48 protein-coding genes and 2 pseudogenes are annotated in these 46,194 nt (G+C 63.1%); 17 read left to right on the plus strand and 33 right to left on the minus strand.

What is annotated here, in order from left to right:
* Positions 1-310: 310 nt before the first annotated feature.
* Positions 311-1,744, minus strand: a complete 1,434-nt coding sequence (cysS, locus tag NKJ64_RS28295; RefSeq protein WP_023687305.1) for a cysteine--tRNA ligase — start codon at positions 1,742-1,744, stop codon at positions 311-313.
* Positions 1,745-2,134: 390 nt separating this feature from the next.
* Here cysS and NKJ64_RS28300 point away from each other — a divergent pair, with 390 nt between their 5' ends.
* On the plus strand, positions 2,135-2,290 hold the full coding sequence (locus tag NKJ64_RS28300) for a hypothetical protein (protein ID WP_023673568.1): 156 nt from the start codon (positions 2,135-2,137) through the stop codon (positions 2,288-2,290).
* 134 nt (positions 2,291-2,424) lie between these two features.
* Here NKJ64_RS28300 and NKJ64_RS28305 read toward each other — a convergent pair whose 3' ends face one another.
* The gene (locus tag NKJ64_RS28305) at positions 2,425-3,183 is read right to left on the minus strand and encodes an SOS response-associated peptidase (RefSeq protein ID WP_352463719.1); all 759 of its coding nucleotides are present in this window, start codon (positions 3,181-3,183) and stop codon (positions 2,425-2,427) included.
* A gap of 126 nt (positions 3,184-3,309) precedes the next feature.
* Here NKJ64_RS28305 and NKJ64_RS28310 point away from each other — a divergent pair, with 126 nt between their 5' ends.
* From NKJ64_RS28310 to NKJ64_RS28325, 4 genes are all read left to right on the plus strand, one after another.
* Entirely contained in the window at positions 3,310-3,717 is a 408-nt protein-coding gene (locus NKJ64_RS28310) for an NUDIX hydrolase (protein ID WP_023753097.1), read from the plus strand.
* A 67-nt stretch (positions 3,718-3,784) separates the two neighbouring features.
* Complete coding sequence (locus NKJ64_RS28315; protein WP_023705383.1) at positions 3,785-4,162, plus strand: TIGR02301 family protein; 378 nt, start codon at positions 3,785-3,787, stop codon at positions 4,160-4,162.
* A gap of 328 nt (positions 4,163-4,490) precedes the next feature.
* Positions 4,491-4,748, plus strand: coding sequence for a hypothetical protein (locus NKJ64_RS28320; RefSeq protein ID WP_023673564.1), 258 nt, complete (start codon positions 4,491-4,493; stop codon positions 4,746-4,748).
* A 106-nt stretch (positions 4,749-4,854) separates the two neighbouring features.
* The gene (locus NKJ64_RS28325) at positions 4,855-5,658 is read left to right on the plus strand and encodes a hypothetical protein (RefSeq protein ID WP_023735503.1); all 804 of its coding nucleotides are present in this window, start codon (positions 4,855-4,857) and stop codon (positions 5,656-5,658) included.
* Between the two features lie 21 nt (positions 5,659-5,679).
* Here NKJ64_RS28325 and NKJ64_RS28330 read toward each other — a convergent pair whose 3' ends face one another.
* The 3 genes from NKJ64_RS28330 to NKJ64_RS28340 form a co-directional block, all read right to left on the minus strand.
* A complete protein-coding gene (locus NKJ64_RS28330; protein ID WP_023684480.1) occupies positions 5,680-6,408 on the minus strand; it encodes a nucleotidyl transferase AbiEii/AbiGii toxin family protein in 729 nt (242 codons plus the stop codon).
* 62 nt (positions 6,409-6,470) lie between these two features.
* Positions 6,471-6,698 carry a hypothetical protein gene (locus NKJ64_RS28335; protein ID WP_027049982.1) on the minus strand — a complete coding sequence of 76 codons (228 nt, stop codon included), beginning with the start codon at positions 6,696-6,698 and terminating at the stop codon, positions 6,471-6,473.
* 54 nt (positions 6,699-6,752) lie between these two features.
* Positions 6,753-8,084 carry a dihydroorotase gene (locus NKJ64_RS28340; protein WP_023829046.1) on the minus strand — a complete coding sequence of 444 codons (1,332 nt, stop codon included), beginning with the start codon at positions 8,082-8,084 and terminating at the stop codon, positions 6,753-6,755.
* A gap of 82 nt (positions 8,085-8,166) precedes the next feature.
* Between NKJ64_RS28340 and ygfZ the strand changes: the two genes are divergently transcribed.
* The 3 genes from ygfZ (at position 8,167) to NKJ64_RS28355 (ending at position 11,865) form a co-directional block, all read left to right on the plus strand.
* Complete coding sequence (ygfZ, locus tag NKJ64_RS28345; protein WP_023829047.1) at positions 8,167-9,027, plus strand: CAF17-like 4Fe-4S cluster assembly/insertion protein YgfZ; 861 nt, start codon at positions 8,167-8,169, stop codon at positions 9,025-9,027.
* Entirely contained in the window at positions 9,027-9,665 is a 639-nt protein-coding gene (locus NKJ64_RS28350) for an HD domain-containing protein (protein ID WP_023742620.1), read from the plus strand. The genes ygfZ and NKJ64_RS28350 overlap by 1 nt, the downstream gene beginning before the upstream one ends.
* A gap of 67 nt (positions 9,666-9,732) precedes the next feature.
* Positions 9,733-11,865, plus strand: a complete 2,133-nt coding sequence (locus NKJ64_RS28355) for a putative bifunctional diguanylate cyclase/phosphodiesterase (RefSeq protein ID WP_023702695.1) — start codon at positions 9,733-9,735, stop codon at positions 11,863-11,865.
* Here NKJ64_RS28355 and NKJ64_RS28360 read toward each other — a convergent pair.
* Positions 11,834-12,682 carry an AraC family transcriptional regulator gene (locus tag NKJ64_RS28360; RefSeq protein WP_031194164.1) on the minus strand — a complete coding sequence of 283 codons (849 nt, stop codon included), beginning with the start codon at positions 12,680-12,682 and terminating at the stop codon, positions 11,834-11,836. The genes NKJ64_RS28355 and NKJ64_RS28360 overlap by 32 nt on opposite strands.
* A 91-nt stretch (positions 12,683-12,773) precedes the next feature.
* Between NKJ64_RS28360 and NKJ64_RS28365 the strand changes: the two genes are divergently transcribed.
* On the plus strand, positions 12,774-13,940 hold the full coding sequence (locus NKJ64_RS28365) for an amidohydrolase (RefSeq protein ID WP_023735508.1): 1,167 nt from the start codon (positions 12,774-12,776) through the stop codon (positions 13,938-13,940).
* Between the two features lie 12 nt (positions 13,941-13,952).
* On the opposite strand, the gene NKJ64_RS28370 is transcribed toward NKJ64_RS28365, so the two are convergent.
* Entirely contained in the window at positions 13,953-14,870 is a 918-nt protein-coding gene (locus tag NKJ64_RS28370; protein ID WP_023754770.1) for a fatty acid desaturase family protein, read from the minus strand.
* A gap of 87 nt (positions 14,871-14,957) precedes the next feature.
* Here NKJ64_RS28370 and NKJ64_RS28375 point away from each other — a divergent pair, with 87 nt between their 5' ends.
* Positions 14,958-15,857 (plus strand): LysR substrate-binding domain-containing protein, encoded by a 900-nt coding sequence (locus tag NKJ64_RS28375; protein WP_023749698.1) that lies wholly within the window; start codon positions 14,958-14,960, stop codon positions 15,855-15,857.
* A 13-nt stretch (positions 15,858-15,870) separates the two neighbouring features.
* Here the strand turns inward: NKJ64_RS28375 and NKJ64_RS28380 are convergent, their stop codons facing one another.
* The 8 genes from NKJ64_RS28380 to NKJ64_RS28415 all read right to left on the minus strand — a co-directional run bounded on the left by NKJ64_RS28380 (position 15,871) and on the right by NKJ64_RS28415 (position 23,872).
* On the minus strand, positions 15,871-16,143 hold the full coding sequence (locus tag NKJ64_RS28380) for a DUF3303 domain-containing protein (RefSeq protein ID WP_023670254.1): 273 nt from the start codon (positions 16,141-16,143) through the stop codon (positions 15,871-15,873).
* A gap of 38 nt (positions 16,144-16,181) precedes the next feature.
* On the minus strand, positions 16,182-17,645 hold the full coding sequence (locus NKJ64_RS28385) for a RimK family ATP-grasp domain-containing protein (RefSeq protein ID WP_352463720.1): 1,464 nt from the start codon (positions 17,643-17,645) through the stop codon (positions 16,182-16,184).
* Between the two features lie 5 nt (positions 17,646-17,650).
* Positions 17,651-18,748, minus strand: coding sequence for a peptidase C39 family protein (locus NKJ64_RS28390; RefSeq protein WP_023670253.1), 1,098 nt, complete (start codon positions 18,746-18,748; stop codon positions 17,651-17,653).
* A gap of 159 nt (positions 18,749-18,907) precedes the next feature.
* Entirely contained in the window at positions 18,908-19,699 is a 792-nt protein-coding gene (locus NKJ64_RS28395; protein WP_023670251.1) for an anti-sigma factor family protein, read from the minus strand.
* Entirely contained in the window at positions 19,696-20,214 is a 519-nt protein-coding gene (locus NKJ64_RS28400) for an RNA polymerase sigma factor (protein ID WP_023670250.1), read from the minus strand. The genes NKJ64_RS28395 and NKJ64_RS28400 overlap by 4 nt, the downstream gene beginning before the upstream one ends.
* A gap of 162 nt (positions 20,215-20,376) precedes the next feature.
* Positions 20,377-20,793, minus strand: a complete 417-nt coding sequence (locus tag NKJ64_RS28405; RefSeq protein WP_023670249.1) for a type II toxin-antitoxin system VapC family toxin — start codon at positions 20,791-20,793, stop codon at positions 20,377-20,379.
* Positions 20,793-21,035, minus strand: coding sequence for a type II toxin-antitoxin system VapB family antitoxin (locus NKJ64_RS28410; protein ID WP_023670248.1), 243 nt, complete (start codon positions 21,033-21,035; stop codon positions 20,793-20,795). The genes NKJ64_RS28405 and NKJ64_RS28410 overlap by 1 nt, the downstream gene beginning before the upstream one ends.
* Before the next feature lie 47 nt (positions 21,036-21,082).
* On the minus strand, positions 21,083-23,872 hold the full coding sequence (locus tag NKJ64_RS28415) for a DUF2339 domain-containing protein (protein ID WP_352463721.1): 2,790 nt from the start codon (positions 23,870-23,872) through the stop codon (positions 21,083-21,085).
* Positions 23,873-24,119: 247 nt separating this feature from the next.
* Here NKJ64_RS28415 and NKJ64_RS28420 point away from each other — a divergent pair, with 247 nt between their 5' ends.
* Entirely contained in the window at positions 24,120-24,584 is a 465-nt protein-coding gene (locus NKJ64_RS28420) for an NUDIX hydrolase (RefSeq protein ID WP_023687287.1), read from the plus strand.
* Positions 24,585-24,684: 100 nt separating this feature from the next.
* Here the strand turns inward: NKJ64_RS28420 and recO are convergent, their stop codons facing one another.
* From recO to rpoZ, 11 genes are all read right to left on the minus strand, one after another.
* On the minus strand, positions 24,685-25,476 hold the full coding sequence (recO, locus tag NKJ64_RS28425) for a DNA repair protein RecO (protein WP_023692858.1): 792 nt from the start codon (positions 25,474-25,476) through the stop codon (positions 24,685-24,687).
* Between the two features lie 102 nt (positions 25,477-25,578).
* The gene (locus tag NKJ64_RS28430; RefSeq protein ID WP_352463722.1) at positions 25,579-26,472 is read right to left on the minus strand and encodes an aminoglycoside phosphotransferase family protein; all 894 of its coding nucleotides are present in this window, start codon (positions 26,470-26,472) and stop codon (positions 25,579-25,581) included.
* A 45-nt stretch (positions 26,473-26,517) separates the two neighbouring features.
* On the minus strand, positions 26,518-27,444 hold the full coding sequence (era, locus tag NKJ64_RS28435; RefSeq protein WP_023670243.1) for a GTPase Era: 927 nt from the start codon (positions 27,442-27,444) through the stop codon (positions 26,518-26,520).
* Entirely contained in the window at positions 27,441-28,157 is a 717-nt protein-coding gene (rnc, locus tag NKJ64_RS28440) for a ribonuclease III (RefSeq protein WP_023692856.1), read from the minus strand. The genes era and rnc overlap by 4 nt, the downstream gene beginning before the upstream one ends.
* Positions 28,157-28,906 carry a signal peptidase I gene (lepB, locus tag NKJ64_RS28445; RefSeq protein WP_023670241.1) on the minus strand — a complete coding sequence of 250 codons (750 nt, stop codon included), beginning with the start codon at positions 28,904-28,906 and terminating at the stop codon, positions 28,157-28,159. Before lepB ends, rnc begins: the two co-directional genes overlap by 1 nt.
* Positions 28,907-28,996: 90 nt before the next feature.
* Positions 28,997-29,410, minus strand: coding sequence for a holo-ACP synthase (gene acpS, locus NKJ64_RS28450; RefSeq protein ID WP_023670240.1), 414 nt, complete (start codon positions 29,408-29,410; stop codon positions 28,997-28,999).
* Entirely contained in the window at positions 29,407-29,991 is a 585-nt protein-coding gene (locus NKJ64_RS28455) for a DUF2062 domain-containing protein (protein ID WP_023670239.1), read from the minus strand. Before NKJ64_RS28455 ends, acpS begins: the two co-directional genes overlap by 4 nt.
* Before the next feature lie 274 nt (positions 29,992-30,265).
* On the minus strand, positions 30,266-30,646 hold the full coding sequence (locus NKJ64_RS28460) for a VOC family protein (RefSeq protein WP_023835278.1): 381 nt from the start codon (positions 30,644-30,646) through the stop codon (positions 30,266-30,268).
* Between the two features lie 11 nt (positions 30,647-30,657).
* Positions 30,658-31,236, minus strand: a complete 579-nt coding sequence (gene pyrE / locus NKJ64_RS28465; protein WP_023754778.1) for an orotate phosphoribosyltransferase — start codon at positions 31,234-31,236, stop codon at positions 30,658-30,660.
* Positions 31,237-31,331: 95 nt separating this feature from the next.
* Positions 31,332-33,563 carry a RelA/SpoT family protein gene (locus NKJ64_RS28470; protein WP_023670236.1) on the minus strand — a complete coding sequence of 744 codons (2,232 nt, stop codon included), beginning with the start codon at positions 33,561-33,563 and terminating at the stop codon, positions 31,332-31,334.
* 127 nt (positions 33,564-33,690) lie between these two features.
* A complete protein-coding gene (gene rpoZ, locus NKJ64_RS28475; protein ID WP_023670235.1) occupies positions 33,691-34,092 on the minus strand; it encodes a DNA-directed RNA polymerase subunit omega in 402 nt (133 codons plus the stop codon).
* Positions 34,093-34,422: 330 nt separating this feature from the next.
* Between rpoZ and NKJ64_RS28480 the strand changes: the two genes are divergently transcribed.
* Both NKJ64_RS28480 and NKJ64_RS28485 read left to right on the plus strand, forming a co-directional pair.
* Complete coding sequence (locus tag NKJ64_RS28480; protein WP_352463723.1) at positions 34,423-35,004, plus strand: LabA-like NYN domain-containing protein; 582 nt, start codon at positions 34,423-34,425, stop codon at positions 35,002-35,004.
* Positions 35,001-35,666 carry a uracil-DNA glycosylase gene (locus NKJ64_RS28485; protein WP_027049995.1) on the plus strand — a complete coding sequence of 222 codons (666 nt, stop codon included), beginning with the start codon at positions 35,001-35,003 and terminating at the stop codon, positions 35,664-35,666. The genes NKJ64_RS28480 and NKJ64_RS28485 overlap by 4 nt, the downstream gene beginning before the upstream one ends.
* Before the next feature lie 10 nt (positions 35,667-35,676).
* Here the strand turns inward: NKJ64_RS28485 and NKJ64_RS28490 are convergent.
* Positions 35,677-36,140, minus strand: a pseudogene (locus tag NKJ64_RS28490) (zinc-binding dehydrogenase); the annotation flags it as partial.
* An 8-nt stretch (positions 36,141-36,148) separates the two neighbouring features.
* Between NKJ64_RS28490 and NKJ64_RS28495 the strand changes: the two are divergent.
* Positions 36,149-36,304 (plus strand): annotated as a pseudogene (locus tag NKJ64_RS28495) (winged helix-turn-helix transcriptional regulator); the annotation flags it as partial.
* 37 nt (positions 36,305-36,341) lie between these two features.
* On the opposite strand, the gene NKJ64_RS28500 reads toward NKJ64_RS28495, so the two are convergent.
* A complete protein-coding gene (locus NKJ64_RS28500; protein ID WP_027049997.1) occupies positions 36,342-36,815 on the minus strand; it encodes an Lrp/AsnC ligand binding domain-containing protein in 474 nt (157 codons plus the stop codon).
* A 146-nt stretch (positions 36,816-36,961) separates the two neighbouring features.
* Between NKJ64_RS28500 and NKJ64_RS28505 the strand changes: the two genes are divergently transcribed.
* A complete protein-coding gene (locus tag NKJ64_RS28505) occupies positions 36,962-37,867 on the plus strand; it encodes a DMT family transporter (RefSeq protein ID WP_023702679.1) in 906 nt (301 codons plus the stop codon).
* Positions 37,868-37,903: 36 nt separating this feature from the next.
* On the opposite strand, the gene NKJ64_RS28510 is transcribed toward NKJ64_RS28505, so the two are convergent.
* From NKJ64_RS28510 to dapA, 3 genes are all read right to left on the minus strand, one after another.
* Positions 37,904-38,644, minus strand: a complete 741-nt coding sequence (locus tag NKJ64_RS28510; RefSeq protein ID WP_023716220.1) for a glycoside hydrolase family 25 protein — start codon at positions 38,642-38,644, stop codon at positions 37,904-37,906.
* Between the two features lie 72 nt (positions 38,645-38,716).
* Positions 38,717-39,196, minus strand: coding sequence for an SsrA-binding protein SmpB (gene smpB, locus NKJ64_RS28515; protein ID WP_023687280.1), 480 nt, complete (start codon positions 39,194-39,196; stop codon positions 38,717-38,719).
* 25 nt (positions 39,197-39,221) lie between these two features.
* A complete protein-coding gene (gene dapA, locus NKJ64_RS28520; RefSeq protein WP_023747466.1) occupies positions 39,222-40,103 on the minus strand; it encodes a 4-hydroxy-tetrahydrodipicolinate synthase in 882 nt (293 codons plus the stop codon).
* Positions 40,104-40,380: 277 nt separating this feature from the next.
* Between dapA and NKJ64_RS28525 the strand changes: the two genes are divergently transcribed.
* Complete coding sequence (locus NKJ64_RS28525; protein ID WP_023827508.1) at positions 40,381-42,414, plus strand: lytic transglycosylase domain-containing protein; 2,034 nt, start codon at positions 40,381-40,383, stop codon at positions 42,412-42,414.
* Between the two features lie 311 nt (positions 42,415-42,725).
* Positions 42,726-43,628, plus strand: a complete 903-nt coding sequence (locus tag NKJ64_RS28530; protein ID WP_023709789.1) for an alpha/beta fold hydrolase — start codon at positions 42,726-42,728, stop codon at positions 43,626-43,628.
* Positions 43,629-43,687: 59 nt separating this feature from the next.
* Here the strand turns inward: NKJ64_RS28530 and NKJ64_RS28535 are convergent, their stop codons facing one another.
* Together NKJ64_RS28535 and NKJ64_RS28540 are read right to left on the minus strand one after the other, a co-directional pair.
* Positions 43,688-44,764: a tyrosine-type recombinase/integrase gene (locus NKJ64_RS28535; protein ID WP_023754782.1), complete on the minus strand. Its 1,077-nt coding sequence runs from the start codon at positions 44,762-44,764 to the stop codon at positions 43,688-43,690.
* A gap of 240 nt (positions 44,765-45,004) precedes the next feature.
* Entirely contained in the window at positions 45,005-46,177 is a 1,173-nt protein-coding gene (locus NKJ64_RS28540; protein WP_023754783.1) for a porin, read from the minus strand.
* Positions 46,178-46,194 lie beyond the last annotated feature (17 nt).

Below are 46,194 nucleotides of genomic sequence, written 5' to 3' on the forward strand. Positions count from 1 at the left end.
ACGCGATGGAACGAGGTCGTGACCCATGCTCAGGCCACTCCGCGCTGGCGATTAGCGAAAACCAAGGCGAGGGCTGATCTCCCCCCTTGCGGGGGAGATGTCCGGCAGGACAGAGGGGGGTGCTGTCCCGCCAGCGTCTCAACCGGCAGCCATTGCGTTCTCAGAAAGTGGCCGAAATGAAAGTGGGCAAGAAGGAACGCTGGCGTTCCTTCGAACCCCCCTCTGTCCTGCCGGACATCTCCCCCGCAAGGGGGGAGATTGGCTGTCGCTCCGGCCTTCGCCAATCTTACAACGGTGTCTCGCGCCACCCTCACCGCTTCACCTCCCACGTCGTCACGCGTTCGTTGGTGACAGGATCCTTGCCGTCCTTCAGCTGCACGCCTTGCTCCAGAAGCTCGTCGCGGATGCGGTCGGCCTCGGCCCAGTTTTTCGCTGCAATCAGTTCCAAGCGCTTGGCGATCGCCTTGGCGATCGCTGCCTCGTCGACCTTGGCCGCGCCGATATCGAAGCCGAGGAACAACAGCGATGCCTTCAGCGATGCGGCCGCTTCGTTGCCCTCCGCGGCCTCACCGGCAAGCTGCGTGAGCTGCTGGAAGGCGGCATAGGTGGCGAGGTCGTCAGACAGCGCCGCCACAACCTCCGCCGGAACTTGCCCTGCCGACGGGGAGAGATCGGCGGCGCGCTTCCATTTGCGCAGCGTATTCTCGGCCTCTTCCAGCTTGCGTACGGAAAAATCGATCGGCTCGCGGTAATGCGTCATCAGCATCGCCAGCCGCAGCACCTCGCCCGGCCATTTGCGGCCGCCGAAAGTGTCGGTTTCCAGCAGTTCGGCGATGGCGTAGAAATTGCCGACGCTCTTCGACATTTTCTGGCCCTCGACCTGCAGGAAGCCGTTGTGCATCCAGACATTGGCCATGACGTCGGTGCCGTGGGCGCAACGCGACTGGGCGATCTCGTTCTCATGGTGCGGGAAGATCAGGTCGAGGCCGCCGCCATGGATGTCGAAGACGTCGCCGAGATAGGCGGCCGACATGGCCGAGCACTCGATATGCCAACCGGGCCGGCCCCTGCCCCATGGGCTGTCCCAGCCGGGCTCCTCCGGTGACGACAATTTCCACAGCACGAAATCCCCCGGGCTCCTCTTGTGAGCGTCGACGGCAATTCGCGCACCGGCCTGCTGTTCGTCGAGATTGCGCTTCGACAGCTCGCCATAATCCGGCATCGAGGCGGTGTCGAACAGCACTTCGCCGGCGGCGACATAGGCGTGGCCGCGTTCGATCAAACGTTCGATAAGGGTGATCATGTCAACCTTGCCGTCGGCGCGGCGCGCGACGAACTCGGTGGCGCGTGGCTCGACCGTCGGCGGCAAGCAGCCGAGTGCGGCGACATCCTTGTGGTACTGATCGGCGGTTTTTTCGGTGACGCGGCGGATCGCCTCGTTGAGCGTCAGGCTTCCCGACGCGATCTCGGCGCCGAAATCGCGCAGCGCGCGGGCGTTTATCTTGTCGTCGACATCCGTGATGTTGCGCACATACGTGACACCAGCCTCGCCATAGAGGTGACGCAGCAAACGGAACAGCACGTCGAAGACGATCGCCGGACGCGCATTGCCGATGTGGGCAAAGTCGTAGACGGTCGGGCCGCAGACATACATGCGCACATTCGACGGGTCGATCGGGAGGAACACGTCCTTCGTCCGCGTTAGCGTGTTGTAGAGGCTGAGACCCTTCGATGCGTCAGACATGCGTGCCCTTCCGGCCCGTTAAGTTCTGGATGGAGTCTAACCTGTGCCAAGGCACAAATCGGCTCCAGCCTGCTGGCCGGGGCGTTTGTCCACTCTGGGGAAAGATGAGGCGAAAACGTCCGGACCAGCGCGAAGCTAGCCAATAATGCAAATGCCACAAATGGCGGAAAACGTTTTCATCGGCGGCTTTATCGCCTTGGCCGGTGTTGCCGTCAAGTCGCAACTTCCGGCAAAAGCGTCGCTGGATCATAGGTCAGGAGCCGCTGAAAGATTTTATTAAACATGTCGGCACAGTCATGAAACATTCGCCGGCTAGTCCACCATAGGTCACGATTCGGTCAGATTCGGCCGGCAAACGCAGACACGGAAATGTTACCAGGGAAGAGATCGATGTCACGAACCAAGCAGGAATCGAGCCGCGCCAAGCAACCGGCGCTCGCCAACCACTACCGTGCGATCGGCCCGGCCGCGATCGTCGCCGCCCTTCTCCATACCGCGAAGAATAAAAAGCCGGCGCCGAAAATCACTTCGCCCCGCGCTGCCTGAACAGGCATCGTGCCGCCGCCGACAAGGCGTGCGCCGGAACGGAAGGCTGAGGCCCCATAGCGCGCCTGAAACAACAGCTCTTCCTATTGAGCAGGTTCTTCCCGAAGGCCGGACTGGCTTCTTGGGAACGCGCTCTAAAACAGCGTCATCTGACTGCCGTCCGCGCCGGGCTTCTGGCGCCTGACCTTGCCGGGCTCGACGATGCCCATGTCCTGTATCTCCGGCCCGGTGTTGGCGACCTTGTTGACGAGGTCGGAGACCGGAATTGCCTCGAAGAAATCGGGCAGCGCGGGTTTGAGCAGGTCGGCCACATCGCGCGGTTCGAGCGTGCGGCAGTCCAGCCAGCGGTCAAAATCTTCAGGCGCGATCACCACCGGCATCCGGTCATGGATATGGGCGATGCTGGCATTGGCGTTGACGGTAAGAATGGCGCCGGTGTCCATTTCCGAACCGCCCGGCTCGGAATAGGTTTCAATCAGCCCGGCAAAGGCGATCGACCCGCCACGCCTCGGCCGTATCCAGTAGGGCTGGCCCTTCTTGCCGCTGCCGGATTGCTGCCACTCATAGAAGCCGGAGGCCGGCACCAAGGCACGGCGATGGCGCATGGCGGCTTTGAACGAGGCTTTTTCAATAGCGCCTTCCGAACGCGCGTTGATGAGCAGCGGAAATTCCCTGGTGTCCTTGACCCAGGTGGGGATCAGCCCCCAGCGCACCAGCATCGCCTGGCGATCCGGGAAATTCGAGCCCGGCATGCGCGGCGGTCCCGACAGCGCCATTAGCACCGGCTGCGTCGGCGCGATGTTGTAGCGGGCCGGAAAATCCTCCAGCTCCGCCAGGCCGAGCAAGGCGGCGGTCTGGTCCGGCTTGGCCGTCAGGGCAAAGCGTCCGCACATTGGCAAGCTCGATGAAATGATCCGATCGCGAAAGTGGCGATGGAACCGGCGTTGCGCAACCGCTAAAGCTCAATGCCGCCGGCCGGTCCACAAGGGTCTGGCCTCAAATAGGCGAAAACGAGATCGATGAACGAGCAGCGCAAGACACTTCCCGCAGTCTCGGTCGCCGTCGTGCGCGGCAGGACGGTGCTGCTGGTCAAACGGGCGCGGCCGCCGTCGCAGGGGCTTTATGCCTTTCCCGGCGGCAAGGTCGAGCCCGGCGAGACGCTGCAAGAAGCAGCGTCGCGCGAATTGCTGGAGGAAACCGGGCTGCGGGCGCAGGACTATCGTCCGCTTCGCGACATCCACATCGACGGCAGCGGCGAGAACCACCCGGTCGACTATCTGCTGACCGTGTTCGGCGCCGTTTATGCCGGCGGCGAAGCGACGGCCAGCGACGATGCCGAGACCGCCGCCTTCTATAGTCTTGATGAAATGGCGACGCTGCCGCTCGCGGGTGACGTCATGGAGGTGGCTGAAGAGCTTTTGGCCTGAAGCAGGCCGATATCTGCCGCTCCGAGAATCGCCTTGCAGGCGACAAAATGTTTCGTCAGATAGACTTATGACCCGCACCTCGCTGTTCCTTGCCGCATGCATCGCCGCCGCCACGGCTTTTGCCGTGCAGCCGGCGCTGGCCGCCGAGTCGCCGTTCGAGCCCGGGCTGATGCGACTGGCCGAGGTGCTGGGGTCGCTGCATTTCCTGCGCAATCTGTGCGGCGAAAAGGGCGACCAGTGGCGCACCGAGATGGAAAAGCTGATCGATTCGGAAAATCCCGATCCGGAGCGGCGTGCCCGCTTCATCGCCAGCTTCAACCGCGGTTACCGTTCCTTCGGCGGCACCTATACCCAATGCACGCCGTCAGCGACCGAAGCCATCAGCCGCTACATGAAGGAAGGCGAGACGCTGTCGCGCGACATCGCCTCGCGTTACGGCAACTGACGAGCGCCAGACGGCGTTTAGCCAACGCCTTTTCGAGCACCCGCCTTGTATCCACGGCACGTTGATGCAATCTTGGTGTTGCACTTGCGCAACAGTATTAACGAAACGTTAGCGCGCGAATGCGGAATTAACTCAAACTGAAGGTTTTCATCCCGCTCACCGGTCTAATCGGCTAAGTTTGAATCGGACCGAACGCAGGCGACGAAGTTTGTAAAGACGATCAAAAAAATGTCGTATTTACAGATACTTACTTAGCCTGCGTGAGATAGGGGCAGCCCAAGCCGGATCCGACCCGTCGGACCGCCGCTTGAAAAGGTGGACATCGCAAATGGAACATGGCGTCAACGACATCGACGCGCTTGTCAGGGAAGAAAAGCGCCTGACCGCGGTGGAAAGCCATAGCGAGGCCTGGGCGGAAGGTCTGTCGGCCGGCATAGAACCTGAAATCATCGCCGAGGCAGCGCTTGAAACCGCGTTCGGCGAGATGCTGCGAGCCAATGGCGAGACCTCGGCCCTTGCCCTGCTCGACCGCATGCGTGAAAAGGTGATCGCCGGCGCCTTCGAGCCGGAGCGGTTTCGGCACTAGGCGGCGCGCGTCTCAGAGGGTGCATCGCCAGCTTACCGGTTCTTTGACGACGGCGCGCCGTTTGGGCATCATGCCTGAAGAGCCTAGGCCCGAGGAGAGGCAAGCGGTGAATTTTTCGATGTCAGGCCGGCCTCGCGGCGTGGCCCTCAGCATCTGGCTTGCCGCTTCCTGCGCCGCGGGTCCGCTGGCGTTTGTCCTGACCAGCAACCCTGCCTACGCGTTGAGCGAGATCAAGCGCGAGGAGCTTCCAGTTCCTGCCGGGCCACCAGCCAATGGTGAGACGGCGCCGTCTGAAAATTCAGTGCCAATGCCCGATCTGCCCGGCACGGCGCCACCGGCGGCCAGCCAGCCGAAATCGCCCACGGAGCCCGGACAAAGCCAACCGGAGGCCCCCGCCAACGATGGCGGCGTGGCCAACCCGCGTGCCGATCCAGAAGCGCCGGTGCCCGAAGTCGTCTACGACCTTTCCAAATTGCCGGAGCCCGTCAGGCGCATGCGCGATCTGATGGTCGAGGCCTGCGTCAGCGGCGACATCGAGAAGCTGCGGCCGCTGATCGGCAAGGGCGACACCATGACCCAATTGTCGCTGGGCGAAATCGAGGGCGACCCGATCGCGTTTCTGAAAGGGCTATCGGGCGACAAGGAAGGTCAGGAAATCCTCGCTATCCTGGAAGAGGTGCTCAATGCCGGCTATGTCCATGTAGACGTCGGCACACCGCAGGAACTCTATGTCTGGCCGTATTTCTTCGCCCTGCCGCTTGACAAGCTCAACGCCAGGCAGCGGGTCGAACTGTTCAAGATCGTCACCGCCGGCGACTATGACGACATGAAGCAGTTCGGCGCCTACATCTTCTACCGCGTCGGCATCACGCCGGCCGGGCAGTGGACATTCTTCGTCGCCGGGGATTGAACGGCGATTCCCCTGGGATGGCTACTGGCTAGGGCTAGAAAGCTCGAGGCCTGTGTCAGGCCATATGCGGATACCTTCATTTCGAAGGGCCGAAATCGCTTCGACCGCCGCGTTGGGATCCATTTGCAGCACCTCGGCGGCATGCCGCAATTCTTCCTTGTCCCGCAGCCTGTTTACCACCCAAGCCACCTTGCGCTCGATATCCACGCCATAGGCCGCCTTCGCCTTGCCAACAGCGTCGCTCGGGATTTCCTTATAGATGCCAACCAGCACTCCAAGATCGATGGCATCGCGATATGCAATTGCACGGTCCTGACATCGATCCGCGTTCGCCAGCAACTTCTCGGCAAACATATCCGCCGGGACCAGGGCGGATACATTCAGATCGTCGTCGAAATGGCCTCGCAGTTTTATGCGGCCTTCGCGGATGACTTCAAACTTGATCGTTTGGCCTTTCAACCGCACGATCGTCCGCAAGCCATATTGATCGATCTGGAAGTCCCGAACAGCCTCGACCGGCTCAGGAAAGAATGCTCTGACGCCACGTTCGGCTGCGGAGGTCCGCAATTCGCGATAGCCATCACTGTCGGCACACAGGAAGTCCACATCCAATGAGCGGCGATATTCCCCGAATTTCATAACGATCGCAGTGCCACCGCCGAACCAGCACTGGTTTGCGGTCAGGAAATGGCGATCCATCAATCCGAGCGCTTCGGCAATGATCTGGTGCTCGGGCCTCTTGAATTCCATCATGACGCTCGCGGTGTGTCCTGTTGATATTCCGGCTGCGAGGAACGATCAGGTGAGGGAAATCAGCCGGCGGTCAAGAGCACGCCGTGACCGAATTTGTCTGCCAAACTTTGGATAAGCATCTTCTCACGCACAGTAAGACGCTTTTGATCGACAAACCGCCAATTACGCTCATACAGCGCAAATGCCTCTTCGGCCGGAATCGGGCGTGCCGCATCGCGGTTCCAGGCGAGCGCCTGGAGCTCCGGAAACTCCGCAGGGACAATCATGGGCGCGATATCTGCGTTCATAATGCCCTTAACGTAGTGGATAGCGCTTAAAAAATCCAACGCAGCAAGAAACCGCTAAGCCGGCAGCGCCTCGGAAAACTCTACCGGCCTGCCCTGCCCGGGCGTGACGATCTCGCCTTCCCACATCACGCGACGACCGCGCACAATGGTGCCGATCGGCCAGCCGGTGACTTCCTTGCCGTCATAGGGCGTCCAGCCGGCCTTGGAGCCGGCTTGCGCATTGGTGATGGTCTCGCGCCGCTGGAGGTCGACAATGGTGAAATCGGCGTCATAGCCTGCGGCGATGCGGCCTTTCCGGGCCATGCCGAAGATGCGCTGTGGGCCATGGCTGGAGAGGTCGACGAAGCGCTGCAGGGTCAGCCGGCCTGAATTGACGTGGTCGAGCATGATCGGCACCAGCGTCTGCACCCCGGTCATGCCAGACGGTGAGGCCGGATAGGGCTTTGCCTTTTCGGCCAGCGTGTGGGGGGCGTGGTCGGAGCCGAGCACATCGACAATGCCTTGCGCAATGCCGTGCCAGACGCCGTCGCGATGGCGGGCCGCGCGAACCGGCGGATTCATCTGGATCAGCGTGCCCAGCCGCGCATAGTCGTCGGCGGTGAGCGTCAAATGGTGCGGCGTCGCCTCGCAGGTGGCGACATCCTTGTGCTGTTCGAGGAACACGATTTCTTCGGCAGTGGAGATGTGCAGGACATGGATGCGGGCGCGGGTGCTGCGCGCGATGCGCACCAGCCGCTCGGTGCAGCGCAAGGCCGCGATCTCGTCGCGCCAGACGGGGTGTGAGGACGGGTCGCCCTCGACGCGCAAGCCGAGGCGCTCGCGCAGCCGGAACTCGTCCTCCGAGTGAAAGGCGGCTCGGCGGCGGGTGTTGCGCAGGATCGATGCGACACCCTCGTCGTCCTCGACCAGCAGGTCGCCGGTGGACGAGCCCATGAACACCTTTATCCCGGCAGCACCCGGCAGCCGCTCGAGCTCACCGACATCATTGGCATTCTCGCGTGTGCCGCCAACCCAGAAGGCGAAGTCGCAATGCATCCGGCTGGTGGCGCGGCGCACCTTGTCGGCAAGCGCCGCCTCGCTGGTGGTCAGCGGATTGGTGTTGGGCATTTCGAAGACGGCGGTGACCCCGCCCAGAACAGCGGCGCGCGATCCACTCTCGAGATCTTCCTTGTGCTCCAGCCCCGGCTCGCGAAAATGCACCTGGCTGTCAACGACGCCGGGCAGGACGTGCAGCCCGCGACAGTCGATCGCTTTGCCGGCCGAAGCTTGGCGAAGATCGCCCATTGCGACGATGCGACCACCCTTGACGCCGACATCGCGCGCGCCCTCGCCATCATGGTTGACCACCGTGCCGCCTGTCAGGATGAGGTCGTAGGTGGTGGCCATGGGCGTTCGGTCTCTTGCGGGGGGAGTATCGTCGGCTTACGTAAAGGCCGACCGTTTTGCAAGATCAGGTTCTTTGCCGCCCATGCCTTTTGCCCTGCTCAAAGACCGCGCTCTCATTTCTGTGTCAGGCCCGGATGCCGAGCATTTTTTGCAGAACATCCTCACCACCGACCTCGACACGCTGGGCGCCGGTGCGGCAAAACCCGGTGCGCTGCTTTCGCCGCAAGGCAAGATCCTGTTTGATTTCCTGATCTCGCGTAGCGGCGAGGACGGATTCCGGCTGGATTGCCGTGCCGACGTCGCAGACGACTTCCTGCGCCGGCTGATGCTTTACAAGCTGCGCGCCAAGGCCGAGATTGCTAGGCAGGATCAAGTGCTTGTGACGGTTGCGTGGGGCGATGATTCAAGCGCCTCACCTTCTGATTCAACGACACTTGCCGATGTCCGCTTCCGCGATGTGGTTGTGAGCCGTTCCTATGGCGGCGCATCCGCAGGTGGCGACCCGGCTGCGTGGAAGGCGCTCCGCATCGCCAAAGGCATTGCCGAAAGCGGTTCCGATTATCAGCTCGGCGATGCCTTCCCTCACGACGTGCTGCTCGACGAGACCGGCGGCGTCGGCTTCAAGAAAGGCTGCTATGTCGGCCAGGAAGTGGTCTCGCGCATGCAGCATCGCGGCACCGCCAGGCGCCGCGTGCTGATCGTTTCGGCCGACCATGCCTTGCCTGCGCCGGGCTCGGAGCTGACGGTTGCGGGGCGGCCGGTCGGCACGCTCGGTTCCAGCGCGGGCACGGTCGGACTCGCCATTGCCCGCATCGACCGGGTCAAGGCGGCGCTCGACGCTGGCCAGCCGGTACTGGCCGGTGATGTCACCGTCTCGCTCGCCATCCCGGCCTGGGCGCAGTTCAGCTTTCCCAGGGAAGCCATCGGCGCGGAGGACGCCTGATGGCTGCCGATCGCGTCGGAGCGCCACCGCGCGCGTGGCAGCGCATGCTGTCGGGACGGCGGCTCGACCTGCTAGATCCCTCGCCGCTCGACATCGAAATCTCCGACATCGCCCACGGGCTTGCCCGCGTCGCCCGCTGGAACGGGCAGACCCGCGGCGATCACGCCTTTTCGGTCGCCCAGCATTCGCTGCTGGTCGAGGCGCTGTTCAGCGAGTTGCAGCCGGACGCCTCGGCCAATGCGCGGCTGGCAGCACTGCTGCATGACGCGCCGGAATATGTCATCGGCGACATGATCTCGCCGTTCAAATCGGTAATGGGCGGCTCCTACAAGGAGTGCGAGCTGCGTCTCCAGCGCGCCATCCATCAGCGCTTTTCGCTGCCGCCCGAACTCGGCGTCGGCTTGCGCAAGGAGATCAAGCGCGCCGACCAGATCGCCGCCTATTACGAGGCGACGCTGCTTGCCGGTTTCTCGACCGCGGAAGCAACCGAGTTCTTCGGCCGGCCGCGCGGGTTCAATGCCGACCGCTTCGACTTTAAGCCGCACTCGGTGACCTCGGCGCAAGCTGCCTTCCTCAAACGCTACGCAACGCTTGAAAAGCAACGCCAGGCAACGGTTGCCGTGCATTCGGCGCAGTGAACATACGCTAAATTAACCAGCGGTAACCACAGTACCGGGTTTCGATCACGGTCAGCAGGCACGCCTCATGTCCGTTGCGCACGTCAAGGGTGGTTCGCCCGTCCGCAGACGGGGAGCCGGAGGCGTCGCCGCGCCACGGCAGATCGCCGACGAACTGCGCCACCAGAACGAGCGCTTTTCCGCGGCCGTCGAGAATATGTCGCATGGGCTGTGCATGTTCGACGCCGACGAGCGGATGATCATCTGCAACGGCAACTATATCAGCATCTTCTCCCTCGACGCGAAGATCGTGCGGCCCGGCATCGCGTTCCTGGACATTCTAAAGCACAGCGTCGACATCGGTGTCGCCTCACAGAGCGCCGAAGACCTGTATGCCATCCGCAAGCCCTATATCGAGCGCGCGCAAGCCTCGACCTACGAGGAAATACTGTCGGACGGACGCATCGTTTCCATCACGCACCGGCCGCTGGCCTCAGGCGGCTGGGTGTCGATCTATGAGGACATTACGGAGCAAAGGCGGGCCGAGCAGGAACTGAAGGAGCAGCACCGCCGCTTCGATGCGGCGCTCGCCAACATGTCGCAAGGCCTGTTGATGTACGACGCCGAAGGCACGCTGATCGTGCGCAACCAGCGCTTCCTCGACCTCTACAAGGTCACGCCTGACGACTTCCCGCTCGGCATGAGCCAGCGCGCCCTGCTCGAACAGATGGTGCGACTGCGCATCTATCCGTCGATGGACATCGACGGCGAGATCGCCAACACCAGAGCCAGCCTGCAGGCCGGTGAGGAGCGTTCGACAGACCGCAGCCTTGCCGATGGCCGAACGCTGCTGGTTGCGCGCCGGCCGCTTGCCGGTGGCGGCTGGGTGGCGACCTTCGAAGACATCACCGAGCGCCGGCGCGCCGAAGAGCGCATGAGCCACCTTGCCCATTACGACACGCTGACCGACCTGCCCAACCGATCGATGTTTCGCGAACGGCTCGACCAGGCGATGGCCGGCGATACACCGTTGGCGATCTTCTCGCTCGACCTCGATCGCTTCAAGGCCGTCAACGACACCTGGGGACACCCGGCCGGTGACTGGCTGCTGAAATGCGTGGCGGAGCGGTTGCGGCACAGCCTGCGCAGCGACACCGATATGGTCGCCCGCCTCGGTGGCGACGAGTTCGCCATCCTGCAGTTCAATCCCAAAGGCTCCACCGATGCGGAACAACTGGCAAAACGCATCGTCGCTGTCGTCAGCCAGCCGTTTCGCGACAAGGGCCGCGAGATGCATGTCGGCATCAGCCTTGGCATCGCGCTGTATCCCGGTGACGGCAAGGACGCCGACACGCTTTTGAAGAACGCCGACATGGCGCTTTACAGCGGCAAGAGCGAAGGCCGCAACGTTTACCGCTTTTTCGAGCCCGGCATGGATGCCTTGGTGCGGGCGCGCCTGGCGCTCGAAACCGATCTCGAGACGGCACTGAAGCGGCGGGAGTTCGTGCTGGAGTTCCAGCCGATCACCAACGTCGCGTCGGGCAAGATCGTCGGCGCCGAAGCGTTGATGCGGTGGAATTCACCGACGCGCGGCCTGGTGGCGCCCGACGATTTCATCGCAGCCGCCGAAGACAGCGGGCTGATCGTTCCGCTGGGCGAATGGGCGCTGAAACAGGCCTGCAGCGTGGCCGCCGGCTGGCCGCCTGGAATGCGCATCGCCGTCAATGTCTCGGCAGTGCAGATCAGAAGCGCCGACTTTGCCCGCAGCGTGATTTCGGCGCTGGCCGTTTCCGGCGTGCCGGCCAGCCGGCTCGAACTGGAAATCACCGAGACCGTGCTGATGGATGAGAGCGAGACGGTGCTGAAGACGCTGAGGCAGCTGCGCGAACTCGGTATCCGCATCGCGCTCGACGATTTCGGCACCGGCTATTCGTCGCTCGGCTATCTCAGGCGTTTTCCCGTCGACAAGATCAAGATCGACCGCTCCTTCATCCACGATATCGACAACAAGGACACGGCGGCGATCGTGCGCACGATCATCGGGCTTGGTGCCGAACTTGGCATCACCGTCACCGCCGAAGGCGTCGAGACCGAAGCGCAGCTCGACGTATTGCGCAAGGCTGGCTGCGTCGAGGTGCAGGGCTTTCTGATCGGCATGCCGTCAAAGGCCGCCGACATGGCTCGACTTCTCAAGACGAGGGCAGCGTCCCGGCGCGCCTGAACATCCCCGGCGTCATTCCATGCGCGGCGCGGAAGGTGCGCGAGAGATGGCTTTGGTCGGAGAAGCCGGCCGCAAAGGCGGCACCGGCGAGATCTGAACCTTGCCGGATCAGCAGATCGGCACGGCGCAGCCTGCGGTCACGGATGAAGGCAGCAGGGGTGAGACCCAGCACTTTCCTGAAATCGCGGATAACTTGAAAGCGCGTCACGCCTGCGGCTTCAGCGAGCCGCTGCAAATCGAGGTCCGAGTTCAGATGGTCTTCGATGACCTGTTCATAGACCCGGAGCCGGCTTTTCGATCCGAAGCTTTCGACCGCCTCGCGCCGCCGGCCGCCCCAATCGCCATGGCGCAGGATGAGCTTGCGCAAGGCGATCAGCATGGATGTTTCGGCGCTCGTGGCATCACCCGATGTCGAAGCCAAGTGCGCGACGCCTACTGCCTGGACGAGATCGGCATCATCGACGATCGCTTGCGAAAACAACGGCGGGCGATCCTGCCCGAGTTCGTCCGCGATCGCACCCATGAGCGAGGCCGACGGATAGAAGGTGCGGTAAGCCCAACCCTGGTCGGCACCCGCCTCGCCGTCATGCCATATCTCCGGATTGACGAGCAGAACCGTGCCCGACCGCGCGAGGACAGTCTCGTTGCCGATGCGGACCCGCTCGCACCCTTGCGTGATCAGGGCGACGACATAGGTCGGGTGCGTGTGCAGCTGGTAGCGATGCCGCGTGAAGCGCGCCTTGAGCATGCCAAGATCGCGAAAGCGCGGATGACGCCAGAACTGCGTCGTCTCCTGAGGCTGTTGAATTCCAGACACGGTCAATCCTGTTCAAGACGCTGCCGGCGCAAATCCTTTACGTGCTGGCATCGACAAGGCCGAATTTACGATAGCCGGCAAGGAGAGCGCAATGCTGCACAACGACCCCATCGCCGCCCTCACCCCGCAGGTGGTGGAATGGCGGCGTCACATCCACGCCAACCCCGAACTCGGTTTCCAAGAGTATGAGACCGCGCGCTTCGTCGCCGACAAGCTGCGCACCTTCGGGCTCGACGAGGTTCATGAAGGCAAAGGCGGCACCGGCGTGGTTGGCGTCCTCAGAGGACGACCAGGCGTGCGCGCCATCGGGCTTCGGGCTGAACTCGATGCCTTGCCCGTGCTGGAGAAGACAGGATTGCCATATGCGTCGAAGAAAGACGGCGTGATGCATGCCTGCGGCCACGACGGGCACATCGCGATGCTGCTCGGCGCCGCCAAGCTGCTCGCCGACAACAGAGCCTTCGACGGCACCGTCTGTTTCATCTTCCAGCCGGCGGAAGAAAATGAAGGCGGCGCCATGCGGATGATCGAGGACGGACTGTTCGAGCGCTTCCCCGTGGAAGCCGTCTACGCCGTCCACAACTGGCCGGGGCTGCCGCTCGGAAAGATCGCGGCCCGTGCCGGGTCGATGATGGCGGCCGTCGACACTTTCGAACTGAACTTTGAGGGGACCGGCGCGCATGCCGCCATGCCGCAGCTAGGCGACGATCCCGTGCTCGCGGCCGGCGCCTTCGTTCAAGCCGTGCAGCGCATCGTCAGCCGTTCGGTCGACCCGCAAATGGCGCTGGTCGTTTCGATCACCCAGATCCATGGCGGCAATGTCGGCAACATCGTGCCGGGCAAGGTCTGGCTGCAGGGAACCTGCCGCTTCTTCGAGCCAACTTTGTCGGACCATTGCGAAAGGCTGATCGGCGACATCGCGCAAGGCATTGCCTCGGCGCATGCACTCACCGCCAAGCTCGCCTACAAGAAAGGCTACCCGCCGCTGGTCAACACGTCGGCTGCCACTGACCGGGCCGTCCAGGCGGCAACCGCGGTTGCCGGCCGCGAGCAGGTCGAGACCGCATTCAACCCGAGCCTCGGCTGCGAGGATTTTGCCTACATGGTCCGCGAAGCCGGCGGCTGCTATGCCTGGGTCGGCGCAGGAGCGGTCAGACTGGGCGAAGGGCTGCACGGCGATCGCTATGTCTTCAACGACGCCATCGTCCCCACCGTACTCCGCTATTTCGTCACGCTCGTTGAGCAGACACTACGCTGACGGCCGAGCGCCTCAGCGCAAGGTCTCGACGTATTTCTCGTGGAAGCTGACATAGCCGGGTTCGACGACTTTGAGATGGCGCTCGATCAGCTGGTGGAAGGCCGGCAGCTGATGGAAGGGCACGCCGGGATTGGCGTGGTGCTCGGCGTGATACGGCATGTTCCAGGCGACTTTGCGCACCAGCCAGTTGGTCAGCGTGGTGCGGGTGTTTTCCAGCATGTTGGCGACAAGCGGGCAGCGGCCATGCTCGGCCAGCAGATAGAGCCTGAGGAAGGGCTGGCCGAGCAGCGCCGGCACGATCCAGACATAGAGCAGTACACTTGCCTCGAACCACAGGGCTAGCGCGGCGACCACGACATAGAAAGCGATCATGGCGCGGGCTTCAGTGCGCACCTTGGGCAGGCCTTTCGGCGGCACGTAGCTGTCGTGGCAGCCGCCAATCGCGTTGGTGTAGAGTGTCTGCAAATGCCCCCACCACACCGGCAGGCCCGAGACGTGGACGATGTATTGCCGCATCGTCTCCGGTTTCGGGAAGGCGAGTTCCGGATCGGTCTCTGGATCCTGGGTGAAACGGTGATGGGCGAAGTGGAAATAGCGAAACCAGTCGGCGGGCAGCGCGATCGCCAGGCTGCAGACCCTTGCGGCGGCATCGTTGAGCCACTGCGTCTCGAACGCCGTCCTGTGCACCGTCTCATGCAGCAGCGTGAACAGGAAGACGATAAGAATGCCTTGCGGCAACATCAACAGCGGCCAGTACGACACCTTGGCCGCAATCAGCCCGCCGATAGCCACAATCGCGCCGAGATGGAAGGCGAGTTGGACCAGACCCGGCCCGTCCGACTTGCCGGTCAGGCGGCTGCGCTGCTCATTGGTCAGGAACGCGATGACGTCGCGATGGTCTCTGGGTTCAAACTGGGCCGATACGGTCATGGCGCCAAGCTACTCGAATAAGAAAGCTTTCGAAAGACGAGGATTTCTGCGACACAGATAAGCTGACCTTACCTATCGGATCACCCAATGACCGCGCTTCCTTCCCTGAGAGGACTTCAAGCCTTCGAGGCGGCGGCGCGCTCGGGGAGTTTCGCCGCAGCGGCGGATGAGCTCTCGATCTCGGCGGCTGCGGTCAGCCAGCTCATTCGCACCGTCGAGGAGCAGATGGGTCGAAAACTGTTCCATCGCGTCAACCGCCGCGTGGTGCTGACGGAAGCCGGCGTCGAGATGCTGCCCCGGCTGACCCTGGCTTTTCGGGAGATCGGCAGCATCGCGCGTGGCAGCGATGCCTTCCGCCCGCGGCTTGTCGTATCGGTGCCGCCGTCCATGGCGATGGGCTGGCTTTCCGAACGCCTCGCCGGCTTTGTCGCCAGCCACGGCGCCGTCGACATATCCCTGCGCGGCGATGACGATCCGGTGCCGTTCGACCGCGAACTGATCGACATCCGGCTGTCCTTCGGCCCGCACTATCGTGAACACCCGAGCGAGGAGATCGTCAGGGACGCCGTCTACCCCGTCTGCGCGCCAGAACTCACCGCCAAAACCGACAGCCTCGCCGGCCTGCCACTGATTCACACCGACTGGGGACCGACCGGCGCGTCGTTTCCGTCTTGGCGCACCTGGTTCGAGGCGGCGGGCATAGAGCCCGGCCGCGCAGTGCAGCGCGGACTGTCGGCGAACTCGTCGCGGGCAGCGCTCGACCTTGCCATTTCAGGGCTGGGCGCGGCGCTGGCGCAAGGCATTTATTGCGCCGGGGCGCTGGAAGAGGGCCGTTTGGTCCGGGCTAATGCCCTATCGATCGCGCTGCGTCAGCCATATTGCCTGACGATCCCCGAACGCAGTGCAAGGCGCGACCTGGTGGCGGCGTTTCGCAATTGGCTGATTGAGGAATGCCGGCGGTCGGTGGGTTCGCCGGTGCTCGGCTGATGGCCCGAGCTGCTCAGAGATGGCCGGCCAGTGCGGCGACCATGTCCTTGTTCGTCGCCACGGGAATGATCTCGAACTCCACCAGGTCAGACCATTCGATGACCCAGCGCTGCAGCAGCGTGACGTCATCGGCCTCGACCAGCAGGAAGCAGCGGCTCATATCAGCCGCGATCCAGGAGTGGTGCACGACAAGCGCGTCCGGCTTCAATCTGCCGCGCTCGCCGAAACGGCGGTAGATCTCCTTGCGGTCGCAGCCGGTGAAATCCTCGATGACGATGAACTGCATTTTTCCCCCTCGGTTGAATTGCCGCCCGGGACGGCAAACTAACGCCCGGGACGGTCCAGCCGCTCCAGGAACCATTGCGTCAGCCGCACCCAGACTTCGTCCTTTTCGCCGGAATCCTCCCAGCCATGGTCGAGGTTCGGGTTGTCGTTGACCTCGATGACGAAGACGCCATCCTTGGTTTCCTTGAGATCGACGCCGTAAAGCCCGTCGCCGATGCAGCGCGCCGCCTTCACCGCGGTGTCGACGACATGCGGCGGCGTCTCTTTCAGCGTGAAGGTCTTGATGCCGCCCTGGTCGGGCTTGCCGCTGGCCTTGTGGTTGACGATCTGCCAGTGTTTTTTCGCCATCAGATAATGCACGGCAAACAGCGGCTGCCCGCCGAGCACGCCGACGCGCCAGTCATATTCGGTCGGGATGAATTTCTGCGCGATCAGGAGATCGGAATCCTCCAGCCACTCGGTGGCGAGCGTCTTCAGTTCTTCGAAGTTGCCGCATTTCTTGACGCCGCGCGAGAACGATGAATCCGGGATCTTCAGCACCAGCGGAAAGCCCAGCGTCTGCGCCGCCAGTTCGAGGTCCGAGGTGCCGGCTATCATCACCGTCGGCGGCACCGGCACCTTGTTGTAGGCCATCAGTTCGTTGAGATAGACCTTGTTGGTGCAGCGGATCATCGACAGCGGGTCGTCTATCACCGGCATGCCTTCCTGCTGGGCGCGGCGCGCGAAGCGGTAGGTGTGGTTTGAGATCGAGGTGGTCTCGCGGATGAACAGCGCGTCGTAATTGGCGAGCTTGGCCAGGTCCCTCCTGGTGATCGGCTCGATTTCGACGCCCATCTTTTCGGCGATCTTGGCCCAGTAACGCAGCGAGGAAATCTCCGACGGCGGCAGTTCTTCATGCGGATCGACCAGCGTGGCGAAGGTGTAGCGTGCCGGCGTGCGGCCCTTGGTGTCGCGCCACTCGCGGTTGGTGTACTTCTCGAGCGCCTGCACGAATAAGGCTTCTTCCTCCTCGGCCATCCTGGCCAGCGGCAGGAAGCCGATCTTGCGGATCGAAGCCCATTCGGCGCTGTCCTTGATGTGAACCTCAAGCGCCGGAGCGCGGAACCAGTCGAACAACAGCTTGGCGAAGCGGTCCCAGACCTTCGACGGTCCGATGCCGAAGAAGATGCAGATTTTTTGCGGGAAAACGCCTCCGAGATCCTTGCGGCACTTGTTGAGCGCCAGCTCCAGTTCCGGCAGCGCGTGCTCGTAGAGCTTGCGCTCGGACAGGTCGATCATCGTCTCGACCGTCGGGATGACCTTGTGGCCGCGCGAACCGGCGAGCAGAGAGGCATAATAGCCGCGGCTCTGGTAGGCGTAATTGTTCGACAGGTTGATGACCTTCGGCTGCTGGCCCCGAAACAGCGCCGGATGCGCAAGATAGTCACGGTTGGTGATGATCTTGTGCGGCGTCGCCGCCGGGTCGAGATCGTTCTGACGGCCGGTGAGGATGACCCAGGTCATTGTTATCAGCGTTTCCCAAGAGTGATGGCAGCACGCAGTCCGTCGCGGCCGAATTGCGCCATGTTCATGAAGATGCCGTGCGGCACGGGAATGTTGGCGGCATCGAGGATGGTCTCCTGTCTTTCGTCCTCGACCCAGGGATCGTGGATCAGGATGTGGTCGCCATCGTCGCCGATAGCCAGCACCCAATGCGGCACCTTCTTGCCGAACATCAGGAAGCCGCTGATCAGCACCAGCACCAGTTTTCCCTGAGCCAGGGCGCCGCGTATATCGTCGATGGTGAACGGACGGTAATTCACCGGGATGCCGTATAGTTCCGCGCGGCGGCGAAAGTCCACCTGGGCAAGTTCCATCACCCGGCGCTTGTCGTCGCTGCGCACCGATTGCAAGAACAGCGCGCCATAGAAGGACACGAAGATTTCCGCCGCAAGCCCGCTTTCGTAGCCGGAAACCGCAAGGCCGAAGGGCTCGCAGCCGCCGGGGCCGGACATCATGAACACGGTCGTTGCCTCGCGCCATAGGCGGATTTCCATGACCGGATCGGGCACGAAGCCCGAATCGAAATTGGCCATCGCCATCATCAGGCAGCATGGACCGCAGGTGAACTCGCAGGTCTGCTGGTAGAACGGGACTTTGGTGGCGACCGGAATATCGCCGCGCAAGGTCTTTTCGTAGCGCAGCGCGGTGGCGCCATCCTCGTAATAGTGAGGCTCGCGACCGATCTTGCGGTAGCCGCTCTGCTCATAGATGCCGATGGCGCGAAGATTGTCCTCGCGCACTTCGAGACGCAACATCATGCGGTCGTGCTCGAAGGCAGCTTCTTCGGCCGCTGCAAGCAGCATGCGGCCAATGCCGCGGCCCCTGAAAAACGGGCTGGTGGCAAGCGAATAGAGCCGGGCGACGCCGCTGCCCTTGCGAAACAGCACGATGGCGTAGCCGGCGACACGACCATCGCTTTCGGCGACCAGCATCTCGGCTGTCTCGCGTTCGATCAACAGGCGGAAGGAGCGCCGGGAAATGCGGTCACTGGAAAAGACCGCCTTCTCGATGGCGGCGAGGTCATCGACGTCGGACGCGCGGGCCTTGCGAATCTCGGCAGGCATGCGGGTTTGGAAAACCTCGATTGGGTGGAGGAAAAGGCCGCGGTCAAAAACGTCGCAAACATCAGCCGAAACGCCGATATCCATCAAGCGCTATCGCACTTCGAATAGGGCCGAATTGTGACACTTTCTACCCCGGCGCATTCCCGAAACGGAATGCGCTTAACTGGCGATACCAGCCAGAAGCTGACCGTAGGCCCGCTTGGCGACCGCAGCCAGTTGCTCGCGCGGCAGCGAGCCGACGACGGCGCAGGCATAGCCCTTGTCCAGCCAGTAGACCGCCTCGGGGCCGTCGGCCTCGGCCATGTAGGTGCCCTTGGACTTGGCTGAGGAATCAGCGGTAACGAACAAGGAGATGCGCTGACCCTTGGCGTCCTCGTAAAGCAGCATCGCTGCCTTGCCCTGGCCGGCCGGCAGCAGCCGGCCGCCAACCAGCTGGAAGCCTTCCGCCACCAGATCCGGCGCCACCAGTTTCAGGCCGACGCGGTTGGACAGCCAGGTCTGCAGGTGATCCTTGTCGCTTGCCGGCACTTCCACCGCATGGCGCTGTTCGGCGGCATAGATGACATGGGCGGCGATCGCCTCTTCGGCCAGTTGGTCATCGGCGCCATCTTCCCTGCCGATGCCGTCGATGCCGGCAAAATAGCCGCCAAGACCGCCGATGACGAGCACTGCGGCCGCCGCGGCCGCAAGCCACCAGCGCGACTGCCGCGCCGCCGCCTTGGTCGCGCCTTCACCGCTAACGATCTGCTTGAACAGCACCGGCACGGGCTCGTCGAGCACACCGGCAAAGGCGGCGCGCAACGCGGCGCGGTCGGCGGTGTAGCGGGCGCTTTTCGCCTTCATTTCGGGATTGGCGTCGATCCAGGCGTCGTAGGCGGCGCGCTCGTCGCCCGGCAGCTCGCCGTCGAGAGCCATGTGGATATCGCGTTCGGAAAAATCGCGGCGGGTCATTTCTCGACGATCCTTATCGAGCGGCGGCGCGCCGTGTCATCGAGCAGGCTGCGCAGCTCCTCGCGTCCGCGCGCTATGCGCGACATCAGCGTGCCGGCGGGCACGCCGAGAATGTTGGCGGCTTCGGCATAGGAGAATCCTTCGATGGCGACCATGACTAGAGCGGCGCGGCGGTCGGGGCTGATCGCCTGCAATGCGTCGATGATCTCGCGCGAGGCGGCGTTCTCGGCCTGCTCGGCGGGGACTGCCTGCGCCTCGTTTGCGTCAAGCGGCAGGATCGCCGCCTCACCGCGCCGGTTCACCTTGCGCATCTGATCGATGAACAAATGATGCATGATCGTAAACAGCCACCTCCGGGGGCTTTCTCCCGTCTGCCAGCTTTCAAGCCGCAAGAGCGCTCGTTCGAGGCAATCCTGGACGAGATCGTCAGCGGATTCGCGGTCGCGCAGAAGCGAGCGTGCGTAGCGGCGCAGGCGCGGTATTTCGCCAAGGATTGCTGCCTTCTTTTCGTCCATGACCGCTGGTTCTGAGGTCGCCCTTGTTTAACCCGATTGAACGCGCCTTCCCGGCGCGGCGCAAGCGGCCAGCGCGAAGCGGTCTGCCGCCCCGGTCACCCAAGCAGTGAGATAACGAGTTGATCGGCTAAATTATTCCCCGCAATCAACAAAAGGGCCGAATTATCCTAAATCGGTCTGTGCAAAATCATGGCCTTTGTATAGCAGTGGAAGATCGCGGCTTTTCGCGCAGGCGTAAGCAAAACAGTCCCCGAGATTCAGATCCGCCTTGTGGCCAACGGCTTTGCCGTAACGGGCACTCGCGTCAATGGCCCGAGAGCCGATGTTGTCGTCAATGGCCAGACTCTCTCCCATGATCTCCACAATGAACTCATCGATCAGATCGCGGGCATGGAGAAGGGCTTCAGCGCTGGGTCTGCGCGGGCCGGCGCCGGCCCTTGCCAATGCCTGTGTTGCTTCGAAGTGAACCAACGGAGAAACCCAGACCTGCCCGGAAAAACCGGATAGCTGCTTCAGCAATTCCTCCCACCCAGGTTCCTGGTTGAGAATGGCGACGATCACCGACGCGTCGACAAACATCAGTCTTCCCACATCTCGTCGGTGAACTTCTTCATATCGAAATCGGGATTGGGCAGGCCAAGCTTCCTGGCCCTGTCCTGAAGACTGGCGATCCGATCGCGCAGCGGCACCTTCGCCCGATTGCGCTCAAGTTCGTGCACGAGCGCGACCCGCACCGCCTCCGTTTTGCTCGGAGCGTTCGTCTCGCGTTGCAATCTGCTGGCCAGCGCATCCACTTCGTCGTCGCGGATATAGAGCGGCATCGAATATCCTCCGTTGGATATTGATATATTCCATCTCGTATATCACTTCAAGTTGCAGCGTTGGCCTCCCTCGCCGCCCGCGTCAGCAGCCGCTGGTAGAACAGGCCGATGCCGATCAGCACGGCGCCAAGACCGATGAAGGACAGCGCCCTGAGCACGCCTTCCAGTTCCGACATGTCGAACAGGAAGACTTTTACCACGGCAATCGCGATCAGCGCCGCCGAGGCGATGCGCAGCACCTGCGACTTCAGCCAGACGCCGGCGGTGAGCAGCACGACGCCAATGACCAGCCAGAGCGCCGAATAGGTGTAGGTCTCGAGCTGGCCGAGGCCGCTCCACAGGCCGATGAACTCGCCCTTGAACACGCGCCTGACCGACAGTGTGGCGTAGGCGAAGACAAGCAATGCCGCCACCACCGCCAGCATCTGCGCATACCATGGCGGCCGCTTGTCCCTGGCATAGAGCGCCAGCCCGCCGACAGCGATGGCCGGCAGGAGATAAGCCAGGAACAAGAGGTTGAACACCGGGATCTGGCCGGTCGATTCGTCGGTGAACAGCGGATTGAGCACCAGGAAATGCTGGAGGACGATGAAGGCGACCGAGAGCACGCCGGCAGCCATCGAGCCGTAGCGCAGCACAGAGCTTGGCGAGCGCATGTCGATGGCCACCAGTATCGCGCCGGCGCCGATGGCGATCAGCGTATAGATCGCCTGTTCGGCGAGCGTCACCGGACCGGTGTCGATGACGCCGCCATGCATGGCGTGGCGCACCAGCATGGCGACGGTGAGCAGCGCAAACAGGGCTGCACCCGCCTCCATCGCTAGGCGCGGCCGGCCATTACCAGCTGTTGGTAGTGCGGGGGTGGTACGCGCGAGTTGCCAGGCGGCAAAGCCGAAGGCTAGCGCCGGTACGCCGTATCCCGGCAGCAGCCAGTTGAACACCCGCGTCGTCGTCAGGAACTCGGCGCCGACGATGGTCGGATCGAAGGCGACGCGGCCCAGCACGGCAACGACCGCGCCGACCGAAATCCAGCCAAGCACCGGATAGCTGCGCCACCGCGTCGCCAGCGCCGGCACGATGGCGGCAACGCCGGCAAGAATGGTCGTCCAGCCGGATCCGAAGGCCATGTGCAGCATCAGCAGGCCGGCCAGAGCCGAGCCGCAAAGCGCGAAGGAGACGGCGATGTCGCCCTTGAGCGGCGGCTGTTCGGCGCGCGCGATCCATTCGCCACCGGCAGCGAAGACAACAACCAGAAGGGCAGCTATCTCTGCGTAGACAAGGTCGCGGTCGAGATTGCCGTAGGCAAGCCACAGCGTCAGCAGAATAAGCAGCGGCGCAGCGATGCCCCATGCCGCCCAGCATGCCGCGCGGACCCGTGCTGAGGCGGCGAAGCGGCGTGCGGCCCAGAAGCCGGCGCCGATGAAGACCAGGCCGAGGCCAATGCCGATGCGCAGCGTCAACGGATTTCCGGCCGCCACCGGCATGCCGTCAAAGCCGATATTCCCCTGGGTTATGTCGGAGCCGATGGTGGTGGGCGGAATGATGCCGAGATGGATCATCACGCTCACCACGCCGGCGGCATGCAGCAGCGGCAGCGCGCGCGGCCGGTAGAGTGCGGTAGCGACAAGGGCGACGAGGACGAAGGCGCCCGGCAAGGCGCCACTGGCGGCGACCAGCGTCGTGTCGACGGACAGGCCTAGCGCTGAAAACGCAACGAAAACGCCAGGCATGATCGAGGGCCAGTCGAAGCCCGCCTTTGCAGGTTCCGCTTCGCCGCCACGACTGCCCAGGCAAACAAAGGCAAGCACCGCCACCGTCACCGCGTCGATGAACAGGACGACGGCAAGGTCGGCGAACCGGATGACGGCAAGGTCGGCGACGAGCGTACTCATCATGTAGGCGATGGTCCAGGCGCCGGTGCCGAAGAAGGCGGCCGCAATCAGGAATTTCCAGTCGCGAATGCGGGCGATCACGGCTGTGGCGGCAAGCACGATCGCCAGGTAGACGAACAGCGCCCATGGGTTGGGCGCCTGCGAGGACACAAGCGCCGGCGTCGCCATCGAGCCGACAAGGCCGATGCCGGCCAGGGCCTGACCGTGGACGAGAGCGGCGACAATGGTCGCTACGCCGATGGCGCCGAGCACGGCGAAAGCGAAGGCCGGGCCGACGAAACCGTAAATGGCGTGCGCGGCATAGACCGTACCGAACAGAATGAAGGCGCCGGCAGCCGTCAGGATCGCCGGAATATAGGCGCCTGCAGCCCCTTGCACCGGCACCTTGAAGCCGGTGCGGCGGATGAACTCGCCGCCGCCGATCAGCACCAGGCCGAGCAGCGCCGCCAGGGACAGCCGCACTTCGGGGCCGAAAATGCCGGCCTCGATGGTGTAGCGGATCAGGAACAGGCCGCCCAGGGCCAGCGCGACGCCGCCGACCCAGACCGCCCATCGTGTGCCGAGCGCGGTTTCGACCTCGGACTGGCGGGCTGCCTTCGCCGTGGCGGCAGGCGCGGATCCGGTGAATGCCGCCTCTGACAGTTCTGGCACGGCCTCGCTGGTGGCCGCATCGGCTTCGGCGGCCGGTGCCTGGGCATGTGCCGCGTCGGCTGTTGTTGGCGAAGCTATGTCGGCAACTGGTGCGGTGGCCTGAGCGGCATCCGCCGGTGCGCTTGCAACCTGCTCGACCGGTTTGGCAACGGGCGGTGTCGCATGCACGCCGGACAGAACCAGGCTGCGCAGCGCTCCGAGCTCGCGCTCGATCAGACTGACGCGGCCCTGCTGGCGCAAGACGAGGACAAAAAGCACGATAACGACGACGGCGCCAATCAGGCTTTCAAACATGGCGGTTCCCCCAAACCAGGCCAGTTTTCACTGACAATTGCGGCGGCCACACGGCCACCCCAGACGGCTATTCAAGTCACGCCACCGCAATGGTGGCCGAAAAGAAGTTATCGAGCATGTTTCGTCGGCAAATTCCAGCGGCCTACGGTCTTTATCCTCACCCATCATCTGAGATAGCCAGGAATGGCATGCCGCCGCCACTTGCCCAGGAGCCATGCTATCCTCGGATGAACTGTGGGGAAATCGAATGCCGAAACGAAGTGCAGGGCTGCTGATCCACCGGACAAGGGCCGGCATTCTCGAATTTCTGCTCGTCCATCCCGGCGGCCCATTCTGGGCAAGGAAGGATGAAGGCGCTTGGTCGATCCCCAAGGGCCTCGTCGAGGACAATGAAGATGAGTTGGCCGCCGCCCGGCGCGAGGCTGGGGAAGAACTCGGAGTCAGCATCGAGGGTGATTTCGAGCCTGTCGGCAGCTATCGGCAAGCCGGCGGCAAGATCGTCATCGCCTGGAGTGTCGAAGCCGATTTCGATCCCGATGCCGTTAAAAGCAACATGTTCACGATGGAATGGCCGCCCAGGTCAGGCGTGACGAGGGAATTTCCCGAAATCGACAGGGCCGGCTGGTTTTCCTTCGCGGAGGCCAGCCTCAAGATCCTCGGCGGTCAGCGCGCCATCCTCGATGATTTCATGGAGCATCGCAAGGCCGGCTGAGGCTCTTGCCCTACGAGTACCCCCACCCTAACCCTCCCCACAAGGAGGAGGGAATGCTGCCGCATGCAGCTTTTGCTGTGAACCTGGACGGTTGCGGAGGTCAGCACCCACCGAGTCTCCCTCCCCTTTCTGGCGCAGCGTCTGCCGTAGTGGCGGCATTGCCGCCCGAATGATGCTTGCGCAAGGCGGCGAGGAAGCCGGCACGGGCATCGGGCTGTTCAATGCCGCGCGGCTCGTAGACATGGCGGGTGAAAAAGAAACCGGTCAGATGGAAGGCGTCCTCGAGTGCCGCGTGGTCCGCCCGCAAGCCGGAGCCGCGCTGCAGGAAGGCCGGCAGCGCCAGCATCTTGTCGCGCCACGGCGCACCGGCGGCTCGCGACACCGCACGGCCGGATTTCGGCGAGACATAGGCCAGATCCTGCCTGGCGCCGGTCGCCGCGCACTGGCTGAGATCGAGGCCGAAGCCGAGTTCGTCGAGGATGAGCAGTTCGAAGCGCGCCACCAGTTCCCCGGCGGCATCCGAATCGTCCAGATGGGCGATCATCACGGCAAGCGTCTCATACAGGCCGCCATGGGCGTCGCGCTCCGGCAGGAGCCTGAGATGCGCGGCCATGGTCTGCAGGCCGTAGACGGCGACTGCGCTGTCCATCAACCGGGCGGCATTCATCTCGATCGCCTCGGCCTGGAAGGTGCCGAGATGCTCGTCGAGGCGTGCCCGCCACAAAAGGTCGACGCGGTTGCCGGGCTGCAGCACCGGCTGCTGCTTGCGCGAGCGCCCGCCGCGCACCAGGCCGAGATGGCGGCCATGCGCACGCGTCATTACCTCGAGAATGGCGCTGGTTTCGCCATGCTTGCGGGTGCCGAGTATGATTCCCTCGTCGCGCCATTCCATGGCAGGAGCTTGTCACCGGTTGCATGGCGAAATCAAGATTTTGGCGCACCGCGTGCGATCTGTGCTGACATTGGATCTCCGCACATCGTCGAAAGGCTCCGATCACGCGAATTTCCGGTGATCGGCCAGGACGTCGTCGATGACGCGGCGCGATCGCTCGGCTTCGGCCTGGTTGGCGTCGTGTCCGGCAACGGTGATCAGCGCCTTCCACAGCGTCCAGCCGCGGCCGCGCGCCCAGGTCGCTTCATCGACGTCGATGGCGGCACGGAACGCCTCCCGGCTCTCGCCCTGGAAGAACGTCCAGGCGATCGCCAGGTCGCAAGAGGGATCGCCGATCCCGGAGGTGCCGAAGTCGATGACGGCGCTCAAACGGCCGTTTTGGACCAGAAGGTTGCCCCAGGCGACGTCGCCGTGAAACCAGACGGGCGACCCTTGCCAGGTGGCGGCAAGGGCCGCATCACAGACAGCGGTGGCCGCCTGGGTGTCGATCTGCCCCTCCAGCGCCTGGAGTGCTTCCCTTGTCTGGTTGTCATACACGCTCGGCGATCCGCCGCGGAAGAAATTGTGCTGGCCCGCGGGCGGCCCGCCCGCCGGATCGATCCGCCGGAGCGCAATGAGGAACTTGGCCAGATCGACCGCGAACTGTGGGCGATCGGCGATTTCGGCGGTCTTGGCTGTTTCGCCGTCGATCCAGCGGTAGACGGACCATTGCCAGGGGTAGTCCTCCCCAGGCTCGCCCATCGCCAGTGGAACCGGGATCGGCAGCGGCAGAAGCGGCGCCAGCCTGGGCAGCCAGCGGTGCTCTTTTTCGACCTGCAAGGCATATGGTGCGGCACTCGGCAGCCGCAGAGTCATATCATTGCCGAGGTGGAAGGTTCGGTTGTCCCAACCGCCAAACGTCACCGGGCTCACCGGCAGATGCCGCCATTGCGGAAACTGCGCGTTGACCAGCCGGCGCACGAGATCGGTATCGATGGTCGGTTTTGGATCAGGCATGTCATCGTCTCAAACTGCCGGAGCGGCATTTCTAGACGATGAAGCTCAATGGGGAAACTCAAGCCCCATCTCACGGTAGCGTTCGGGGTCGTCGCCCCAGTTTTCACGCACTTTGACGAACAAGAACAGGTGCACTTTCTGCTCGAGAATGCCGGCTATTTCCATGCGCGCCGACTGGCCGATGGCGCGGATGGTCTCGCCCTTGTGGCCGAGCACGATCTTCTTCTGGCTGTCGCGCTCGACATAGATGGTCTGGTCGATGCGCACCGAGCCGTCCGGTTTCTCTTCCCATTTCTCGGTCTCGATATGCGAGGAATAGGGCAACTCCTGATGCAGCCGCAGATACAGCTTCTCGCGGGTGATCTCGGCGGCCAGTTGGCGCATCGGCAGGTCCGAGATCTGGTCTTCCGGATAGTACCAGGGGCCGACCGGCAGCGCTTGCGCGAGATAGTCGAGCAAATCCTTGCAGCCGGAGCCGGTCAGCGCCGAGACCATGAAGGTGCGCTTGAACGGCACCTTTTCGTTTGCTGCCGCAGCCAGGGCCAGCAGCGCCTCGTGCTTGACCCGGTCGACCTTGTTGAGGATCAGCACCATCGGCTGGCGGACGTCCTTCAGCCGCTCGAGGATGGCGTCGGCGTCACCCCTGATGCCGCGCTCGGCATCGATCAGCAGAAGCACGATATCGGCGTCCTTGGCGCCACCCCAGGCGGTGGTCACCATCGCGGTGTCGAGCCGGCGCTTCGGCTTGAAGATGCCGGGCGTATCGACAAAGACGATCTGCGCGTTGTCATGCGTGGCGATGCCGCGCACGATGGCGCGGGTGGTCTGCACCTTGTGGGTGACGATCGACACCTTGGCGCCGACCAGTTGGTTGACCAGCGTCGACTTGCCGGCATTGGGCGCCCCAATCAGGGCAACGAAGCCGGAATGCGTGGCCTCCGCTGCCGGAGGGAGATCTTCGCTGCCGGTCACGCCGCACTCCCTTGGTTGGCCCAGATGCCCTCGCGCATAAGAAACGCCGATGCCGCCGCTTCTTCGGCTGCGCGGCGAGAGCCGCCCGTGCCGCTTGCCGGCGCAAAACCGCCGACCTTCACGGACACCGTGAAAACCGGTTGATGTTCAGGTCCCTCGCGTTTCTCGATCGCGTATTCGGGCCTGACATCGCTGGTCTTGGCGATCCATTCCTGCAGGTCGGATTTCGGATTGGGCGGCTTGGCCACCACCTTTTGCGAGCGCGGCTCCCAGTAACGCAGGACGAATTGCCTTGCGGCATCGAGGCCGCCGTCGATATAGACCGCCGCGATCAGCGCCTCGACCGCATCCGCCAGATAGTTTCCGCCCGAGCCGCGCGAGCGCGCCTTCAAGGCAGCGTCGGCCCGAACCAGATCTTCGAGCTGCATTTCAATGCCGATCTCGGAGCATGTCCGCGCATCGACCAGGGCATTGAAGCGCGGGGCGATTTCACCTTCCGGCGCTTCAGGAAACTTTTCGAAAAGCAGGTCGGCAACGATCAGGCCGAGCACGCGGTCGCCAAGGAATTCGAGGCGCTGGTTGTTGCTGCTTGCCTTGACCGCACTGGAATGGGTCAGCGCGGTCTCAAGCAAACGGACATCCCGGAAGGAATGGCCGGTTTTGGCTGTCACCAAATCGGCCAGAGTTTCACCCGTCGGGCGCTTCAAAGCCATCAATTCACGAAATGGAACAGGCGCGACAGGCGCACCAGCGACGGCCATTTCCAGATCTCGAGCGGGCTCGCCTTCCCGGCGATCGAGAAGAAGACGATGTTAGCGCGGCCGACAAGGTTCTCCGCCGGCACGTAGCCGACGCTGAGGCGGCTGTCGGAGGAATTGTCGCGGTTGTCGCCCATCATGAAATAGTTGCCGGGGGGCACGACGAACTCGCGGGTGTTGTCGGTGATCGAATTCGGTGTCAGGTCGAGCGTGTCGTAGCTGACGCCGTTGGGCAGGGTCTCGCGATAGACGTCGACCGGCTCAGGCACTTCCGTGATATCAGGATTTTGGATCTGGCCGGTTTTCACACGAGGCACGCCCTGGCCGTTGATGAACAATTGGCCGTCCTTCATCTGGATCTTGTCCCCCGGCAGGCCGACGACGCGCTTGATGTAGTCGAGCGACGGATCCGGCGGGAACTTGAAGACCACCACGTCGCCGCGCTTCGGATCGGAACCCCAGATGCGGCCGGAAAAGATGTCGGGGCCGAATGGCAGCGAATAACGCGAGAAGCCGTAGGACCATTTGGTGACGAACAGATAGTCGCCTTCGAGCAAGGTCGGCCGCATAGAGCCGGACGGGATCGAGAAGGGCTGGAACAGCAACGTGCGGATGACCATGGCCAGCAGCAAAGCCTGGATGATGACGCTGACGATTTCGCCAAGCCCGCCGGATTTCTTCTCGGATTTTTCAGCCACGCTCATGTCGTCCTCGATTGTGCGTTGGATGGTATAGAGTCTCGGCGCGCGCTGGGCAACGTCAAGTCGGCGTTAGATAGCGGTCGTCTGATGCAATCAATGTGGCGCTTGTTCGGCGGGCAACGCCTCGATGATCACAAAGGCTTGAGCAAGCGGGAAATCATCGGTGATTGTGAGGTGGATCGCCGCTCTGTGCCCCTGTGGCAGGATTTTGGCCAGCCGTGCCGCCGCTCCCCCGGTCAGCGCCATGGTCGGCGCGCCGCTGGGCAGGTTGGCGACCCCCATGTCGCGCCAGAACACGCCCTGCGCCAGGCCGGTGCCAAGCGCCTTGGCGCAGGCCTCCTTGGCGGCGAAGCGCTTGGCATAGGAGGCGGCGCGGCCCTTGCGGCCTTCGGAGCGGACCTGTTCGACCTCGGTGTAGATGCGCTGGATGAAGCGCTGACCATGCCGTTCCAGCGACTTTTCGATGCGTCTGATGTCGATCAGGTCGCTGCCGATGCCGATGATCATTCCGCCGGAACTTCCCGTCCGCGGTGCCCGGCCTTATGCGCCCGCTCTGCCATGCGCTTCCTGCGCTGCTCGCGAAAGGCTGTCATCCCCCAGCGGGTAATGCCGTAGAAGATCAGCCCGAAGATCAGGCCGAGCGGCACAGCGCCGATCAGCATCGGCTCGAGCACCGGGTGCCACAGCTTTGCAAACGACAGCGTGTGCATCATCTCACCAAGATGCGCAGGCGGTCCGTTCTTGGGCAGGCGCTCATGCAGGATCAGCTTGCCGACTTCCCAGGACGCTCCCCACAGCAGCGGGAAAGTCAGCGGATTGCCGAAGAATACCGCGCCGAGGGCGGCGGCCACCAGATTGCCGGCGACCACCCAGCAGAGCACGGCGGCGACGGCGAAATGGAAGCCGAGCGGAAAGAAGGAGGCGAAAACGCCGGCCGCGACGCCGGCCGCGACCGCATGCGGTGTCGCCTTCAGCCGCAGGATGCGCTTGGAGAAATATTGCAACGAGCGCGAAAACGAGCGGCGCGGCCACAGATAGGTACGCACCCGCTCCAGAATGCCATCAGGCTTTCGGCGTCGAAAAAGCACTCTGTTCCAGTTCCCGGTTCGTCACGCCCAAATTGCAACCATCCCTGGCCGGGCGCGGTCGCTCCATCTTGCGCTTCGACGGCGCAGAAAGGCAACAACGACTTTGATATAGCGACTGCCTTGCGGCGGAACAATGAAACGCCGCCGCGATGGTCTGCCGCAGGCGGGTAACAAGAGCGCCATTGGGGCGAAACTGAGGACAACACAACATCCAAGCGAGACTTTCATGACGACGATCAGGCCTGCCCGGGAAGACGACGCCGAGGCGGATAGACTATTCCCGATATTCGCTGACTTCGACCAAATTGCTGTCCGGGTCGCGGAAATAGACCGACATCATCGTGCCGCGGGCGCCGGTGCGCTCGACCGGGCCGACTTCGATGGCAACGCCATTGGCTTCGAGACTGGCGCAAATCTCGGCAAGCGGCCTTGCGGCGACCAGGCAGAAATCGCCGGAGCCAGGCATCGGCGTCTTGGCTTTCGGTTCAAAAGTGTGCGTTGCCTGATGCAGATTGATCTTCTGCGATCCGAACAGCAACGCCGTCGGCCGCTCCGGCTCGTCGAGGCGCTTCAGGCCAAGCACCCGCTGGTAGAAGGCGCAGCTGTCCTCCACCGAGCGGACCGTCAGCACGAAATGATCGATGCCGGCGATCATTGTGATGTCCCCTAGATGTTGCGGCTTCCTGGCTTAACGGCGGGAATGGCGGCAAGTTCCGGCGGCAGGCGGTCGGCGGGATAGGCCGGGACCTCGTATTCGGCAAGCGCGATCAGCGGCACGCCGACATTGGTCTTGCCGGCCGAGCGGTCGATGATGCAGGCCGCCGCCACGACCTCGGCGCCAATCGCGCGCAGGCAGTCGATGGTTTCGCGGATCGAAAGACCAGTGGTGACGATGTCCTCGACGATGACGACGCGCGAGCCGGCAGCGATCTCAAAGCGGCGCAGCCTGAACTCGCCGCCTTCGCGCTCCACCCAGATTGCAGGCACACCGAGATGGCGCGACGTCTCATAGGCCGGGATCAGGCCGCCGATCGCCGGGCCGACGACGTAGTCGATCTTGCCCGGCACCGCCTTTTGAATCTTCTCGGCCAGCGCCTTGCAAAGCCGCTCGGTCTTGTCGGCATGCATGAAGACGCGCGCCTTCTGCAAGAAGACCGGGCTGCGCAGGCCGGACGTCAGGATGAAATGCCCCTCCAGAACAGCGCCCGCCTCGCGGAAAATGCCCAGCACCTCGTCGGTATTCATAACTCGCCCCATGTCCATGGTGAATGGTGAAATGGTGAATGGTGAATGGTAGTGAGAGCGCCTTCTTTCACTATTCACTATTCACTATTCACTATTCACCCATTCACACGCCGCGCATCGCTGACGCTCGAATTATCCTTGAGCTGCGACAGCAGCCGGTTGAGGTGCTTCAGATCCCAGACTTCGAGATCGATCAGCATTTCGGTGAAGTCGGGCGCGGTGCGCACCATCGACAGCGTATGAATGTTGGCGTCGTTGGAGGCAACGACCTGGGCGATATCGGCGAGCGAGCCCGGCGCGTTGATGGCGGTGACCGAGACGCGCGCCGGAAAGCGCTCCTTGGTCTGCTCGTCAATGTCCCAGCGCACGTCGATCCAGCGCTCCGGCTGGTCGTCGAAGGCCTGCAGCGCCGGCGACTGGATGGGATAGATGGTGATGCCGGTGCCCGGCTGGACAATGCCGACGATGCGGTCGCCTGGCACGGCCCCTTCCGGCGCGAAACGCACCGGCAGGTCGCCGCGCACGCCGCGGATCGGCACCGCGCCATCGCGCGGCTGGTCCTTGTCCTTGCGCGCGGCTCGTGTGCCGGGCATCTGGAACAGCATGCCGGCGGCGTTGCGGATCTTCGACCAGCCCTCCTCGCGCTGCTTGGGGGCGCTGACGGTGACGCGCTCGTCCTTGTAGTCTGGGAAGACGGCCTTCATGACGTCGGTCGAGGCAAGTTCGCCGCGCCCGACCGAGGCCAGCACATCCTCGATGTCCTTGCGCGCCAGCCGGTGCAGCACCGGCTTCAGGCTTTCCTTGGTGAAGGTCTTGCCGGCGCGTTCGAAGGCGCGCTCGAGAATGCGGGCACCAAGACCTGAATATTGCTTGCGAATGGCGTTCTTGGTGGCGCGGCGGATGGCTGAGCGCGCCTTGCCGGTGACCACCACCGACTCCCACGCCGCCGGCGGCACTTGCGCCTTGGAGCGGATGATCTCGACCTCGTCGCCGTTCTTCAGTTCCGTCATTAGCGGCATGATGCGGCCGTTGACCTTGGCACCGACGCAGGTGTCGCCGACATCGGTGTGCACGGCATAGGCGAAGTCGATGGGCGTGGCGCCGCGCGGCAGCGCAATCAGCATGCCTTTCGGCGTGAAGCAGAATACCTGGTCCTGGAACAGCTCCAGCTTGGTATTTTCGAGGAAGTCTTCCGGGTTGTCGCCTTCTGCCAGTTGCTCGATGGTGCGCCGCAGCCAGGCATAGGCGTTGGTCTCCTTCGAGATCGCATGGGCGGCGCCGTTCGTCTTGCCGCCGGTGTCCTTGTAGATCGAATGGGCGGCGACGCCATATTCGGCGATCTTGTTCATCTCGCGGGTGCGGATCTGCAGTTCGACGCGCTGGCGCGACGGGCCGACAATGGTGGTGTGGATCGAACGGTAGTCGTTCTGCTTGGGCGTAGAAATGTAATCCTTGAAGCGGCCAGGCACCATCGACCATGTGGTGTGGATGGCGCCGAGCGCGCGGTAGCAGTCTTCGACGCTGTCGACGACGACGCGGAAGCCGAAAATGTCCGAGAGCTGCTCGAAGGACAGCGCCTTGGCCTCCATCTTGCGGAACACCGACCACGGCTTCTTCTGCCGGCTCTTCACGCCGGCGTTGATGGCATGCTTTTCGAACAGCGCCGACAGCGCCTTTTCGATGTCGGTCAGCACGCCCTTGTTGCGCTCGAATATCTCGGCAAGCCGCGCGGTGACGGCGCGATAGGCTTCCGGATTGATGAAGCGGAAGGCGATCTCTTCCAGTTCCTCGCGCATGCCTTGCATGCCCATGCGCCCGGCGAGCGGCGCATAGATGTCCATCGTCTCCTCGGCGATGCGCAGGCGCTTGGCCTCGGGCATGTGGTCGAGGGTGCGCATGTTGTGCAGACGGTCGGCGAGCTTGACCAGCAGAACGCGGACATCCTCCGAGATGGCCAGCAACAGCTTGCGCAGGTTTTCCGCCTGCTCGGCCTTCTTGGAGACGAGATCGAGCTTCTTCAGCTTGGTCAGGCCTTCGACCAGCTTGCCCATTTCGGGGCCGAACAGATCGTCGATCTCGGCCCGCGTCGCGGTGGTGTCCTCGATCGTGTCATGCAGCAAGGCGACGGCGATCGTCGCCTCGTCCATGTGCATTTCGGTGAGGATGGCGGCGACTTCGAGCGGATGCGAGAAATAGGGATCGCCGGAAGCGCGCTTCTGGTGGCCATGCTTCTGCATGGCGTAGACATAGGCCTTGTTGAGCAACGCCTCGTTGACGTCAGGCTTGTAGCGCGCAACGCGCTCGACAAGCTCATACTGACGCATCATGGGCGGGTTCTCACGGTGCTGAAATGATTGATGCGCCGCACTGATGTACGGCGCATCTCATAGATAGCCACGAAACTCACGGGACGGAAGTGCCGGAACCATATTCCCGGCAGGTCCAGGGCAGCGATTAGTAGTCGTCGCTCTTTTCCGGGGGAACCAGGCCCTCGATGCCGGCCAAAAGGTCTTCCTCGGTCATGCGATCGAAGGTGACGTTTTCTTCGGCGTCGTCGGCATCGGTAGCTGCAACTGCGTTGCCGGTCTGGTCGGCGATCGCCTCGCCGTCGGCCTCGGGCTCGTCGACCTCGACATGCTTCTGCAGCGAGTGGATCAGATCTTCCTTGAGGTCGTCGGGCGACAGCGTCTCGTCGGCGATCTCGCGCAGCGCTACGACCGGGTTCTTGTCGTTGTCGCGGGGCACGGTGATCGGCGCGCCCTGGCTGATCTGGCGGGCACGGTGGCCGGCGAGCAGCACGAGCTCGAAGCGGTTGTCGACCTTGTCGATGCAGTCTTCAACGGTTACGCGGGCCATTGATTGCCCCTTTCATGCCTGGATTTGATGGAAAACAGGCGCGGTCCATAACCCGAACGCCGCCAAAATACAAGCATTATGGCGCCGTGGCCCCATCGGCTGGCGAATGCCAGTCTCTGGCGCCGGTGAATGCCTTGCCGGCAAAGCCCGCCTACCGGCGACGACACGGCTCCGATCACAATTGCTTGCAGTGCGCCCCGGCACCCTTGGATTGCCGTAAAACTGGCGCTATCTCGGTTGACGAAAGGTCAGCCGGTTTATTTACGAGCCGACCGATATAACGACCCATTTCGATTAGTCCGCCACCTATTTCGAAAAAGGAATATTGCCATGTTCGACCCCCGTGAAAAAATCGCTCTTTTCATAGACGGCGCCAATCTCTACGCCACCTCGCGCGCACTCGGCTTCGACATAGACTACCGCAAACTGCTGTCCAGCTTCCAGAAGCGCGGCTATTTGCTGCGGGCCTATTACTACACCGCTCTGGTCGAGGATCAGGAATACTCTTCGATCCGTCCCCTGATCGACTGGCTCGACTATAATGGCTTCAAGGTGGTGACCAAGCCGGCCAAGGAGTTCACCGACTCGACCGGCCGCCGCAAGATCAAGGGCAATATGGACATCGAACTGACCGTCGATGCGCTCGAACTTGCCGATGTCGTCGACCACTATGTCATCTTCTCCGGCGACGGCGATTTCCGCACACTGGTCGAAGCGCTGCAGCGGCGCGGCCGCAAGGTCTCGATCGTCTCCACCATGGCCTCGCAACCACCGATGATCTCGGACGATCTGCGCCGCCAGGCCGACCATTTCATCGATTTGACCTCGCTGAAGAACGAGGTCGGCCGCGATCCCTCCGAACGGCCGGTGCGCAGGCCCGAGCCGGCCGAAGCCGAAGAGGAAGACTATTGACGGCGGCGGCCTTGGACGCCGCTCCCGAACCCGACCGCGACTGCCCCCTCTGCCCACGCCTGCATGATTTCATCGCAGACTGGCGGCAGCGCGAGCCGTCGTGGTTCAACGCGCCGGTGCCGACCTTCCTGCCGCCTGATGGCGAGGACGCCGTCGAGCTGCTGATCGTCGGGCTGGCGCCCGGCCTGCGCGGCGCCAACCGCACCGGGCGGCCGTTTACCGGCGACTATGCCGGCGACCTGCTCTACTCAACGATGATCGCTCACGGTTTTGCCCGCGGCGAGTTCAAGGCGCGGCCGGATGATGGGTTGCAGCTGGTCGGCACCGCGATCACCAATGCGGTGCGCTGCGTGCCGCCTGAAAACAAGCCGGTCGGCGCCGAGATCGCCACTTGCCGCAGCTTTCTGGTGCCGACGATTGCACGCTTTCCCAAACTGCGCGCCGTGCTGGCGCTGGGCTCCATCGCCCACCAGTCGACCGTCAGGGCGCTGGGCCAGCGCGTCGCCGCCTATCCGTTCAAGCACGGCGGTCAGTTGCCGGCCGGCGGCGTCACGCTGTTTTCCAGCTATCACTGCTCGCGCTACAACACCAACACTGGGGTGCTGACCGAAGCGATGTTCGTCAAGGTATTCAGCGAGATCGCGTCGTTCCTGCGGAACTAGACGCTGCCTCTCAAAATCCCTCGAGCACGATCTTGCCCTTGGCCTTGCCGGTCTCGATCAGCGCATGGGCGCGCTTCAGATTGGCGGCATTGATTGGGCCGAACGTCTCGCCCAGCGTGGTGCGGATGGTGCCGGCGTCGACAAGGCGCGCCAGTTCGTTGAGATGTTCGCCCTGCGCGGCCATATCGGGCGTTTCATACAGCGAGCGGGTGAACATCGGCTCCCAGTGGACCGAAACGCTCTTGCGACCCAGTCGCGGGTTTCGGGCCGCGATGCGGTGGCGATCATCGTCAGATCGGTCAGCTGGCGCGCGAGCTGGACCGCGATCGACCCGACGCCGCCGGCGCCGCCGACGATCAGGATGGTGTTCGCGGCGCCGATGACTAGCTTCTTCACATCGAGGCGGTCGAACAGCGCCTCAAAGGCGGTGATCGCCGTCGTCGGCAGTGCTGCCGCCTGCGCATAGCCGAGCGAGCCAGACTGGGCTCATCGCCCGCAAGGTCTATGCGCAGATGCCGCCGAAGGTCGAGTACAGCCCGACGCCTCGTGGCCGAAGCCTGGAGCCCGTGATCACCGTGCTGAAGGTCTGGGGCGATGCGTATGTGACGCTGGCGCCGGAGGTTTCCCAGGCCGCTTGAAGCGGAGGCGTGGCAACCGCTTGCGTTGGTCCGGCCCTCACACCGGCAGCAGCGCGTCCGGCTTCACGTCCGATATCGACGCATAGGTGTGCGTTTCCCTGACACCCGGCAGCGGCAGGATCACGCGCTTCAAAAAATCCTGATAGGCGGCCATTTCCGAAATGCGCGCTTTCACCAGATAGTCGAAGCCGCCCACGACCATATGGCACTCCAGCACTTCGGAGGCCTTTGCTACCGCTTCGGCGAAACGGTCGAACACATGCGGCGCCGCCTGGTCGAGCCTGACTTCGATGAAGACGAGCGTGCCGCGGCCGATCTTTTGCGGATTGAGCACGGCCCGGACCGCGGTGATGAAACCCTCACGGAAAAGGCGCTTCACGCGCTGGCTGGTGCCGGTCGGCGACAGGCCGACACGGGCGGCGAGATCGAGTGTGGTGCGACGCCCATCCTCCTGCAACAACCGCAGCAGGCTGCGGTCGATGGCATCAAGTTGGTCGGATTCATGATTCACGTTCATGGCTCCTCTATTGTGTGAGATTCACGCCCAGCTCGCGAAAGCAGCCTATTTTGTCGCACCATTCTCAACAATAGGCTGCGCTTTCAACGAGAGCCGTCTGGAGGAAGAATCCTCCGCTGGCAGAATCGAGCGGGACAAGAATGCGCGTGACAGAGGACCGAAACACAAAGCCGGCAATTCTTGCGGGCCTCGCCATGATCGGCATTTACGCCGTGCAGTTCGTCGCAGCCCGCTTTAGCCTGCGGGAGCATCTTACGGCGACGGATGTCGCGACCTTGCGCTTTGTCGGTGCCGGACTGGTCATGCTGCCGGTTGTCTGGCGCGGCGGCCTGTCAGCCAGCAAAGCGTTGGGCTGGCGGCGTGCCTTGACGCTGGCGGCACTGGCCGGACTGCCCTACCCTATCATCATCAACTGGGGCCTCACCTACGCACCCGCCGCGCATGGCGCGGCACTTTGCCCAGCCTCGATTGTGTTCTTCTCGTTCGTGCTGTCGCACCTCGCCACGACGGACAAGGCCTCGCGCCAGCAAACCATCGGCGTCGCCGCCATCATCGCCGGGCTGATCCTGTTCATTGCGCCAGCGCACACCGGTGGCGGTATGAAGGATGTCTTCTCCGGTGATCTGCTGTTCATCGCATCGGGCGCGATGTTTGCCGCTTATGCCGTTCTTGTGCGGCGCTGGCGCGTCGATCCGATTGCGGCGACCGTAACCGTGGTGCTGCTGTCATGCGTGCCGCTGCCGTTGCTCTATTTCTTTGCCCCAAGCGGCCTCCGCGCGGCATCAGTGGCCGAGATTGCCAGCCAGATCGTCATTCAAGGGTTTTTGGCGGGTGCGGCCGCCATGTTCCTGTACACCTATATCGTCCGGCAGCTGGGGTCGCAGGCGGCATCGCTGTTCATGCCATGCGTGCCGATCGCAACCGTGCTGATCGCGATGACGGTGCTCGGCGAGACGCCGACCGGCGCCCAGTTCGCCGCCGTACTGATCATGGCCGCGGGGATGGCTTTTTCGGCTCTTTCCAGGCCTGTTCCCAAGCCTGCGTAAGACTGCGGATGCCAAACTCAAGGCCAGCTGATTCGTTCAAGGCGATGGAGGCTTTTGCGAAGAGAGCGATGCGGGTGCAGCAAATAGCTCGGCCAGCGTTTGCTGCCCACCCTGCAGGACGTTGAGATCGACATCGCCCTCGATCCCGTCGACGCGGCCCATATTGTGGTACTGCCAGTAGATCCAGTCGTTGCGACCTGGCTCCAGGAGCAACGAGCGACGCCAGAGCGGGCGAACGTCGATTTTCCCGGCATAGGCGTCCTCGGCCTCGTCGGTCAGGTAGATGATCGCCGGCTTGCCGAACGCAGCTTCAACCGGTCCGAGGAAGGCCTGGAGTTCCGCGCTCAGCTGCTCCGGCGACGGGCGTTGCGGGCAGTTGCCGCCGAATTCGATGTCGACGACCGGTGGCAGCAGCGGCTGGTCGTGCGGCACCACCGCGATGAAATTTTTCGCCTGGTCGGCGCCCGGCCGGCAGAAGGTGAAGAAGTGATAGGCGCCGACCGCAAGCCCGGCCGCGCGCGCCTCGCGCAGGTTTTTGGCGAAGGCATCGTCGACATGGTCGCCGCCCTCGGTCGCCTTGATGACCGCGAAGGCGACATCGTCGGCGGCAACGCGCCGCCAGTCGATCTCACCCTGATGATGGGAAACGTCGATACCCCTGACCGGATAGCTGTCACGATCCGGCGAGAACGTCCGGAAATAGAAGATGCCACCTGCGGCGACGATGCCGGCGAAGACCAGACTGGCCGCACCCCAGAGAATGATCCGGTTCTTCAAGCCTTTCCCCATCGTATGTCGCTGGAAACTTGAAAGCCGATGTGGCTTTTCTGGGGCTGTGGCTCGAGGTTCTTAGCCCCGTTCCTTCATGAGCCGGCCCTTTTCGCGCGACCAGTCGCGCTGCTTTTCGCTCTCGCGCTTGTCGTGCAGTTTCTTGCCGCGGCCGACGGCGAGCAGCAGCTTGGCACGGCCCTGGTCGTTGAAGTAGATTTTCAGCGGCACCAGCGTCATGCCTTCGCGGTCGATGCTCTGCGCCAGTTTTGCCATCTCGCGCTTGTTGAGCAGCAGCTTGCGACGCCGCCTGGGCTCGTGGTTGAAGCGGTTGGCCTGCAGGTATTCCGGCAGATAGGAATTGATCAGCCAGATCTCGCCACCCTCGACCGAGGCGTAGCTGTCCTGGATGTTGGCCTGGCCCTGGCGCAGCGACTTGACCTCGGTGCCGGTCAGCACCAGGCCGGCCTCGACGGTGTCGAGCACCTCATAGGAAAACCGCGCCTTGCGGTTTTCCGCAACGGTTTTGTTGTTTGGATCGGCTTTTCTGACCTGGTTCATGATGCGGAGAGGTGGCGCCTCATCCTTAATTTATCAAGCCGGCGTGTTTCATCGCCGCATCGATCTTCTCGGCGGTCGACGCCTCGATGGTCACCAGCGGCGAGCGCACCACGTTCTCGACCTTGCCAATCTTCGACAGCGCGTATTTGACGCCGCACAGGCCGGGCTCAAGGAAGATCGCCTTGTGCAGCGGCAGCAGACGGTCCTGCAATTCCAGCGCCTTGGCGCTGTCACCGGACAGTGTGGCTTCCTGGAATTCAGCGCACAGCCGCGGCGCGACATTCGACGTCACCGAGATGCAGCCGACGCCGCCATGGGCGTTGAAGCCGAGCGCCGAGGCATCCTCCCCTGAAAGCTGGATGAAATCCTTGCCGCAGGTGGCGCGCTGTTCGGACACGCGCTCGACCTTGCCGGTGGCATCCTTGACGCCGACGATGTTCTGGAAGTCGTGCGCCAGCCTGCCCATCGTCTCCGGCATCATGTCGATCACCGAGCGCGGCGGGATGTTGTAGATGATGATCGGCAGCTTGGTCGCCCTGGCGACGGCGGCGAAATGCTCGTACAGGCCGCGCTGCGTCGGCCTGTTGTAATACGGTGTCACGACCAGAGCGGCGTCGGCGCCCGCCTGCTCGGCATATTGCACCAGACCGACCGCTTCCGCGGTGTTGTTGGAGCCGGCGCCGGCGACGACCGGAGCGCGGCCCTTGGCCACCTCGATGCAGACCTTGACGACATGGCGATGCTCGTCATGGGACAGCGTCGGCGACTCGCCGGTGGTGCCGACCGGGACGAGGCCCGTCGTGCCCTCGCCAAGTTGCCATTCGACGAAGGCGCGAAAGGCTTTCTCGTCGAAACGCCCGCTCTTTTCGAACGGTGTCACGAGCGCAGTAAGCGAGCCTCTCAGCATGTCGTCCAACTCCTTGGGACTTGTTTGTTTATGCGTGTCATCGTCCCAAAACCGGTTCCCGCTTTTGGGCGACTGCATCGGGCGCCTTCTAGCCGAAAGCGAAGCCGCGCACCATAGTCTCGACACTGTTGCGCGGCAAGCATGCCGATGGTGCCAGCAAGCGCAATTCGAACGGCCTCGATAACCCTTTGTTTACGGGCTCTTCACGACCTAAGTCTAGGCTCTCGGGCACCTGGGCTTGCCATCTAAAGTGCCGCAACAGGGAAAGATCAGGATCATGCCGGCCGGTCGGCCACTCCGCTTCATATTGCTTGGCGCCGTTGCCCTGCTGATAGTGGGGACGGCGGCAAACGAGAGCGTCGACGAGCAGACGACCTCATCGATCCCGATGCCCGACATGCAAGACAGAGCGCAGACCGATGCGCCCTCCCCCAGTATCGTCGTGCTGAAAAGCGGTCTCGACGCATTGGCGACCGGCGATATCGCCGCGGCGCGAGCCGTGCGCGAAACATTGCCGGCCAATTCGCTGGACCGCCATATCCTGGCCTGGGCAATCGCGCTCTATGGCGGCGACCATGTGCCGAGCAGCGAGATTGCCGATACCGCAAAGATGCTGCCGAACTGGCCGGGCACCATGGCCTTGCGCAAGAACAGCGAGCGCGCGCTCTACCGCGAAAGCCCGTCGCCGCAGACCGTGGTGAAAGCCTTTGACGGCAGCCAGCCGCTGACCTTTCAAGGCGTGGTCATCCTTGCCCGTTCTTATGTAGCTCTTGGCAACACCAAGGCTGCGCTTTCCGTGCTGTCGCCATTCTGGCGCACCGAGAAGCTGGAAGCCAGGGACGAGGCGGCCGTCAGCAAGGAGTTTGGCGCCATCATTCCGGCTGCCGACCATCGTTTCCGCATGGAACGGATGTTTTATGCCGACCGGGAGAATTCGGCACTGCGGGTCGCAGCCCTTGCCGGCGCGCAACCGCTGGCCGATGCCTGGGCCGCCGCCTCGCGTGGCGACAAGAACGCGGCCAAGCTGTTGAAAGCGGTGCCTGCCGCGCAGCAATCGGCCGGCTATTTCTTCGCGCAAGCCGAATATCTGCGCAAGCAGCGGAAGTTTGCGGACGCCGCCGCGGTGATGATGAAAGCGCCAACGAACCGCGACGCGCTGGTCGATCCCGATGCCTGGTGGGTCGAGCGCCGCGTGCTGTCGCGCGCACTGGTCGACCAGGGCGACTGGAAGACCGCCTACAAGATCGTTGCCGCGCATGCCGCCGAAAGCCCCGCCAGCGCCGCCGAGGCCGAATTCCACGCCGGCTGGTATGCGTTGCGCGGCCTCAACGATCCTGCGACGGCCTCGACCCATTTTGCCCGCATCGCCGATCTCGCGCAGGGACCGATGTCGCTGTCACGCGCCTATTACTGGCTTGGCCGCGCGGCGGAAGTCGGCGGTCCCGGCAATGCGAAGGATTATTTCACCAAGGCGGCAGCCTATGGCACCACTTTCTACGGGCAGTTGGCGGCGGAACGGGTTGGCTTGCGCACGCTGAACATCGTCTATCCCGAGCCAAGCACTGCCGACCGCCAAAGCTTTGACGGCCGCGAAGCCGTCAGCGCCATCAAGCGGCTGCAGGAGGCGGGCTACGACCGCTATGCCGAGACGCTTTACCGCGACCTCGCCGGGCAGTTGACCAGCCCCGGCGAGCTGGCGCTGCTTGCGGTGCTGGCGGAAAAGCAGGGCAATCATTTCATGGCGCTGAAGATCGGCAAGATCGCCGGCGCGCGCGGCATCGATGTCGGCGCGCTGTCGCATCCGCTGGGCGTCATTCCCGACACCGCCGACATATCCGGCTCGGGCAAGGCGCTGGCCTATGCGATCGCCCGCCAGGAAAGCGAATTCAATGTCGGCGCCGTCTCCAGCGCCGGCGCGCGCGGCCTGCTGCAGCTGATGCCGGGCACCGCCAAGCAATTGGCGAAGAAGGCCGGCGTGACCTTCTCGCAGGATCGGCTGACCAGCGACGCCGGCTACAATGCGACGTTGGGGGCTGCCTTCCTCGGCGAGCAGCTCGACCGCTTCGGCGGCTCCTATGTGCTGACCTTCGCCGGCTACAATGCCGGCCCTAACCGCGCCAGCCAATGGGTAGCCAAGTACGGCGACCCGCGCGGCAAGGGCATCGACGCCGTCGTCGACTGGATCGAGCGAATTCCCTACACCGAAACAAGAAGTTACGTGCAGCGCGTGATGGAGAATTACGAGGTCTACAAGATGCGCATTTCGGGGAAGTACGATATCGTTGGGGATTTGGTGAACGGAAGAGGCTGAGGCCGCAGAGCTGTCGCCACGGGCAGACGTTGGCGATCCTTGGCGCCCCCCTCTGGCCTGCCGGCCATCTCCCCCACGAGGGGGGAGATCAGCTGTCATTGCCGATTTCGCCAATCTCCAACGTCGAAGGAAGGGCGTAGCACCTGAACCGCCAATCTCCCCCCTCGTGGGGGAGATGTCCGGCAGGACAGAGGGGGGCGCTGTCCCTCCGACATTTCCAAGAGTGTCAGCTTGCCGACAACCCTCGATTTGACCGCTCCCACCCTCGCCTGTAGCAGACGGAGACAATCCGGCCAGGGAGTCCTTTTAATATGTCGAGCACCGACGGCTTCTCCGACTTTTTCTACACCGCGCCGGACGGGCTCAAGCTTCACGCCCGCGTCTATGGCGAGACCAATTCGGCAGACTGGCAGGTCGTTTGCCTGGCCGGCCTGACCCGCAACGCGCGCGATTTCCATGAGCTGGCGCTTTATCTGTCGCAGCGGACCGACAATCCGCGCAAGGTCATCGCCTTCGACTATCGCGGCCGCGGCCAGTCCGCTTACGACCCTGATATCGGCCACTACACTATCGGCATCGAGGCCGGCGATGTCCTCGCCGGACTGGCCGCTCTGAACGTCGAGGAAGCGGCCTTCGTCGGCACCTCGCGCGGCGGGCTGATCATCCACGTGCTCGGCGCGCTGCGGCCAGCCGCGCTGAAAGCCGTTGTGCTGAACGACATCGGACCGGTGATCGAGGCCGCGGGGCTCGCCCATATCCAAACCTATCTCGACCCGGCACCGAAACCGAAGAGCCGCGCTGAGGCGATCGATGCGCAACGCGTCGCGCACGGCGCGGATTTTCCCGCGCTGACGGCAGCGGATTGGGAGCGGATGGTGTCGGCCCTTTACCGGGAGACGGGCGAAGGTCTCCTGCTGCCGGATTTCGACCCGCGGCTGGTCCAGACGGTGGCGGGCCTCGACCTCAGCAAGCCGTTGCCGGATCTGTGGCCACAGTTCGAGGCGCTGGCGGCCATACCTTTGCTTGCCATTCGCGGCGCCAACTCGAAACTCCTGTCGGCCGACACACTCGACGAGATGCAAAAGCGTCATTCCGGCATGGAAGCGATCACCGTCGAGGGCCAGGGCCATGCGCCCTTCCTGGAGACAGGCAATCTGCCGGGCGCTATCGCGGCTTTCCTGGATGGAGTACCAAATTCTGCCCAGAAAAAGTAAACCCCAAGATCAAATATGATCCTGGGGTTGCCGCGGCAGTATATGAAAGCCTTGGTTAACTATTTGGCTTTCGAGCTTTTCCGGGGCGTCTTGGGTGCCTTCGCCGCTGCCGCTTTGCCCTTTTGGGCAGGCGCTGGCACTGAGGCCGTGGTCAGCGGCGACGCGAAGGCGGAGTTTTTTCCATCGCCGGACAGCCCTTCGCCGCGGGGCGTTTCCAGCACGACAACGCAGCCGTCGAGATCGTTGGTGGCCAGATGCGCATAGCGCATGGTCATCGAAAGTGTCTGATGGCCGAGCCACATCTGAACGCGCCGGATGTCGATGCCGCCCTGGACCAGACGTGAGGCACAGGTGTGACGCAAGATATGCGGAACCACCTGGTCGTCGGCGCCGAGGCCGACCTCGGCCTTGGCATCGTTCCAGATGGCGCGAAACTGCGCCTGGCTGAGTTTGGTGAACGGACCCTTGGGCCGGCGGCCCTCTGACGGCGGCAGTTTGATCACCTCTTTGACCCGCTCGGTCATCGGGATGGTGCGGCTGCGGCCGGATTTGGTGATCCAGAACGAGACGCGATGTTCCTGGATGTCGTTCCAGATCAGTCCGAGCGCCTCGCCGAGGCGGCAGCCGCTGTCGACAAGAAAGACCGAGAGACGGTAGGCATCTTCGCTGCGGGTCCTGATGGCGGCAAACAGCCTTGCTTCTTCGTCCCTTTCGAGGAAACGAATCCGACCCGCCCGCTCCTTCTGGCGGCGGAACTCGGGCAGGCTGTGGATATCTCCCATCTTGTAAGCCTTGCGCAGCAGTTTGCTGAGGGCAGCCATCTTTCGATTGATGGTTGCGTTGCTGTTGCCGCGCTGGCGCAAGGTGCCGATAAGATTATCAAGGGTGCTCTGGTCAAAGGCGCTGAACCGTTCTCCGAGGAGAATCTCGTCTATTTCGCCGATGAAGGAGCTGACATTGTATTTGTGTCGTCCATCATCCCAGAGTATGTCTCGGTATGCTGAAAAAAGCTCCCCGACCCGGTGCGACTTTACTTCTCTGATCTTGTTGTAGCTGTATTTTATCTTCGCATTTTGAGAAGAGAACATTGAGAAATGTTCGGAGGGGTTGCCCTCTTGTATCGCGTCGATGGTCATAATTTACCACACCCCCGAGTGGATAGAGTCAGACCTACCCGCTTGGAAGCGTCCTTTCAAGAGATTTAATCACGCAGTTGTGAATTCACCCGCCCATCAGCGGATCCCACGAACTCACCCTACGGACTGTTCAGCTGCCGATTCCCCCTGTTCCTTCTGCTTGTCTTGACCCAGTCACGAAACAAAACAGCCCGGGCGTTGAAGCGCCCGGGCTGGTATTCACCTGTCGTAAGCCAGCTCTTAGAACGAGCGCTGGAAGCGGAGCATGCCGCCGATGGCGTCGTCGTCCCGGGCATCGGTCCAATCGGAGTCGCCAACGTTGATGTAGTCGACTTCGGCCGTGACCGTGAAGCCGGGAACGACGTCGTAGGCGATGTTCGCCGCGGCGCCGAAGTTCTTGTCTTCGTCATACGAAAGCTGGACGTTGAACGAGGTCTTCTCGTTGATGGTGTAGGTGCCACCACCCCAGACTGCCCAGTTGCCGCCCCACTGCTTGTAGAAGCCGCGGCCGCCGGCCGGGATTGCCCAGGTCGGATCCGACAGATTGTCGTCGGTGCCGTAGCCGCCAATGATGAACAGCGACAAGTTCTGCATCGGGGTGACGTCCAAACGAACCTTGCCGGCGACTTCTTCGTAGTTGCTGTCGTAAGCAATGACGCCGGTGATGGCCCCCCAGCCCTGCGTATACTTCAGACCGCCGACGACATGCGGAACATAGCTGTCGATGGTGCCGACGACGCCAGCGCCTTCTTCGAGCGAGAGGACGGCGGAGAAGCCGTTGCCGGCATCGAAGTAGTACTGGATGACGTTGGTGTCGAAGCCGCCGTAGGGAACCAGCGTATCGTTGATGACGCTGCCTGCGTAGCCGATGAACGTGTTGAAGGCCGATTCGTCTTTACCAACACGGAGACCACCGAGCTGGATCCAGGCGAAGTTCAGCGAAACGCTCTTCATGCCGGCCGGATTGCTATCGATAAAGGCTTCATTGACGAGGGGGGTGTTCGGATTATCAGGGGTGTTGACGCCGTACCGGTTGTTGTTGCCGAAGTTGAAGCGGGTCTCGGTGTAGGTCTTCAAGGTGCCGAGTTCGGTTTCCTGGTTGGTCCAGGTCTTGAAGGTGGCGCGGGCATTCTTGTACCAGGTGTCCTGCACGTCGCCATCTTCGTGGTCGACCGACTCCGCACCCGTGAATGCGCCGACGTCGCCGGCGCCGATATCATAGCGGACATAGCCGCCGATGCGCAGGCAGGTTTCGGTGCCGGGAATGTAGAAGTAGCCCGAGCCGTAAACGTCGCAAATCTTGACGTATTCAGCCGGTTCCGGCTCGGCGACGACGACGGCGTCGGCGGCGCGCGCACCGGAAACTGCGATCAAGGCCGCAGCGGAGCCGAGGAGAAGGCTCTTAATGTTCATTTTCTGACCTCCAGTCA

Origin of the sequence: Mesorhizobium sp. M0062, assembly GCF_040323125.1 — a bacterium.
Classification (GTDB): domain Bacteria; phylum Pseudomonadota; class Alphaproteobacteria; order Rhizobiales; family Rhizobiaceae; genus Mesorhizobium.

What these genes read in the sequence shown, in the direction of transcription:
- cysS (WP_023687305.1), bottom strand. Translation starts at nt 1,744, where the DNA reads ATGTCTGACGCATCGAAGGGTCTCAGCCTCTACAACACGCTAACGCGG.
- NKJ64_RS28300 (WP_023673568.1), top strand. Translation starts at nt 2,135, where the DNA reads ATGTCACGAACCAAGCAGGAATCGAGCCGCGCCAAGCAACCGGCGCTC.
- NKJ64_RS28305 (WP_352463719.1), bottom strand. Translation starts at nt 3,183, where the DNA reads ATGTGCGGACGCTTTGCCCTGACGGCCAAGCCGGACCAGACCGCCGCC.
- NKJ64_RS28310 (WP_023753097.1), top strand. Translation starts at nt 3,310, where the DNA reads ATGAACGAGCAGCGCAAGACACTTCCCGCAGTCTCGGTCGCCGTCGTG.
- NKJ64_RS28315 (WP_023705383.1), top strand. Translation starts at nt 3,785, where the DNA reads ATGACCCGCACCTCGCTGTTCCTTGCCGCATGCATCGCCGCCGCCACG.
- NKJ64_RS28320 (WP_023673564.1), top strand. Translation starts at nt 4,491, where the DNA reads ATGGAACATGGCGTCAACGACATCGACGCGCTTGTCAGGGAAGAAAAG.
- NKJ64_RS28330 (WP_023684480.1), bottom strand. Translation starts at nt 6,408, where the DNA reads ATGGAATTCAAGAGGCCCGAGCACCAGATCATTGCCGAAGCGCTCGGA.
- NKJ64_RS28335 (WP_027049982.1), bottom strand. Translation starts at nt 6,698, where the DNA reads ATGAACGCAGATATCGCGCCCATGATTGTCCCTGCGGAGTTTCCGGAG.
- NKJ64_RS28340 (WP_023829046.1), bottom strand. Translation starts at nt 8,084, where the DNA reads ATGGCCACCACCTACGACCTCATCCTGACAGGCGGCACGGTGGTCAAC.
- ygfZ (WP_023829047.1), top strand. Translation starts at nt 8,167, where the DNA reads ATGCCTTTTGCCCTGCTCAAAGACCGCGCTCTCATTTCTGTGTCAGGC.
- NKJ64_RS28350 (WP_023742620.1), top strand. Translation starts at nt 9,027, where the DNA reads ATGGCTGCCGATCGCGTCGGAGCGCCACCGCGCGCGTGGCAGCGCATG.
- NKJ64_RS28355 (WP_023702695.1), top strand. Translation starts at nt 9,733, where the DNA reads ATGTCCGTTGCGCACGTCAAGGGTGGTTCGCCCGTCCGCAGACGGGGA.
- NKJ64_RS28365 (WP_023735508.1), top strand. Translation starts at nt 12,774, where the DNA reads ATGCTGCACAACGACCCCATCGCCGCCCTCACCCCGCAGGTGGTGGAA.
- NKJ64_RS28370 (WP_023754770.1), bottom strand. Translation starts at nt 14,870, where the DNA reads ATGACCGTATCGGCCCAGTTTGAACCCAGAGACCATCGCGACGTCATC.
- NKJ64_RS28375 (WP_023749698.1), top strand. Translation starts at nt 14,958, where the DNA reads ATGACCGCGCTTCCTTCCCTGAGAGGACTTCAAGCCTTCGAGGCGGCG.
- NKJ64_RS28380 (WP_023670254.1), bottom strand. Translation starts at nt 16,143, where the DNA reads ATGCAGTTCATCGTCATCGAGGATTTCACCGGCTGCGACCGCAAGGAG.
- NKJ64_RS28385 (WP_352463720.1), bottom strand. Translation starts at nt 17,645, where the DNA reads ATGACCTGGGTCATCCTCACCGGCCGTCAGAACGATCTCGACCCGGCG.
- NKJ64_RS28390 (WP_023670253.1), bottom strand. Translation starts at nt 18,748, where the DNA reads ATGCCTGCCGAGATTCGCAAGGCCCGCGCGTCCGACGTCGATGACCTC.
- NKJ64_RS28395 (WP_023670251.1), bottom strand. Translation starts at nt 19,699, where the DNA reads ATGACCCGCCGCGATTTTTCCGAACGCGATATCCACATGGCTCTCGAC.
- NKJ64_RS28400 (WP_023670250.1), bottom strand. Translation starts at nt 20,214, where the DNA reads ATGGACGAAAAGAAGGCAGCAATCCTTGGCGAAATACCGCGCCTGCGC.
- NKJ64_RS28405 (WP_023670249.1), bottom strand. Translation starts at nt 20,793, where the DNA reads ATGTTTGTCGACGCGTCGGTGATCGTCGCCATTCTCAACCAGGAACCT.
- NKJ64_RS28410 (WP_023670248.1), bottom strand. Translation starts at nt 21,035, where the DNA reads ATGCCGCTCTATATCCGCGACGACGAAGTGGATGCGCTGGCCAGCAGA.
- NKJ64_RS28415 (WP_352463721.1), bottom strand. Translation starts at nt 23,872, where the DNA reads ATGTTTGAAAGCCTGATTGGCGCCGTCGTCGTTATCGTGCTTTTTGTC.
- NKJ64_RS28420 (WP_023687287.1), top strand. Translation starts at nt 24,120, where the DNA reads ATGCCGAAACGAAGTGCAGGGCTGCTGATCCACCGGACAAGGGCCGGC.
- recO (WP_023692858.1), bottom strand. Translation starts at nt 25,476, where the DNA reads ATGGAATGGCGCGACGAGGGAATCATACTCGGCACCCGCAAGCATGGC.
- NKJ64_RS28430 (WP_352463722.1), bottom strand. Translation starts at nt 26,472, where the DNA reads ATGCCTGATCCAAAACCGACCATCGATACCGATCTCGTGCGCCGGCTG.
- rnc (WP_023692856.1), bottom strand. Translation starts at nt 28,157, where the DNA reads ATGGCTTTGAAGCGCCCGACGGGTGAAACTCTGGCCGATTTGGTGACA.
- lepB (WP_023670241.1), bottom strand. Translation starts at nt 28,906, where the DNA reads ATGAGCGTGGCTGAAAAATCCGAGAAGAAATCCGGCGGGCTTGGCGAA.
- acpS (WP_023670240.1), bottom strand. Translation starts at nt 29,410, where the DNA reads ATGATCATCGGCATCGGCAGCGACCTGATCGACATCAGACGCATCGAA.
- NKJ64_RS28460 (WP_023835278.1), bottom strand. Translation starts at nt 30,646, where the DNA reads ATGATCGCCGGCATCGATCATTTCGTGCTGACGGTCCGCTCGGTGGAG.
- pyrE (WP_023754778.1), bottom strand. Translation starts at nt 31,236, where the DNA reads ATGAATACCGACGAGGTGCTGGGCATTTTCCGCGAGGCGGGCGCTGTT.
- NKJ64_RS28470 (WP_023670236.1), bottom strand. Translation starts at nt 33,563, where the DNA reads ATGATGCGTCAGTATGAGCTTGTCGAGCGCGTTGCGCGCTACAAGCCT.
- rpoZ (WP_023670235.1), bottom strand. Translation starts at nt 34,092, where the DNA reads ATGGCCCGCGTAACCGTTGAAGACTGCATCGACAAGGTCGACAACCGC.
- NKJ64_RS28480 (WP_352463723.1), top strand. Translation starts at nt 34,423, where the DNA reads ATGTTCGACCCCCGTGAAAAAATCGCTCTTTTCATAGACGGCGCCAAT.
- NKJ64_RS28505 (WP_023702679.1), top strand. Translation starts at nt 36,962, where the DNA reads ATGCGCGTGACAGAGGACCGAAACACAAAGCCGGCAATTCTTGCGGGC.
- smpB (WP_023687280.1), bottom strand. Translation starts at nt 39,196, where the DNA reads ATGAACCAGGTCAGAAAAGCCGATCCAAACAACAAAACCGTTGCGGAA.
- dapA (WP_023747466.1), bottom strand. Translation starts at nt 40,103, where the DNA reads ATGCTGAGAGGCTCGCTTACTGCGCTCGTGACACCGTTCGAAAAGAGC.
- NKJ64_RS28525 (WP_023827508.1), top strand. Translation starts at nt 40,381, where the DNA reads ATGCCGGCCGGTCGGCCACTCCGCTTCATATTGCTTGGCGCCGTTGCC.
- NKJ64_RS28530 (WP_023709789.1), top strand. Translation starts at nt 42,726, where the DNA reads ATGTCGAGCACCGACGGCTTCTCCGACTTTTTCTACACCGCGCCGGAC.
- NKJ64_RS28535 (WP_023754782.1), bottom strand. Translation starts at nt 44,764, where the DNA reads ATGACCATCGACGCGATACAAGAGGGCAACCCCTCCGAACATTTCTCA.
- NKJ64_RS28540 (WP_023754783.1), bottom strand. Translation starts at nt 46,177, where the DNA reads ATGAACATTAAGAGCCTTCTCCTCGGCTCCGCTGCGGCCTTGATCGCA.